This is a genomic window from Pseudomonas sp. CCOS 191 (assembly GCF_001007005.1).
GTDB lineage: Bacteria > Pseudomonadota > Gammaproteobacteria > Pseudomonadales > Pseudomonadaceae > Aquipseudomonas > Aquipseudomonas soli.
Window position 1 is genome coordinate 221,421 of sequence record NZ_LN847264.1, and the last position, 55,941, is coordinate 277,361.

Annotated in this window: 51 protein-coding genes (1 of these 51 cut by a window edge); 39 read left to right on the forward strand and 12 right to left on the reverse strand. The window is 64.3% G+C overall.

Translation table 11 applies throughout. The features are described from left to right. Positions 1-18 precede the first annotated feature (18 nt). From CCOS191_RS01065 to gcvP, 5 genes are all read left to right on the forward strand, one after another. Positions 19-1,020 carry an extracellular solute-binding protein gene (locus CCOS191_RS01065; RefSeq protein WP_046853729.1) on the forward strand — a complete coding sequence of 334 codons (1,002 nt, stop codon included), beginning with the start codon at positions 19-21 and terminating at the stop codon, positions 1,018-1,020. Positions 1,021-1,136: 116 nt separating this feature from the next. Further along, positions 1,137-2,759 (forward strand): ABC transporter permease, encoded by a 1,623-nt coding sequence (locus tag CCOS191_RS01070; protein ID WP_046853730.1) that lies wholly within the window; start codon positions 1,137-1,139, stop codon positions 2,757-2,759. Between the two features lie 124 nt (positions 2,760-2,883). Further along, the gene (gene gcvT / locus CCOS191_RS01075) at positions 2,884-3,966 is read left to right on the forward strand and encodes a glycine cleavage system aminomethyltransferase GcvT (RefSeq protein WP_046853731.1); all 1,083 of its coding nucleotides are present in this window, start codon (positions 2,884-2,886) and stop codon (positions 3,964-3,966) included. A gap of 48 nt (positions 3,967-4,014) precedes the next feature. Then, positions 4,015-4,398: a glycine cleavage system protein GcvH gene (gcvH, locus tag CCOS191_RS01080; RefSeq protein ID WP_046853732.1), complete on the forward strand. Its 384-nt coding sequence runs from the start codon at positions 4,015-4,017 to the stop codon at positions 4,396-4,398. A gap of 171 nt (positions 4,399-4,569) precedes the next feature. After that, on the forward strand, positions 4,570-7,443 hold the full coding sequence (gcvP, locus tag CCOS191_RS01085) for an aminomethyl-transferring glycine dehydrogenase (RefSeq protein ID WP_046853733.1): 2,874 nt from the start codon (positions 4,570-4,572) through the stop codon (positions 7,441-7,443). A 32-nt stretch (positions 7,444-7,475) separates the two neighbouring features. Here gcvP and CCOS191_RS01090 read toward each other — a convergent pair whose 3' ends face one another. From CCOS191_RS01090 to CCOS191_RS01100, 3 genes are all read right to left on the reverse strand, one after another. Then, positions 7,476-7,790 (reverse strand): DUF2388 domain-containing protein, encoded by a 315-nt coding sequence (locus CCOS191_RS01090; RefSeq protein ID WP_046853734.1) that lies wholly within the window; start codon positions 7,788-7,790, stop codon positions 7,476-7,478. Between the two features lie 92 nt (positions 7,791-7,882). Then, entirely contained in the window at positions 7,883-9,541 is a 1,659-nt protein-coding gene (locus CCOS191_RS01095) for a GspE/PulE family protein (protein ID WP_046853735.1), read from the reverse strand. 97 nt (positions 9,542-9,638) lie between these two features. Continuing rightward, complete coding sequence (locus CCOS191_RS01100; RefSeq protein WP_046853736.1) at positions 9,639-9,965, reverse strand: hypothetical protein; 327 nt, start codon at positions 9,963-9,965, stop codon at positions 9,639-9,641. 125 nt (positions 9,966-10,090) lie between these two features. On the opposite strand from CCOS191_RS01100, the gene CCOS191_RS01105 reads away from it, so the two are divergent. Next, positions 10,091-10,561: an Lrp/AsnC family transcriptional regulator gene (locus tag CCOS191_RS01105; protein ID WP_023631494.1), complete on the forward strand. Its 471-nt coding sequence runs from the start codon at positions 10,091-10,093 to the stop codon at positions 10,559-10,561. Between the two features lie 55 nt (positions 10,562-10,616). Here the strand turns inward: CCOS191_RS01105 and CCOS191_RS01110 are convergent, their stop codons facing one another. Then, entirely contained in the window at positions 10,617-11,996 is a 1,380-nt protein-coding gene (locus CCOS191_RS01110; RefSeq protein WP_038707017.1) for a CYTH domain-containing protein, read from the reverse strand. A gap of 138 nt (positions 11,997-12,134) precedes the next feature. Between CCOS191_RS01110 and argE the strand changes: the two genes are divergently transcribed. Next, the gene (argE, locus tag CCOS191_RS01115) at positions 12,135-13,280 is read left to right on the forward strand and encodes an acetylornithine deacetylase (RefSeq protein ID WP_046853737.1); all 1,146 of its coding nucleotides are present in this window, start codon (positions 12,135-12,137) and stop codon (positions 13,278-13,280) included. 108 nt (positions 13,281-13,388) lie between these two features. Next, positions 13,389-14,687 carry an amino-acid N-acetyltransferase gene (gene argA / locus CCOS191_RS01120; protein ID WP_038707016.1) on the forward strand — a complete coding sequence of 433 codons (1,299 nt, stop codon included), beginning with the start codon at positions 13,389-13,391 and terminating at the stop codon, positions 14,685-14,687. A gap of 45 nt (positions 14,688-14,732) precedes the next feature. Here argA and CCOS191_RS01125 read toward each other — a convergent pair whose 3' ends face one another. After that, complete coding sequence (locus tag CCOS191_RS01125; protein WP_038707015.1) at positions 14,733-16,109, reverse strand: glutamine synthetase family protein; 1,377 nt, start codon at positions 16,107-16,109, stop codon at positions 14,733-14,735. Positions 16,110-16,776: 667 nt separating this feature from the next. Between CCOS191_RS01125 and CCOS191_RS01130 the strand changes: the two genes are divergently transcribed. From CCOS191_RS01130 to CCOS191_RS01160, 7 genes are all read left to right on the forward strand, one after another. Continuing rightward, positions 16,777-18,135 (forward strand): glutamine synthetase family protein, encoded by a 1,359-nt coding sequence (locus CCOS191_RS01130; RefSeq protein ID WP_038707014.1) that lies wholly within the window; start codon positions 16,777-16,779, stop codon positions 18,133-18,135. Between the two features lie 48 nt (positions 18,136-18,183). After that, positions 18,184-19,545, forward strand: coding sequence for an aspartate aminotransferase family protein (locus CCOS191_RS01135; RefSeq protein WP_023630471.1), 1,362 nt, complete (start codon positions 18,184-18,186; stop codon positions 19,543-19,545). Between the two features lie 169 nt (positions 19,546-19,714). Beyond that, the gene (locus CCOS191_RS01140; RefSeq protein WP_046853738.1) at positions 19,715-20,812 is read left to right on the forward strand and encodes a polyamine ABC transporter substrate-binding protein; all 1,098 of its coding nucleotides are present in this window, start codon (positions 19,715-19,717) and stop codon (positions 20,810-20,812) included. Positions 20,813-20,973: 161 nt separating this feature from the next. Then, on the forward strand, positions 20,974-22,068 hold the full coding sequence (locus CCOS191_RS01145) for a polyamine ABC transporter substrate-binding protein (RefSeq protein ID WP_046853739.1): 1,095 nt from the start codon (positions 20,974-20,976) through the stop codon (positions 22,066-22,068). Positions 22,069-22,125: 57 nt separating this feature from the next. Then, positions 22,126-23,268, forward strand: coding sequence for a polyamine ABC transporter ATP-binding protein (gene potA, locus CCOS191_RS01150; RefSeq protein WP_046853740.1), 1,143 nt, complete (start codon positions 22,126-22,128; stop codon positions 23,266-23,268). Beyond that, complete coding sequence (locus CCOS191_RS01155) at positions 23,265-24,185, forward strand: ABC transporter permease subunit (RefSeq protein WP_023630467.1); 921 nt, start codon at positions 23,265-23,267, stop codon at positions 24,183-24,185. The genes potA and CCOS191_RS01155 overlap by 4 nt, the downstream gene beginning before the upstream one ends. After that, positions 24,182-25,075 carry an ABC transporter permease subunit gene (locus tag CCOS191_RS01160; RefSeq protein ID WP_038707013.1) on the forward strand — a complete coding sequence of 298 codons (894 nt, stop codon included), beginning with the start codon at positions 24,182-24,184 and terminating at the stop codon, positions 25,073-25,075. Before CCOS191_RS01155 ends, CCOS191_RS01160 begins: the two co-directional genes overlap by 4 nt. 63 nt (positions 25,076-25,138) lie before the next feature. Here the strand turns inward: CCOS191_RS01160 and CCOS191_RS01165 are convergent, their stop codons facing one another. Then, positions 25,139-26,305, reverse strand: a complete 1,167-nt coding sequence (locus tag CCOS191_RS01165; protein WP_046853741.1) for an AAA family ATPase — start codon at positions 26,303-26,305, stop codon at positions 25,139-25,141. Positions 26,306-26,444: 139 nt separating this feature from the next. On the opposite strand from CCOS191_RS01165, the gene CCOS191_RS01170 reads away from it, so the two are divergent. The 18 genes from CCOS191_RS01170 to CCOS191_RS01255 all read left to right on the forward strand — a co-directional run bounded on the left by CCOS191_RS01170 (position 26,445) and on the right by CCOS191_RS01255 (position 44,790). Continuing rightward, positions 26,445-27,533, forward strand: coding sequence for an efflux RND transporter periplasmic adaptor subunit (locus CCOS191_RS01170; protein WP_046853742.1), 1,089 nt, complete (start codon positions 26,445-26,447; stop codon positions 27,531-27,533). After that, positions 27,530-28,597: an efflux RND transporter periplasmic adaptor subunit gene (locus CCOS191_RS01175; protein ID WP_046853743.1), complete on the forward strand. Its 1,068-nt coding sequence runs from the start codon at positions 27,530-27,532 to the stop codon at positions 28,595-28,597. Before CCOS191_RS01170 ends, CCOS191_RS01175 begins: the two co-directional genes overlap by 4 nt. Next, positions 28,594-31,659, forward strand: a complete 3,066-nt coding sequence (locus CCOS191_RS01180; RefSeq protein ID WP_046853744.1) for an efflux RND transporter permease subunit — start codon at positions 28,594-28,596, stop codon at positions 31,657-31,659. Before CCOS191_RS01175 ends, CCOS191_RS01180 begins: the two co-directional genes overlap by 4 nt. 218 nt (positions 31,660-31,877) lie before the next feature. Next, positions 31,878-32,060, forward strand: a complete 183-nt coding sequence (oscA, locus tag CCOS191_RS01185; protein WP_003258557.1) for a sulfur starvation response protein OscA — start codon at positions 31,878-31,880, stop codon at positions 32,058-32,060. 47 nt (positions 32,061-32,107) lie between these two features. Beyond that, the gene (locus tag CCOS191_RS01190) at positions 32,108-33,115 is read left to right on the forward strand and encodes a sulfate ABC transporter substrate-binding protein (RefSeq protein ID WP_046853745.1); all 1,008 of its coding nucleotides are present in this window, start codon (positions 32,108-32,110) and stop codon (positions 33,113-33,115) included. Between the two features lie 199 nt (positions 33,116-33,314). Then, positions 33,315-34,133 (forward strand): sulfate ABC transporter permease subunit CysT, encoded by an 819-nt coding sequence (cysT, locus tag CCOS191_RS01195; RefSeq protein ID WP_023629656.1) that lies wholly within the window; start codon positions 33,315-33,317, stop codon positions 34,131-34,133. Between the two features lie 13 nt (positions 34,134-34,146). Then, positions 34,147-35,019 carry a sulfate ABC transporter permease subunit CysW gene (gene cysW, locus CCOS191_RS01200; RefSeq protein WP_046853746.1) on the forward strand — a complete coding sequence of 291 codons (873 nt, stop codon included), beginning with the start codon at positions 34,147-34,149 and terminating at the stop codon, positions 35,017-35,019. A gap of 3 nt (positions 35,020-35,022) precedes the next feature. After that, entirely contained in the window at positions 35,023-36,012 is a 990-nt protein-coding gene (locus CCOS191_RS01205) for a sulfate/molybdate ABC transporter ATP-binding protein (RefSeq protein ID WP_008093195.1), read from the forward strand. 388 nt (positions 36,013-36,400) lie between these two features. After that, positions 36,401-37,195, forward strand: coding sequence for an energy transducer TonB (locus tag CCOS191_RS01210; protein WP_046853747.1), 795 nt, complete (start codon positions 36,401-36,403; stop codon positions 37,193-37,195). A gap of 30 nt (positions 37,196-37,225) precedes the next feature. Continuing rightward, the gene (locus CCOS191_RS01215) at positions 37,226-37,948 is read left to right on the forward strand and encodes a MotA/TolQ/ExbB proton channel family protein (RefSeq protein WP_046853748.1); all 723 of its coding nucleotides are present in this window, start codon (positions 37,226-37,228) and stop codon (positions 37,946-37,948) included. Position 37,949: 1 nt separating this feature from the next. Next, on the forward strand, positions 37,950-38,351 hold the full coding sequence (locus CCOS191_RS01220; RefSeq protein WP_028688526.1) for an ExbD/TolR family protein: 402 nt from the start codon (positions 37,950-37,952) through the stop codon (positions 38,349-38,351). Positions 38,352-38,544: 193 nt separating this feature from the next. Continuing rightward, the gene (locus tag CCOS191_RS01225) at positions 38,545-39,126 is read left to right on the forward strand and encodes an alpha/beta hydrolase (RefSeq protein ID WP_046853749.1); all 582 of its coding nucleotides are present in this window, start codon (positions 38,545-38,547) and stop codon (positions 39,124-39,126) included. Between the two features lie 64 nt (positions 39,127-39,190). Next, positions 39,191-40,138: a sigma 54-interacting transcriptional regulator gene (locus CCOS191_RS01230; RefSeq protein ID WP_046853750.1), complete on the forward strand. Its 948-nt coding sequence runs from the start codon at positions 39,191-39,193 to the stop codon at positions 40,136-40,138. A 429-nt stretch (positions 40,139-40,567) separates the two neighbouring features. Next, positions 40,568-41,353 (forward strand): MetQ/NlpA family ABC transporter substrate-binding protein, encoded by a 786-nt coding sequence (locus CCOS191_RS01235; RefSeq protein WP_046853751.1) that lies wholly within the window; start codon positions 40,568-40,570, stop codon positions 41,351-41,353. Positions 41,354-41,833: 480 nt separating this feature from the next. Continuing rightward, positions 41,834-42,499, forward strand: a complete 666-nt coding sequence (locus tag CCOS191_RS01240) for an amino acid ABC transporter permease (RefSeq protein ID WP_023630800.1) — start codon at positions 41,834-41,836, stop codon at positions 42,497-42,499. Further along, positions 42,480-43,139: an amino acid ABC transporter permease gene (locus CCOS191_RS01245; protein WP_046853752.1), complete on the forward strand. Its 660-nt coding sequence runs from the start codon at positions 42,480-42,482 to the stop codon at positions 43,137-43,139. The genes CCOS191_RS01240 and CCOS191_RS01245 overlap by 20 nt, the downstream gene beginning before the upstream one ends. Then, a complete protein-coding gene (locus CCOS191_RS01250; protein WP_046853753.1) occupies positions 43,136-43,921 on the forward strand; it encodes an amino acid ABC transporter ATP-binding protein in 786 nt (261 codons plus the stop codon). The genes CCOS191_RS01245 and CCOS191_RS01250 overlap by 4 nt, the downstream gene beginning before the upstream one ends. Then, positions 43,918-44,790: a transporter substrate-binding domain-containing protein gene (locus CCOS191_RS01255; protein WP_046853754.1), complete on the forward strand. Its 873-nt coding sequence runs from the start codon at positions 43,918-43,920 to the stop codon at positions 44,788-44,790. The genes CCOS191_RS01250 and CCOS191_RS01255 overlap by 4 nt, the downstream gene beginning before the upstream one ends. A gap of 37 nt (positions 44,791-44,827) precedes the next feature. Here CCOS191_RS01255 and CCOS191_RS01260 read toward each other — a convergent pair whose 3' ends face one another. After that, entirely contained in the window at positions 44,828-45,646 is an 819-nt protein-coding gene (locus tag CCOS191_RS01260) for an alpha/beta fold hydrolase (RefSeq protein ID WP_046853755.1), read from the reverse strand. A gap of 47 nt (positions 45,647-45,693) precedes the next feature. Beyond that, positions 45,694-48,057 carry a penicillin acylase family protein gene (locus CCOS191_RS01265; RefSeq protein ID WP_046853756.1) on the reverse strand — a complete coding sequence of 788 codons (2,364 nt, stop codon included), beginning with the start codon at positions 48,055-48,057 and terminating at the stop codon, positions 45,694-45,696. Positions 48,058-48,145: 88 nt separating this feature from the next. Here CCOS191_RS01265 and CCOS191_RS01270 point away from each other — a divergent pair, with 88 nt between their 5' ends. After that, positions 48,146-48,712, forward strand: coding sequence for a sugar O-acetyltransferase (locus CCOS191_RS01270; protein WP_046853757.1), 567 nt, complete (start codon positions 48,146-48,148; stop codon positions 48,710-48,712). On the opposite strand, the gene CCOS191_RS01275 is transcribed toward CCOS191_RS01270, so the two are convergent. Then, entirely contained in the window at positions 48,691-49,248 is a 558-nt protein-coding gene (locus CCOS191_RS01275; RefSeq protein WP_046853758.1) for a DUF6436 domain-containing protein, read from the reverse strand. The genes CCOS191_RS01270 and CCOS191_RS01275 overlap by 22 nt on opposite strands. Before the next feature lie 125 nt (positions 49,249-49,373). Here CCOS191_RS01275 and CCOS191_RS01280 point away from each other — a divergent pair, with 125 nt between their 5' ends. After that, positions 49,374-50,300 carry an alpha/beta hydrolase gene (locus tag CCOS191_RS01280; RefSeq protein WP_046853759.1) on the forward strand — a complete coding sequence of 309 codons (927 nt, stop codon included), beginning with the start codon at positions 49,374-49,376 and terminating at the stop codon, positions 50,298-50,300. 1 nt (position 50,301) lies between these two features. On the opposite strand, the gene CCOS191_RS01285 is transcribed toward CCOS191_RS01280, so the two are convergent. Further along, positions 50,302-51,054, reverse strand: coding sequence for a DUF2059 domain-containing protein (locus CCOS191_RS01285; protein ID WP_038707001.1), 753 nt, complete (start codon positions 51,052-51,054; stop codon positions 50,302-50,304). A 121-nt stretch (positions 51,055-51,175) separates the two neighbouring features. On the opposite strand from CCOS191_RS01285, the gene CCOS191_RS01290 reads away from it, so the two are divergent. Then, the gene (locus tag CCOS191_RS01290; protein ID WP_046853760.1) at positions 51,176-51,799 is read left to right on the forward strand and encodes a 2OG-Fe(II) oxygenase; all 624 of its coding nucleotides are present in this window, start codon (positions 51,176-51,178) and stop codon (positions 51,797-51,799) included. After that, positions 51,786-52,283 (forward strand): DUF523 domain-containing protein, encoded by a 498-nt coding sequence (locus CCOS191_RS01295; RefSeq protein WP_046853761.1) that lies wholly within the window; start codon positions 51,786-51,788, stop codon positions 52,281-52,283. Before CCOS191_RS01290 ends, CCOS191_RS01295 begins: the two co-directional genes overlap by 14 nt. Before the next feature lie 81 nt (positions 52,284-52,364). Here CCOS191_RS01295 and CCOS191_RS01300 read toward each other — a convergent pair whose 3' ends face one another. Then, positions 52,365-52,847: a transporter substrate-binding domain-containing protein gene (locus CCOS191_RS01300; RefSeq protein ID WP_046853762.1), complete on the reverse strand. Its 483-nt coding sequence runs from the start codon at positions 52,845-52,847 to the stop codon at positions 52,365-52,367. Positions 52,848-53,074: 227 nt separating this feature from the next. Between CCOS191_RS01300 and CCOS191_RS01305 the strand changes: the two genes are divergently transcribed. Further along, the gene (locus CCOS191_RS01305; RefSeq protein WP_046853763.1) at positions 53,075-53,551 is read left to right on the forward strand and encodes a DUF4399 domain-containing protein; all 477 of its coding nucleotides are present in this window, start codon (positions 53,075-53,077) and stop codon (positions 53,549-53,551) included. A gap of 156 nt (positions 53,552-53,707) precedes the next feature. On the opposite strand, the gene serA is transcribed toward CCOS191_RS01305, so the two are convergent. Next, entirely contained in the window at positions 53,708-54,937 is a 1,230-nt protein-coding gene (gene serA, locus CCOS191_RS01310) for a phosphoglycerate dehydrogenase (protein ID WP_023629826.1), read from the reverse strand. Positions 54,938-55,107: 170 nt separating this feature from the next. Between serA and CCOS191_RS01315 the strand changes: the two genes are divergently transcribed. Beyond that, positions 55,108-55,941, forward strand: the 5' portion of a protein-coding gene (locus CCOS191_RS01315; protein ID WP_046853764.1) for an FAD-binding oxidoreductase. 564 nt of this gene lie beyond the right edge of the window; only the first 834 of its 1,398 coding nucleotides appear in the window; it begins with the start codon at positions 55,108-55,110; its stop codon lies off the right edge, out of view.

The following is a 55,941-nucleotide window of genomic DNA, read 5'->3' on the forward strand; positions in this document are numbered from 1 at the left end:
CAGCGAGGAGTACCCCCAATGTTGCCCCGCAAGCCCCTACTGGCCGCACTGGCCCTCACTCTGTTCGGCGGCACCGCCCAGGCGGCGGAAGAAGTGGTGGTGTACTCCTCGCGCATCGACGAGCTGATCAAGCCGGTGTTCGACGCCTACACCGCCAAGACCGGCGTCAAGATCAAGTTCATCACCGATAAGGAAGCCCCCTTGATGCAGCGCATCAAGGCCGAGGGCGAGAATGGCGTGGCCGACCTGCTGCTCACCGTCGATGCCGGCAACCTCTGGCAAGCCGAGCAGATGGGCATCCTGCAACCGATCAAGTCGGCCACCATCGACCAGAACATTCCGCCGCAGTACCGCGCCTCGTCCCACGACTGGACTGGCCTGAGCCTGCGCGCACGGACCATCGCCTACTCCACCGACCGGGTCAAACCCGCCGAGCTGACCACCTACGAGGCCCTGGCCGACAAGCACTGGGAAGGCCGCCTGTGCCTGCGCACGGCGAAGAAGGTCTACAACCAGTCGCTGACCGCCACCCTGATCGAGAACCACGGCGAGGCCGAGACCGAGAAACTGATCAAGGGCTGGGTCAACAACCTGTCCACCGACGTGTTCTCCGACGACACCGCAGTGCTTCAGGCCATTGCTGCCGGCCAGTGCGACGTGGGCATCGTCAACACCTATTACTACGGGCGCCTGCACAAGGAAAAGCCCGATCTGCCGGTGAAGCTGTTCTGGCCCAACCAGGGTGACCGCGGTGTGCACGTCAACCTGTCGGGCATCGGCCTGACCAAGCATGCGCCGCATCCGGAAGCGGCAAAGAAACTGGTGGAGTGGATGACCGGCGAAGAGGCGCAGAAGCTGTTTGCCGACATCAACCAGGAGTTCCCGGCCAACCCGAAGGTGAAGCCATCGGCGGAAGTGGCGGCCTGGGGTAGCTTCAAGGCCGACAGCATTCCGGTGGAAGTCGCTGGCAAGCGCCAGGCCGAAGCCATTCGCTTGATGGATCGGGCTGGCTGGAACTGAGTACACCGCCTTATCCTTGAGAACCGATCGCGGGGCAAGCCCGCTCCCACGAACCATGCGGACGTGGGAGCGGGCTTGCCCCGCGATGCTATCGCTCAGCCATCGAGATTTTCGATTTGCCCCATTCTCCCCAACGCCGCTGGTACCTGCCGGTCTTCCTGGTCGCCGCCCTGGTCTTGCTGCCGCTCAGCGTCTTGCTGTTGTCATGGCAGTCGGTCGACACCCAGATCTGGTCGCACCTGCTCGACACCCAGATGAGCCGCCTGCTGGGCAATACCCTGACCCTGGTGCTGGGCGTGGGTATCGGCGTGACCGTGCTGGGGGTGAGCCTGGCGTGGCTCACCAGCCTCTGCGAATTCCCCGGCCGGCGTTGGCTGGATTGGGCGCTGATGCTGCCGTTCGCCATCCCGGCCTATGTGCTGGCGTTCGTCTTCGTCGGCCTGCTCGATTTTGCCGGCCCCGTGCAGACGGCGCTGCGCGAGGTGTTCGGGCCCATGCGCCTGCCCAGGGTGCGCTCCACCGGTGGTGTGATCACGGTATTGGTGCTGGTGTTCTACCCCTACGTCTACCTGCTGGCGCGCACGGCCTTCCTGGCCCAGGGCAAGGGCTTGATGGAGGCGGCGCGGGTGTTGGGGCTGTCACCGCTGCAGGCGTTCTGGCGGGTGGCCTTGCCGATGGCGCGGCCGGCCATCGGCGCCGGCATCGCCCTGGCACTGATGGAGACCCTGGCCGATTTCGGCGCGGTGGCGGTATTCAATTTCGACACCTTTACCACAGCCATCTACAAGACCTGGTACGGCTTCTTCAGCCTCTCCAGCGCGGCGCAACTGGCCAGCCTGTTGCTGCTGGCGGTGATGCTGGTGCTGTATGGCGAGCGCCGTGCCCGAGGCGCCAGCCGCAGTGGCAACGAACGCCCGAGGGCGCAGGCGCTTTATCACTTGCGGGGTATCAAGGCGTTGGCTGCCAGTGGCTGGTGCCTGCTGGTGTTCGCCTGTGCCTTCGTCATCCCGATGCTGCAGTTGCTGGCGTGGTTCTGGCAGCGCGGGCGGCACGACCTCGACGAGCGCTATGTCGGCCTGGTCATGCACACCCTGTACCTGGGGGGCATGGCGGCGCTGATCACGGTCAGCGTGGCCATGCTTCTGGCGTTCGCCAGGCGGCAGGCCCCGACTGCCGGTATCCGCGCCGGGGTCGGGCTGGCCAACCTGGGCTATGCGTTGCCCGGCTCGGTGCTGGCCGTGTCGATCATGCTGGCGTTCAGCTACCTGGACAACCAGCTGGTAGTGCCGCTGTCCCAGTGGTTGGGCGGAGCGGGCAAGCCGTTGTTGCTGGGAAGCTTGTCGGCATTGTTGCTCGCCTATCTGGTTCGGTTCATCGCCGTGGCCTATGGACCGCTGGAGAGCAGCCTGGAGCGGATCCGCCCATCGCTTCCGGAAGCGGCGCGCAGCCTCGGGGTCGCTGGCCCAGGATTGTTTTTCAAGGTGTATCTGCCGTTGCTGGTGCCCGGCGCCCTCAGTGCCGCCCTGCTGGTGTTCGTCGATGTACTCAAGGAGATGCCGGCGACTTTGCTGATGCGCCCGTTCGGCTGGGACACCCTGGCCGTGCGCGTGTTCGAGATGACCAGCGAAGGCGAATGGGCGCGTGCTTCGCTGCCAGCGTTGACCCTGGTACTGGTCGGCCTGCTGCCGGTGATCGGCCTGATCCGGCGCTCGGCCCATCGTCCGGGGCATCCGCGCTGAGGGTGTCACGCAGCTCCCTTGCGGCTACAATGCGCGGCATTCGCAGCGACGGGTCCTACAAGAACAGGTGATGATTGAACATCGCCGACCGCCGCCGCCTCGCCACGCCCGGAAGGAGAAACCCATGGGACAGCGTACGCCTCTGTATGACCTGCACCTGGCGCTCGGCGCCAAGACGGTCGATTTCGGCGGATGGGACATGCCCCTGCACTACGGCTCGCAAGTCGAGGAGCACCACCAGGTGCGCAGTGACTGCGGGGTGTTCGATGTTTCCCACATGACGGTCATCGATATCGATGGCTGCGCCGCCACGCCCTGGCTGCAACACCTGCTGGCCAACGACGTGACGCGCCTGGAAAGCCCCGGCAAGGCCCTCTACAGCCCGCTGCTCAATGCCGAGGGTGGGGTCATTGACGATCTCATTGCCTACCGCACCGAAGACGGTTATCGCCTGGTGGCCAATGCCGCCACCCGCGACAAGGTGCTGGCCTGGCTGCAGACCCGCAGCGAAGGCTTCAAGGTGAATTTCAAGGCACGGCCTGAACTGGCCATTCTCGCCATTCAGGGGCCGCATGCCCGAGAAAAGGTCGCTGCCCTGCTCAGCGCCTCGCGGGCCGCGCTGATCCGCGAGCTGCGCCCCTTCGAAGGCCTTGCCGACGGTGACTGGTTCATCGCCCGCACCGGCTATACCGGGGAAGACGGGCTGGAAATCATTCTTCCGGGCGAACAGGCCCCGGCGTTCTACAACGACCTGGTCGGCGCCGGTATCGCCCCGAGCGGCCTGGGCGCCCGCGATACGCTACGCCTGGAAGCCGGCATGAACCTGTATGGCCAGGATATCGATGAAGCCCATACCCCGCTGACCTCCAACCTGGGCTGGAGCGTCGCCTGGGAGCCGGTGGGCCGCGAGTTCATCGGCCGTGCGGGTCTGCTCGCGGAAATCGAGCAGGGCGTGAAGGAAAAACTGGTTGGCCTGGTGCTCGAGGAGCGTGGCGTATTGCGCGCGCATCAGGTGGTCCGTGTATCCGGGATTGGCGAAGGGGAGATCACCAGTGGTAGTTTCTCGCCTACGCTGAGCAAATCCATTGCCCTGGCCCGCGTGCCCATGGCCACCGGTGACCGGGCCGAGGTGGAAATCCGCGGCAAGTGGTACCCGGTGCGAGTGGTAAAGCCGACCTTCGTGCGCCATGGCAAGATCCTGATCTGAACATTAACGGCGGGCCGTCCGCTGACCCATTACGAGGAATACAAGACAATGAGCCAAATCCCCGCCGACCTGCGTTTTGCCGAAAGCCACGAGTGGGCTCGCCTGGAAGCCGATGGCACGGTGACCGTGGGTATCAGTGACCACGCCCAGCAAGCACTGGGCGACGTGGTGTTCGTCGAGCTGGCCGAAGTCGGCAAGGTGTTCGCCGCAGGCGACGCCGCTGGCGTGGTCGAGTCGGTCAAGGCCGCCTCGGATATCTATGCGCCGGTGGGTGGTGAAGTCATCGCGGTCAACGAAGAGCTGGCTGACAGCCCTGAGCTGCTCAACGAAGAGCCTTACGAATCGTGGATCTTCAAGCTGAAGCCGAGCGACAAGTCCGAGCTGGACAAGCTGCTGGATGCAGCAGGCTATGCAGCGCTGATCGGCGAGTAACAGGGCCGCCCTCATCGCGGGGCATACCCGTTCCCATAGTGTGTTCCTTGTGGGAGCGGGCTTGTCCCGCGATAAGGGCTGCACGGCAAACGCAATAATCCCCGCATATTCGGCAATCCTTCCTAGACTTGTAAGTCTCCATGAGAGCTGGTCCAGGAAGAGATCGTCGCCATGTCCCAGTCACCATCGCTGAGCCAACTGCAAGAGCCCAACCCTTTCCTGCGTCGCCACCTGGGGCCCGATGCCCAGGAGCAGCAGGCCATGCTCGACGCCCTCGGCGTCGCCAGCCGCAGTGAACTGATCGAGCAGACGGTGCCACCGGGCATCCGCTTCAATCGCCCACTCGACCTGCCGCCGGCCCTCGATGAGCAGGCCGCACTGGCCAAACTCGCGGGCTACGCTGCGCAGAACCAGCTGTGGACCAGCCTGATCGGCATGGGCTACCACGCCACCATCACCCCCACGGTCATCCTGCGCAACGTGCTGGAGAACCCTGGCTGGTACACCGCCTACACGCCTTACCAACCAGAAATCGCCCAAGGCCGGCTGGAGGCGCTGCTGAACTTCCAGCAAATGGTCATCGACCTTGCCGGCCTGCCCCTGGCCAATGCCTCGCTGCTAGACGAGGCTACCGCTGCCGCCGAGGCGATGGCCCTGGCCAAGCGCGTGGCGCGCAGCAAGAGCAACGCCTTCTTCGCCGACGAGCACTGCCACCCGCAAACCCTGTCGGTACTCAAGACCCGCGCCGAGGGGTTCGGCTTCGAGCTGATCGTCGATTCGGTGGATAACCTGGGCAAGCACCAAGTGTTCGGCGCGCTGTTGCAATACCCCGACACCCACGGCGAGGTGCGCGACCTGCGCCCGCTGATCGACCAGCTGCATGGCCAGCAGGCCCTGGCCTGCGTCGCCGCCGACATCCTCAGCCTGGTGGTGCTGACGCCGCCAGGCGAACTAGGGGCCGACGTGGTGCTCGGCTCGACCCAGCGCTTTGGCGTGCCCATGGGCTATGGCGGGCCGCACGCGGCCTATTTCGCCTGCCGCGACGACTACAAGCGGGCCATGCCCGGGCGCATCATCGGCGTATCACGTGATGCCCGTGGCAACACCGCGTTGCGCATGGCCCTGCAGACCCGCGAGCAGCACATTCGTCGCGAGAAGGCCAACTCCAACATCTGCACGGCCCAGGTGCTGCTGGCCAACATCGCCGGCTTCTACGCCGTCTACCATGGCCCCGAGGGCTTGCAGCGCATCGCCCAGCGCGTGCATCGGCTGACGTTCATCCTCGCCGCCGGCCTCGAAGCCAAAGGCATCAAGCGCCTCAACCAGCATTTCTTCGACACCCTGACGCTGGACGTCGGCGGCACCCAGGCGGCGATCATCGAAAGCGCCGAGGACGCCCGCGTCAACCTGCGCATTCTCGGTCGCGGGCACCTGGGGCTGAGCCTGGACGAGACCTGCGACGAAGCCACGGTGCTGAAGCTGTTCGATATCTTCCTTGGCGTCGACCACGGCCTGGACATTGCCGCCCTCGACCAGCAGGCCCTGCCCGAAGGCATCCCCGGCGCTCTGGTGCGGCGCACACCGGTCCTGCAGCACCCGGTGTTCAACCTGCATCACAGCGAGACCGAGATGCTGCGCTACCTCAAGCAGTTGGAGAACAAGGACCTGGCACTCAACCAGTCGATGATCCCGCTGGGCTCGTGCACCATGAAGCTCAATGCCACCAGCGAGATGATCCCCATCACCTGGCCTGAATTCGCCCAGCTGCATCCGTTCGCCCCGGCGGCGCAGGTGCAAGGATACAAGGCGATGATCGATGAGCTCGAAGCCTGGTTGTGTGCCATTACCGGCTTCGATGCGATCTGCATGCAGCCCAACTCGGGCGCCCAGGGCGAGTACGCCGGGCTGATGGCGATCACTCGTTATCACCAGAGCCGCCACCAAGCCGGGCGCACGATCTGCCTGATCCCGTCCTCGGCCCATGGCACCAATCCGGCGTCGGCGCAGATGGCCGGCATGGAAGTGGTGATCGTCGAGTGCGACGAGGACGGCAACGTCGACCTCGATGATCTCAAGGCCAAGGCGCGCCAGGCCGGCGAGCGGCTGTCGTGCCTGATGGTGACCTACCCGTCCACCCATGGGGTGTACGAGGAGGGCATCCGCGAGATCTGCGAGGTGGTGCACCAGCTTGGCGGGCAGGTTTACATGGACGGCGCCAACCTCAATGCCCAGGTGGGGCTGACGCGGCCGGCGGACATCGGTGCCGATGTCTCGCACATGAACCTGCACAAGACCTTCTGCATCCCCCATGGCGGCGGTGGCCCGGGCATGGGGCCCATCGGCATCCGTGCACATCTCAAACCGTTCGTGGCCAGCCACCCGGTGGTGCCGGTGCCGGGGCTGGACCCGAACAACAGCGCGGTGAGCGCGGCGCCGTGGGGCAGCGCCAGCATCCTGCCGATCAGCTGGATGTACATCGCCATGATGGGGCCGCAGCTGGCCGATGCCAGCGAGGTAGCGATCCTGTCCGCCAACTACCTGGCCAGCCAGCTGCGCGATGCCTTCCCGGTGTTGTACCGCGGGCGCAACCAGCGCGTGGCCCATGAATGCATCTTCGATCTGCGCCCGCTCAAGGCGTTGACCGGCATTACCGAGGAGGACGTGGCCAAGCGCCTGATGGACTATGGCTTCCATGCCCCGACCATGTCGTTCCCGGTACCGGGCACGTTGATGGTCGAGCCCACCGAGAGCGAGTCGAAGGCCGAGCTGGATCGCTTCGTCGAAGCGATGCTGGCGATCAGGGCGGAGATTGCCGAAGTCGAGGAAGGCAACTGGCCGGCCGAGGACAACCCGCTCAAGCACGCGCCGCATACCCTGGCCGATGTACTGGCGCCGTGGAGCCGGCCATACAGCCTCGAGCAGGGCATCGCCCCCAGCGCTCACGCCCGCCAGCACAAGTACTGGCCGGCGGTGAACCGGGTCGACAACGTGTATGGGGACAGGAATCTGTTCTGCGCGTGCGTGCCGGTGGAGGCGTATCGCTGAGCTAGCGATCCACCTCCACTGCAGGAATGGACTTACTCGGCCACGGCGTTCTTGGCCAGGATCGCGTTGGCCAGTTCCATGTCACTGGCCTGCACGCCCGGGTTGTCCGCGCGCACCTGGCGGATCGCTGCTTCCAGGAACGGCCCGCGAATGGCGCCATCACTGGCAACGAAGCTGCCGGCGTCGTCCTGGGCGGCGACGATCAGTTTGTGGTCCTTGAAGGTCAGGTAGGTCGAGGCGGTGGTCGCGCCGGAGGAGATGATATTGCGCCAGAACGTGTCGGCCATGGCGGAGCCAAGGGGCAGCGAGAACAGGACGGTGGCTGCGATGGCTGTTTTGAGACGCATGATGAATCACCTCGGTGTATGAGGGCGGTTGAGATGCCGATTTGATCGTTGCCCATGGCCCCAAGTTCCCGGCCACAAAGGAGATTTCTTGGTTATCCACAGACCCGCAGGACCTCTTCGGTAGAGGTCCTGCCCTGGGCGACCCGCTCACCACCGTGCCGTCGAAGGTCACGCAGCCCGTCTACCTCGGCCTGTTGCCGCAGGGCTGCGAGGTCGCTGGCGGGGGTGATCCGTGCGCGCAACGCGGTGCTGACCTGGAGCAGTTCGAACAGCCCGGTACGCCCATGGAAGCCCGTGCCCCGGCATTGCGGGCAGGCCTGGCGATCCTGCGGGGGCAGGCCCAGACAAGCGCGACATAGCGTGCGCACCAGGCGCTGGGCCATGACCCCGAGCAGGGTCGCCCTGATCAGGTAGTCGGCGACACCCAGCTCCAGCAGGCGGGTGATCGCGCCGCAGGCGTCCTGGGTATGCAGGGTCGACAACACCAGATGCCCGGTGAGGGCCGCCTGCACGGCCACCTGGGCGGTTTCCCGGTCGCGGATTTCGCCGATCATGATGATGTCCGGATCCTGGCGCAGCAGGGCGCGAGCACCGCTGGCGAAGTCCAGCTCCAGGCTGGGTTGGACCTGCAACTGGTTGATCATCGGTTCAAGGCGCTCGATCGGGTCCTCGATGCTGCACAGGTTGACCTGGGGGCTGGCCAGGTGCCGGAGGCTGGCGTACAGGGTGCTGGTCTTGCCCGAGCCGGTCGGCCCCGTCACCAGCAGGATGCCCTGGCGTTGTTGCAGCAAGGCCAGCCACTGCTCCAGCAACGCGCCCTCCAGGCCCAGGGTTTCGAGGCTGTCGTGCAATTGCTGAGGGTCGGACAGGCGCAGCACCAGCTTCTCGCCGAACGGGGTGGGCAGGGTGGACAGGCGCAGCTCCACCTCGGCGCCGCTGGGCAGGCGGGTTTTCAGGCGGCCGTCCTGTGGTCGGCGTTTCTCGGCGACGTTCATGCGGCCCAGGTGCTTCAGCCGGCTGACCATTGCCAGGGTGACGCTGGCCGGGAAGGCATACACCGCGTGCAGCAGGCCATCGATGCGCAGGCGCAGATGGCCTTGTTCACGGCGGGGCTCCAGGTGGATATCGCTGGCGCGCTGCTCGATGGCGTACTGCAGCATCCAGTCGACGATGTGCACGATATGGGCATCGTCCGCGCTGGCCTGGGTTTGCCTGGCACCCAGTTCGAGCAGTTGCTCCAGCTCGCCGAGGCGGGGCAACTGGCCAAGGCCCGCGCCGCGCACGGAGTGGGCCAGGCCCAGGAAGGTCGGGCGCAGCTGGCGCAGCTGTCGCGGGCTGGCCAGCACCCGGCGCACTGCCTTGCCCAGGCTGCGGCTCAGGTCTGCCTCCCATTCGTGTTGATAAGGCTGGGCGCTGGCCACCGTGACACTGTGTTCATCCACGGCCACGGCGAGGATGCCATGGCGCTGGGCGAAGGCGGCGGACATCAGCCCGGCCACGCGCACCAGGTCGACCTGCAAGGGGTCGATTGCCAGAAATGGCTGGCCAACCCGGTCTGCCAGCCAGCGGCACAGGGCATCCAGCCCCAGCGGGTGGCCGATTGCGGCGATCAGCTCCAGGGGGTGTTCGCCAGGGTGGGCCTTGGCGCGCTCGAGAGCCGCGAGCGCGGCTTCGGGGGCGATCCGCTGCTCCGCCAGCAAGGCATCCAGCAGGCGATTGAGGTCGAGATCAAGGTGGTCGTTGGCGAGCATGCAAGCGTCCTTGCCGGGCTTCAGAGGCCTGGGCAAGGCTAGTCGTGCAGGACGCAAGGCGTGGATGCAAAGGGTTTCCGGACATTGCCTGCCGGTTTCAACGGCGGGCTACCTCCGCAAGCTGTGGCAGGTTCGCCAGGCACACTTCGCTGACGCAGACCAGGTTGCGCAGTTTCTGCGCGATCACTTCGGCCCGGTGCCAGCTCAGGCCGCCGACGCCGATCGCCACGTCCAGCAGATCGTCGCACTGGCTCACGTTGACGCTGTGCGGGGTGAGGAACTGCAGGGCGAACAGGTTGAGCACGCGGCACAGGCTGTCCGGTTCGGCGTCGGCCTGCAGGCGGTAGTGCACAGTGCAGTGGACAGTGTTGGCGGCCCAGGCGTCGAGGCGGGGCAAGGTGAGGGGCCGTTCGAGTGCGTTCATGCTGGGTCTCCGCGAAAGTGGAGAAATTCTTGCACGTCAGACGGGGCATTTTTTCGCTATGATTCGCCAATATCGCGCCACTGCGAATTTTTTAATTCGTAAAAATGCAAATTGGAGAATTATTAATGCTTGGCGAATTGGACGCTTACGACCGACGCATTCTTGAACTGCTGCAAGACGACGCCTCGCTGTCCAGCGCGCAGATCGCCGAGCGTGTGGGCCTGTCGCAGTCACCTTGCTGGCGGCGCATTCAGCGCCTGAGGGAGGAGGGCGTGATTCGCGGCCAAGTGACGCTGTTGGACCGCAAGAAGGTGGGGCTGAACACGCAGATCTTCGCTGAAGTGAAGCTCAACGCCCATGGCCGTTCGAACTTCGCCGAGTTCACCGAAGCGATCCGCGGTTTTCCCGAAGTGCTGGAATGTTATGTGCTGATGGGGGCGGTGGACTTCCTGCTGCGTATCGTCACCTCGGATATCGAGGCTTACGAGCGGTTCTTCTTCGAAAAGCTATCGAACGTGCCAGGTATTCAGGAAGTTAACTCGATCGTCGCGTTGTCGGAGATCAAGTCGACCACGAGCCTGCCGCTGAGGCCCTGAAGAGCCAATCGCGGGCAAGCCCGCTCCCACGAGTGCAGGAGCGGGCGGTGCGGACTCAGGCCTTGAGCAGGTGCTTCCAGGCGCGGTTCTGCTCGATGGCGCGAGCCTGCTCGATGCGGGCTTCGAGCAGTTCGCCCTTGTCTTCCTCCAGCAGCGGCAGTTCAGCCAGCTCGTGCAGCTTGTTCAGCTCGCCGTAGAGGCGGTCCTGCTGTGGCAGGTCGAGCACTTGGCGGGCGTGGTGCAGCCAGGTTTGCACGGTCTCGATGCGCGGCAGCTGCTCGGCCAGGTCCTCTGGACGCTGCACATACAGCGGCAGTTTCAGGGCGCGGGCTTCCTCGCCCAGCAAGTGCTGCAGCCAGCTGGCCAGCTGCGCCTTGCCCTGGCGCTCGCCACGGCCCTTGCGCTCGACGGTCCAGGCGCGAGCGGTCAGCCAGCGTGCGGTCTCCAGGGAGAACTGGCCCCAGCGCGGATCTTCCAGCTCTTCGGCGAACTGCTCGGGGGCGGCGCGACGGATGTCCTCGTCGTCATTACCGGCCAATACCAGCGGGCGCCAGTCTTCCAGCAACGCATCGAGGCTGGCGCGCAGGGCGCGGGTGGTCGGGCGCGGTGCCGCCTGGCCGAGGCTGGCGGTGAGAGCGCGCAGTTCGGCCAGGCAGCGAACCCAGTCCTGCAGCAGGCGCCAGTGGCCATTGTGGCGATACTGCTCGGCCAGGCGCTGGCTGCTGCCCAGCAGTTGCCAGGCCAGGGCGGCGTAGGCGTCGTCCATCGGCATCTCGGCGTGCAGCTCGGTCACCGGCAGGCCCAGCTCGTAGCTGTCTGGATCGAGCAGGCGGTAGCCGCGCTCGGCCTTGCTGATGTCGCAAGGCATCAGGGCGAGGCTGGCGGACAGCTCGGCGGCCAGTTCCAGCAGCGCCTCTGGGGCACCTTCACGCAGCTCCAGCTCCAGCTCGCAGATTTCTTCCTTGCGCTTGCCGGCGATCACGAAGCCCTGGTCGATGGCCGCTTCGATCACCACCTTGGCCTTGCCGCGGCCCCAGGCGATCTCGGCGTACTCGCGGGTGAAATCGGTGGTGAACAGCGGTTTGATGGCCTTCTTGTCCAGCCCGGCCAGTTGCTCGGGCCAGCAGGTGCCATCGAGTTTCTTCAGGTCGAGCTTGACCTTGTCCAGGTGCCATTCGAACTCGTTGCGCTCGGACAGGCCGGCCACGCTCTGGCCGCGGCATTTGAGGGTCTGGATGATGACCTCGCCGTCGCGGCGCAGGCGCAGGGCGACACGGGCAGCGGACAGGTCGCGCTCCGGGGTGTCGAAGTACTGGTTGAGCAGTTCGCGGGTCTGCCAGCCGGACTTGTTGCGCTTTTTCAGCAGCGGGTGCTCGCGCAGGGCGGCAAGGGTCTCGCGACTGGCGCGGAGTTTGAGTTCGGTTTCTGTGTGCATCGCGGGCTCGGAAGGAGGGGCATCGTGATTGGGCAGTCTACAGCACTTGCGGCTTGAATCCTTGCTTGTGGGCGCGCGCTTGCCTTGCGGGTCTTTTGCATTGTTATGATGCCCCTTACGCCTCCGAGGAATCCGCGCATGCCGTTGCCATCGCTGAAAGACCAGTTTGCCGCCCTGATCGCCGCACCTTCGGTCAGTTGCACGCAGGCTGCGCTGGACCAGTCCAACCGAGCCGTCATCGACTTGCTGGCCGGCTGGTTGGATGACCTGGGTTTCACCTGCGAGATCCAACAGGTCAGCCCTGGCAAGTTCAACCTGCTGGCCAGCCGCGGTACCGGCCCGGGTGGCCTGGTGCTGGCCGGGCACAGCGACACGGTGCCCTTCGACCCGCAACTGTGGAGCAGCGATCCGCTCAAGCTCACCGAGGTCGATGGCCGTTGGGTCGGCCTGGGCAGCTGCGACATGAAGGGCTTTTTCGCCCTGGTCATCGAGGCGGTGATCCCGCTGCTCGAGCACGATTTCAAGCAGCCGCTGCTGATCCTCGCCACCTGCGACGAAGAAAGCTCCATGTCCGGGGCCCGGGCGCTGGCAGAGGCCGGCCAGCCCCTCGGGCGGGCGGCGGTGATCGGCGAGCCCACCGGGCTCAAGCCGATCCGCATGCACAAGGGCATCCTCATGGACCGCATCGACATTCTCGGGCGCAGTGGCCATTCGTCGGATCCGAACCTGGGCCGCAGCGCCCTGGAGGCCATGCATGCGGTGATGGGCGAGCTGATGGCGCTGCGCCGCAGCTGGCAGGAGCAGTACCGCAACCCCCAGTTCACGGTGCCTGCCCCGACCCTGAACTTCGGCTGCATCCATGGCGGCGACAACCCCAACCGCATCTGTGGCCAGTGCGCCCTGGAGTTCGACCTGCGCCCGTTGCCGGGCATGGATGTGGAGCAACTGCGCGCAGCGATCCGCGGCAAGCTCACCCCGCTGGCCGAACGTCATGACGTGCGTATCGACTATGCGCCGCTGTTCCCGGAAGTGCCGCCGTTCGAGCAGGCCGCCGACAGCGAGCTGGTGCGCCTGGCCGAGCGCCTGACCGGCCATCGCGCCGAAGCAGTGGCCTTTGGTACCGAAGCGCCTTATCTTCAGCAGCTCGGTTGCCAGACCATCGTGCTGGGGCCCGGTGACATCGCCTGTGCCCACCAGCCCGGCGAGTACCTTGAAATGTCACGTATCGAGCCTACCGTGCGTCTATTGCGTGACCTGATCCGGCACTATTGCCTGAACCATTGATCTTTCCTGAGCAGAGGAGACCGCGCGTGACCGCAAGCCTGTTCCGACGATGACTTTCGAACGTTGTGCGCCTTTTCGTTCTCCGTTCACTTATCCACAGGCCCTGTCATGCCCGATTACGTCAACTGGTTGCGCCATGCTTCTCCCTACATCAACGCCCACCGCGATTGCACCTTCGTGGTCATGCTCCCCGGTGATGGCGTCGAGCACCCGAACTTCGGCAACATCGTCCACGACCTGGTGCTGCTGCACAGCCTGGGCGTGCGCCTGGTGCTGGTCCACGGTTCACGTCCGCAGATCGAGAGCCGCCTGGCCGCGCGCGGCCTGACCCCGCACTATCACCATGGCATGCGCATCACCGACGCGGCGACGCTGGACTGCGTGATCGACGCCGTCGGCGCCCTGCGCCTGGCCATTGAAGCGCGCCTGTCGATGGACATGGCGGCTTCGCCCATGCAGGGCTCGCGCCTGCGGGTGGCCTCCGGCAACCTGGTCACGGCACGGCCGATCGGGGTGCTTGAAGGGGTGGACTATCACCATACCGGTGAAGTGCGCCGGGTCGACCGCAAGGGCATCAATCGCCTGCTCGATGAACGTTCCATCGTTTTGTTGTCGCCGCTGGGCTATTCGCCGACTGGCGAGATCTTCAACCTCGCCTGCGAGGACGTGGCCACCCGCGCCGCCATCGAGCTGGGTGCCGACAAGCTGCTGCTGTTTGGGGCCGAGCCGGGCCTGCTGGACGAGCGTGGGCAATTGGTGCGCGAGCTGCGCCCGCAGCATATCGCGCCGCACCTGCAGCGGCTGGGCAGTGACTACCAGGCCGAGCTGCTGGATGCCGCCGCCGAGGCCTGCAAGGGCGGTGTGGCACGCAGTCATATCGTCAGCTATGCCGAGGACGGTGCGCTGCTGACCGAGCTGTTCACCCGTGGGGGCGGTGGCACGCTGGTGTCCCAGGAGCAGTTCGAGGTGGTGCGCGAGGCGACCATCGAGGATGTCGGCGGCCTGCTGGAGCTGATCAGCCCGCTGGAAGAGCAGGGCATCCTGGTGCGCCGTTCACGGGAGGTGCTGGAGCGGGAGATCGAACAGTTCAGCGTGGTCGAGCGCGAGGGCATGATCATCGCCTGCGCGGCGCTTTACCCGATTGCCGATTCCGAGGCGGGGGAGCTGGCGTGCCTGGCGGTGAACCCGGAGTACCGGCATGGCGGGCGTGGTGACGAACTGCTCGAGCGCATCGAGGAGCGGGCGCGCACGCTGGGGCTCAATACCTTGTTCGTGCTGACGACCCGGACCGCACACTGGTTCCGTGAGCGCGGCTTCTCGCCCAGCGGCGTGGAACGGCTGCCGGCGGCGCGGGCTTCGCTGTACAACTACCAGCGTAATTCGAAGATCTTCGAGAAACCGCTCTGACGCCAAGGCAATGAAAAACGCCGCCCCTGAGGGCGGCGTTTTCGTTTACACGGTGTGCAGGTACCAGTTGTACTCGAGGTCGGAGATCGAGTGCTCGAACTCCTCCAGCTCGCTTTCCTTGCACGCGACGAAGATGTCGATGTACTTCGGATCGATGTACTTGTTGAGGATCTCGCTGTCGTCCAGCTCGCGCAGTGCATCGCGCAGGTTGTTCGGCAGGCTCTGCTCCAGCTGCTCGTACGAGTTGCCTTCGATCGGCTCGCCCGGCTCGACCTTGTTGGTCAGGCCATGGTGCACGCCGGCCAGTACCGCAGCCATCATCAGGTACGGGTTGGCGTCGGCGCCGGCCACGCGGTGCTCGATGCGCACGGCATCCGGCGATCCGGTCGGCACGCGCAGCGCCACGGTACGGTTGTCCAGGCCCCAGCTCGGTGCGTTCGGCACGTAGAACTGCGCGCCGAAACGGCGGTACGAGTTGACGTTCGGGCAAAGGAACGCCATCGAGGCGGGCAGGGTCTCGAGCACACCGCCGACAGCGTGACGTAGCGCGGCGTTCTGCTCGGGATCCTCGCTGGTGAAGATGTTGTTGCCATCCTTGTCCAGCACGGAAATGTGTACATGCAGGCCGTTGCCTGCCTGGCCCGGGTAGGGCTTGGCCATGAAGGTGGTGTCCATTTCATGGTCGTAGGCGATGTTCTTGATCAGGCGCTTGAGCAGCACCGCATAGTCACAGGCCTTGAGCGGGTCGGCGACGTGGTGCAGGTTGACTTCGAACTGCGCCGGGGCGCTTTCCTTGACGATGGCGTCGGCAGGAATGCCTTGCTCCTTCGCGCCTTCGAGGATGTCCTGCAGGCAGTCGGCGTATTCGTCGAGGTCGTCGATCAGGTACACCTGGGTCGACTGCGGGCGCTTGCCCGAAATCGGCGAGCGTGGCGGCTGCGGGCGGCCGTTCACGTTCTCCTGGTCGATCAGGTAGAACTCCAGCTCGAACGCGGCGCAGATGGTCAGGCCCAGGTCGGTGAACTTGCTCACCACCTGGCGCAGCACTTCACGCGGGTCGGCGAAGAACGGCTCGCCTTCGATCTCGTGCATGGTCATCAGCAGCTGCGCGGTCGGGCGCTTCTGCCAAGGCTCGTTGCAGAGGGTATCGGGGATCGGGTAGCAGATACGGTCGGCATCGCCGATGTCCAGGCCCAGGCCTGTGCTTTCGACGGTCGAACCGTTGATATCCAGGGCGAAGAGGGAGGCCGGCAGGTTGATGCCTTTCTCGTAAACCTTGTGGAGGCTGGTGCGCTCTATGCGCTTGCCGCGCACCACACCATTCATATCTGCAATCAGAAGGTCAACGTAGAGAACCTCAGGATGTTCCTTAAGGAACGCGTTCGCTTCGTTAAGCTGAACGGCACGCGGGGGTACCGACATGATGCAACACCTTTGTTGTTAAAAATATCAATCAAGGGGGGCTTGCAACCCCAGTCAATCGGAAAGACCAGGTTAAGTCAAGCCAGCACCCTGATGCCCTTAAATGGCACATCTACGGCAGATTTGCTGCATCTCGGGGCGTGCCATTATCCGCTATTTTCGACTTGAAGGGTTATCCCGAGCGGGGCGTGTTTTATTTTTTACGGGGGAGTTGTGTAAAAAAATGAACGAGGCTAAGCTCGGCATCAACCCAGAACACAATAATACGAGGGTCACATGGTCCGCCTGTCGAGACCTGCCAGCGCCGCATGCACGGTGCGTTCAGGTACATCTCCCGGTTGCCGTCCGGTCACTGCATGCCTGCTTCGAAGGGGCGCCGCGCTGGCCGCAATAATTGACGGTTCGCTTGAAAAAGCCATGCCTCGTAACGCTTTAGCGCAACACCTCCTTTCCTTCTGCCCTTCGCTTTCTGTCCGGACGCGCGCCCATGGCGTGTATCCATTGTCGTCCTGCGCGAGGGTTTTTGCTTTAGCCATGCACAGCATCCAGAATCAAGGCGCGGGCCTGTCCAGGCCCCTCGGCGCGCTGCGCGCCGACTTTGTCCGACGCCTGGCGTCAGTGGCCGCCGGTTACCGCCAACCGCGCCACATTACCTCCTGAGGTATTTATGAGTAACAACCTCGACCAGCTCACCGATTGGTTGAAAGAGCACAAGATCACCGAAGTGGAGTGCCTGATCAGCGACCTGACCGGCATCACCCGCGGCAAGATCTCGCCCACCAACAAATTCATCGCCGAAAAGGGTATGCGCCTGCCCGAGAGCGTGCTGCTGCAGACCGTGACCGGCGATTACGTCGACGATGACATCTATTACGAACTGCTCGACCCGGCCGATATCGACATGATCTGCCGTCCCGACGAGAACGCGGTGTTTCTCGTGCCATGGGCCATCGAGCCGACCGCCCAGGTGATCCACGACACCTACGACAAGAAGGGCAACCCGGTCGAGCTGTCGCCGCGCAACGTGCTGAAGAAGGTCCTGAAACTCTACGCCGACAAGGGCTGGCAGCCGATCGTCGCGCCCGAGATGGAGTTCTACCTGACCAAGCGTAGCGAAGACCCCGATTTTCCGCTGCAGCCTCCGGTGGGCCGTTCCGGCCGCCCGGAAACCGGCCGACAGTCGTTCTCCATCGAGGCGGCCAACGAATTCGACCCATTGTTCGAGGACGTCTACGACTGGTGCGAGCTGCAGCAGCTGGACCTCGACACGCTGATCCACGAGGACGGCACCGCGCAGATGGAAATCAACTTCCGTCATGGCGACGCCCTGCACCTGGCCGACCAGATCCTGGTGTTCAAACGCACCATGCGCGAGGCGGCGCTCAAGCACAACGTGGCCGCCACCTTCATGGCCAAGCCGATGACCGGCGAGCCGGGCAGCGCCATGCACCTGCACCAGAGCGTGGTCGATGCCGTCACCGGCAAGAACATCTTCTCCAACGCCGACGGCAGCATGAGCGAGTTGTTCCTCAACCACATCGGCGGCCTGCAGAAGTTCATCCCCGAGGCGCTGCCGCTGTTTGCCCCCAACGTCAACTCGTTCCGCCGCTTCCTGCCGGACACCTCCGCGCCGGTGAACGTCGAGTGGGGCGAAGAGAACCGCACCGTCGGCTTGCGCGTACCGGATGCCGGGCCGCAGAACCGCCGGGTCGAGAACCGCCTGCCGGGCGCCGACGCCAACCCGTACCTGGCCATCGCCGCCAGCCTGCTGTGCGGCTATATCGGCATGGTCGAAGGCATCGAGGCCAGCGCGCCAGTCCAGGGCCGTGGCTACGAGCGCCGTAACCTGCGCCTGCCGCTGACCATCGAGGACGCCCTCGAGCGCATGGAAATCAGCCGCGCGCTGGAGCAGTACCTGGGCAAGAAATTCATCACCGGCTACGTCGCCACCAAGCGCGCCGAGCACGAGAACTTCAAGCGCGTCATCAGCTCCTGGGAGCGAGAGTTCCTGCTGTTTGCTGTGTGATCAACCCTGAGGCCGCCAGGGCGCGGCCACCGGACCATGGAGAAGCACATGAGCGTCAACAACCCGCAAACCCGTGAATGGCAAACCCTGAGCGGCGAGCACCACCTTGCACCTTTCAGCGACTACAAACAGCTGAAGGAAAAGGGGCCGCGCATCATCACCAAGGCGCAGGGTGTGCATTTGTGGGACAGCGAGGGGCACAAGATCCTCGACGGCATGGCCGGCCTGTGGTGCGTGGCGGTCGGCTATGGCCGTGAAGAGCTGGTGCGGGCGGCAGAGCAGCAGATGCGCGAGCTGCCGTACTACAACCTGTTCTTCCAGACCGCCCACCCGCCGGCGCTGGAGCTGGCCAAGGCGATCACCGACGTGGCGCCCGCCGGCATGACCCATGTGTTCTTCACCGGCTCCGGCTCCGAAGGCAACGACACCGTGCTGCGCATGGTCCGCCACTACTGGGCGCTCAAGGGCAAGCCGAGCAAGCAGACCATCATCGGTCGTATCAACGGCTACCACGGTTCCACCGTCGCCGGTGCGAGCCTGGGCGGCATGAGCGGCATGCATGAGCAGGGCGGGCTGCCGATCCCGGGCATCGTGCACATCCCGCAGCCGTACTGGTTCGGCGAGGGTGGCGACATGACCCCGGATGAGTTCGGCGTGTGGGCCGCCGAGCAGTTGGAGAAGAAGATTCTCGAAGTCGGCGAGGACAATGTCGCCGCCTTCATCGCCGAGCCGATCCAGGGCGCGGGCGGGGTGATCATCCCGCCAGACACCTACTGGCCGAAGATCAAGGAAATCCTCGCCAAGTACGACATCCTCTTCGTCGCCGACGAAGTGATCTGCGGTTTCGGCCGCACTGGCGAGTGGTTCGGCTCCGACTACTACGGCCTCGAACCCGACCTGATGACCATCGCCAAGGGCCTGACCTCCGGTTACATCCCCATGGGCGGTGTGATCGTGCGTGACACCGTGGCCAAGGTGATCAGTGAAGGCGGCGATTTCAACCATGGCTTCACCTACTCCGGCCACCCGGTGGCGGCAGCGGTGGGCCTGGAAAACCTGCGCATCCTGCGTGACGAGCAGATCGTCGCGAAGGCCCGCGATGAAGTGGCACCCTACTTGCAAAAACGACTGCGTGAGCTGCAGGACCACCCACTGGTGGGCGAGGTGCGCGGCCTGGGCCTGCTCGGCGCGATCGAGCTGGTCAAGGACAAGGCCACCCGCAGCCGTTACGAGGGCAAGGGCGTGGGCATGGTCTGCCGCAACTTCTGCTTCGACAACGGCCTGATCATGCGCGCTGTCGGCGACACCATGATCATCGCGCCGCCGCTGGTGATCAGCCGCGAAGAAGTGGACGAGCTGGTGGAAAAGGCGCGCAAGTGCCTGGATTTGACGTACGAAGCGATTAAATGACGGTCTGCTAGGCTGGCGAGGTGACATTAAGTCCGTTACAGGCGCTGCTTTTGTTGAAACAGCGCCTTGTAACTTGCCAGACTAACGGCTGTTTCAGTCGCCCAGCGCGTGACCCGTGGGACCTGGCTGCTGAACAGATGGCTTGATAATAAATTCTGGAGCATTACGCATGAAGAAATTGGGCAAGACGCTGCTGGCCGCCGCCCTTATGGGTGCCATGGCCACCGCTGTTCAGGCTGACGACAAGGTGCTGCACGTCTACAACTGGTCGGACTATATCGCCCCGGACACCGTGGCCAACTTCGAGAAAGAGACCGGCATCAAGGTCGTCTACGACGTCTTCGACAGCAACGAGACCCTTGAAGCCAAGCTGCTGGCGGGCAAGTCGGGTTACGACATCGTCGTGCCGTCCAACAACTTCCTGGCCAAGCAGATCAAGGCCGGCGTCTACCAGGAGCTGGACCGCTCCAAGCTGCCGAGCTGGAAAAACCTCGACCCGGCCCTGCTCAAGGCGGTCGGCGATGCCAGCGACCCGGGCAACAAGTTCGCCTTCCCCTACATGTGGGGCTCCATCGGCATCGGCTACAACCCGGAGAAGGTCAAGGCCGCGCTGGGCATCGACAAGATCGACTCGTGGGACGTGGTGTTCAAGCCAGAGAACATCGCCAAGCTCAAGAGCTGCGGCGTGAGCTTCCTCGATGCGCCGACAGAGATGATCCCGGCCGCGCTGCACTACCTGGGCAAGCCGAGCGACAGCACCAAGAAGGAAGACCTGAAGGCGGCCGAGGACCTGTTCCTGAAAATCCGCCCTTCGATCACCTACTTCCACTCTTCCAAGTACATCTCGGACCTGGCCAACGGCAACATCTGCGTGGCCGTGGGCTACTCGGGTGACCTGGAGCAGTCCAAGGCCCGAGCCCACGAGGCCGGCGACAAGGTCAAGCTGAGCTATGTCATTCCGAAGGAAGGTGCCGGCACCTTCTATGACATGGTCGCCATTCCGAAAGATGCCGAGAACGTCGACGCCGCCTACAAGTTCATGGAATACCTGCTGCAGCCGAAAGTGATGGCCGGTATTACCAACGCCGTGCGTTTCCCGAACGGTAACAAGGCAGCCACCGAGTTCGTCGACAAGGACATTACCAGCGATGCGGCGATCTACCCTTCCGAGGAAGTGAAAGCGCAGCTCTACGCGATCAAGGCGCCAGAGAAGACCGCCCAGCGCGAGATCACCCGCAGCTGGACCAAGATCAAGTCGGGCAAGTAAGCCCGATGCGGCAACCTCTGAGCCGGGCTTTTCCGGCCCAGAGGCCAGTAAAGGCAAATAAGTTTGCGGCATCCACGCCGTGAAGGTAAGTTGCGCGCCGGTTTTGCGTGTGCGGCCGAGGTTTACTGCCCGCAAAGGCACTGATTGTGAGGACCACCCACTTGTCTATTTCTGTTTTTCGCCAGGCCTTGATGGCCGGAGCGGGTCTGACGCTGGCTTGCAGCGTCCAAGCGGCGCCCACGGTGCACATCTACAACTGGTCCGACTATGTCGGCCCCACCACGCTCGCCGATTTCCAGAAGGAAACCGGGATCGAGCCCAAATACGACGTCTTCGACAGCAACGAGACGCTGGAAGGCAAGCTGCTGGCCGGGCGCACCGGCTATGACGTGGTCGTGCCGTCCAACCATTTCCTCGGCAAGCAGATCAAGGCGGGCGCGTTCCAGAAGCTCGACCGCGACCTGCTGCCCAATTATGCGAACCTCGACCCGGCGCTGATGAAGCGCCTGGAGAAGAACGACCCGGGCAACCAGTACGCCGTCCCCTACCTGTGGGGCACCAATGGCATCGGCTACAACGTCGAGAAGGTCAAGGCGGCGCTGGGTACCGACAAGATCGATTCCTGGGCGGTGCTGTTCGAGCCTGAGAACATGAAGAAACTCAGCAAGTGCGGCGTGGCCTTCCTCGACTCCGCCGACGAGATGCTGCCGGCGGTGCTCAACTACATGGGTCGCGACCCCAACAGCAGCAACCCCAAGGACTACGCCGATGCAGAGAAGAAACTGCTGGCCGTGCGTCCCTACGTGACTTACTTCCATTCTTCGAAATACATCACCGATCTCGCCAACGGCGACATCTGCGTGGCCGCCGGTTTCTCCGGCGACGTGTTCCAGGCCAAGGCCCGCGCTGAAGAGGCGAAGAAGGGCGTGAAGCTGGCCTACGCCATTCCCAAGGAAGGCGGCAACCTCTGGTTCGATGTGCTGGCGATTCCCAAGGACGCCAGCAACGTCAAGGAGGCCCATGCCTTCATCAACTATTTGCTGAAACCTGAGGTTATCGCCCAGGTCAGTGATTACGTCGGTTACGCCAACCCGAACCCCAAGGCTGGCGACCTGATGGACCAGGCCGTGAGGACTGACGCCGCGGTTTACCCACCGCAGGAAGTGCTGGACAAGATGTTCGTCAACGCCGAGTTGCCACCCAAGGTGCAACGTTTGATGACCCGCAGCTGGACCAAGGTCAAGTCGGGCAAGTAACAATCCAGGCCCGCCAGCGCAGCGGCGGGCACACAAATCTTGTTGGGAGTTTCACTCATGGCAGTTGCCTCCGGTGCCTATAAGAAAGCCCTCGAGGGTGGCCAGCAACCCAAGCAGGTGCTGGTCAAGATCGACCGGGTCACGAAAAAGTTCGACGAAACGGTAGCCGTGGACGATGTGTCCCTGGAAATCCGCAAGGGCGAGATCTTCGCCCTGCTGGGCGGCTCCGGTTCCGGCAAGTCCACCTTGCTGCGCATGCTGGCCGGTTTCGAGCGTCCGACCGAAGGGCGGATCTTCCTCGATGGCGTCGACATCACCGACATGCCGCCCTACGAGCGGCCGATCAACATGATGTTCCAGTCCTACGCGCTGTTCCCGCACATGACCGTGGCGCAGAACATCGCCTTCGGCCTGCAGCAGGACAAGATGCCCAAGGCCGAGATCGACGCCCGCGTGGCCGAGATGCTCAAACTGGTGCACATGACCCAGTACGCCAAGCGCAAGCCGCACCAGCTGTCCGGTGGCCAGCGCCAGCGCGTGGCCCTGGCCCGTTCGCTGGCCAAGCGTCCCAAGCTGCTGCTGCTCGACGAGCCGATGGGCGCGCTGGACAAGAAACTGCGCTCGCAGATGCAACTGGAGCTGGTGGAGATCATCGAGCGCGTGGGCGTGACCTGCGTGATGGTGACCCACGACCAGGAAGAGGCCATGACGATGGCCCAGCGCATCGCCATCATGCACCTGGGCTGGATCGCCCAGATCGGCAGCCCGATCGATATCTATGAAACCCCGACCAGCCGCCTGGTCTGCGAGTTCATCGGCAACGTCAACCTGTTCGAAGGCGAAGTGGTCGACGATGCCGAAGGCCATGCGGTCATCGCCAGCCCGGAGCTGGAGCGCAAGATCTACGTCGGCCACGGTGTCACCACCTCGGTCGAGGACAAGCACATCACCTACGCCTTGCGCCCCGAGAAGTTGCTGGTCACCACCGAGCAGCCGACCTGCGAGCACAACTGGTCGCGCGGCAAGGTCCACGATATCGCCTACCTCGGCGGCCACTCGGTGTTCTACGTCGAGCTGCCCAGCGGCAAGATCGTCCAGTCGTTCGTCGCCAACGCCGAGCGCCAGGGCACCCGCCCGACCTGGGACGACGAAGTCTACGTATGGTGGGAAGACGACAGCGGCGTGGTACTGCGGTCATGAAAATCCGCAAGCTCAAGCGAGCCTTCCAGCGCCTTGTCCCGGAGGGGCGGCACCTGGTGATCGGCGTGCCGTTCATCTGGCTGTTCCTGTTCTTCATGCTGCCGTTCTTCATCGTCCTGAAGATCAGCTTTGCCGAAGCCGATGTGGCCATCCCGCCGTACACCGAGATCTACACCTACCTGGAAGGCAAGGTCCAGCTGGTGCTGAACCTGGCCAACTATGGCCTGCTGACCGAGGACGAGCTGTACATCGCGGCCTACCTCGGCTCGCTCAAGGTGGCCTTCTTCAGCACCTTGCTCTGCCTGCTGATCGGCTACCCGATGGCCTATGCCATCTCCAAGGCCAGGAAAGAGTCGCAGACCGTGCTGCTGCTGCTGATCATGATGCCGACCTGGACTGCGATCCTGATCCGCGTCTACGCCTGGATGGGCATCCTCAGCAACAACGGCCTGCTCAACAGCTTCCTGCTATGGCTGGGGCTGATCGACCAACCGCTGCAGATCCTCAACACCAACCTGGCGGTGTATATCGGCGTGGTCTATTCGTACCTGCCGTTCATGATCCTGCCGCTGTACGCCAACTTGGTGAAGCACGACGAAAGCCTGCTGGAAGCTGCATCCGACCTCGGTTCGAGCACCTTCAACAGCTTCTGGAAGATCACCGTGCCGCTGTCGAAGAACGGCATCATCGCCGGCTGCATGCTGGTGTTCATCCCGGTGGTGGGCGAGTTCGTGATTCCTGAACTGCTCGGCGGCCCGGAAACCCTGATGATCGGTAAAGTGCTGTGGCAAGAGTTCTTCAACAACCGTGACTGGCCGGTGGCATCCGCTCTGGCGGTAGTGATGCTGGCGATCCTGATCGTACCGATCCTGCTGTTCAACCGCAGCCAGGCCAAAGAGATGGAGGGCCGCGCATGAAACGCTTCAGTTTCTCCAAGCTGATGCTGGTGCTCGGCTTGCTGTTCATCTACCTGCCGATGCTGATCCTGGTGATCTACTCGTTCAACGCCTCCAAGCTGGTGACGGTATGGGGCGGCTGGTCGGTGAAGTGGTACGTCGGCCTGCTCGACAACACCCAGCTGATGGGTTCGGTGATGCGCTCGCTGGAGATCGCCTGCTACACGGCGGTCGCCGCGGTGGCGCTGGGCACCCTGGCGGCCTTCGTGCTGACCCGGGTCACCCGCTTCAAGGGCCGCACGCTGTTCGGTGGCCTGGTCACCGCGCCGCTGGTGATGCCCGAGGTGATCACCGGTCTGTCGCTGTTGCTGCTGTTCGTGGCCATGGCGCAGATGATCGGCTGGCCGCAGGAGCGCGGCATCGTCACCATCTGGATCGCCCACACCACGTTCTGCGCCGCCTATGTGGCGGTGGTGGTGTCGGCGCGCCTGCGCGAGCTGGACCTGTCCATCGAGGAGGCGGCCATGGACTTGGGCGCCAAACCGTGGAAAGTGTTCTTCCTGATCACCATCCCGATGATCGCGCCGTCGCTGGCGGCGGGCGGCATGATGTCGTTCGCCCTGTCGCTGGATGACCTGGTGCTGGCCAGCTTCGTCTCCGGCCCTGGCTCGACCACCCTGCCGATGGAAGTGTTCTCGGCCGTGCGCCTGGGCGTGAAGCCGGAGATAAACGCCGTGGCCAGCCTGATCCTGCTGTCGGTGTCGCTGGTGACCTTCATGGTCTGGTACTTCAGCCGCCAGGCCGAGGAGCGTCGTCGTCGGGCGATCCAGCAGGCCATCGAGGAGGGCGCCGCGGCGAACGTCTCGCAGCCGCAGGTACGTCGTCCAGCCCAGGCCGCCGCGCAGGCCTGAGCCAACGCATCGCGGGGCAAGTTGCATCGCCGGTGTGCCGATGCGCCTTGCCCCGCGGTCTTTTCAGCCCTGGTCCGGCCAGTTCCAGGCCGGTTCATCCAGCATGCCCTGCCCGACGATACCGGTCTGCCCCAAGGTCTTCTCCAGGTGGATCGAGTTACACTCGGCATCCTCCTCCAGGGCCGCCACCAGCCGCGGCGCGTGCGACACCACCCATACCTGACATTCTCGCGCCGCGCGGCGGATCAGGCGTGCCAGTGCCGGCAACAAGTCCGGGTGCAGGCTGGTCTCCGGCTCGTTGAGCACCATCATGCTCGGTGGGCGCGGCGTGAGCAGGGCAGCCACCAGCAACAGGTAGCGCAAGGTCCCGTCGGACAGCTCGGCAGCGCTCAGCGGCCGCAGCAGCCCGGCCTGGTGGAAGCGCAGGCCAAACAGGCCGCCGGGCTGGGCGTCGACCGCAAGCCGGGCGCCGGGAAAAGCGTCGCTCACTGCGTCCTGCAGAGCCTGCAGGTCGCCGATCTCGTCGATGGTCTGCAGGGCGGCGGCGAGGTCGCGGCCATCGTGATGCAGCACCGGCGTGCGCGTTCCCAGCCGCGATTGTCGGGCGGGCGCTTCGGCATCGGTACGGAAATGGTCGTAGAAGCGCCAGCTGCGGATCTGCTCGCGCAGATGCGGCACCTCGGGGGAGCCCTGGAGACTGCCGATCTGGTCGAACAGGCTGTCGAACTCGGTCATGTGCTGATGCAGCACCTGCCATTGGCGCCCGTCGCGGGCCTTGACCATCCCCGCGTTGCGCTGCACCAGCTGGCTGGCGGGTCGGCACAGGGGGCCGGCCCAGATCGTCTCCTGCTTGATCTGCGGATCCAGGGCGAACTGCGACCGGCTGGGTTCGGGCAGGCCGAGGCTGATCGCGTAGCCGAAGTCTTCGCCGGCAAAGCCCATCTTCAGCCGCCGGGCTTGCTGGCGTGGCCCGCCTTCCACTGGCACCTCGCCGTTGAGCATGCGCCGGGTGAGCTTCTCGGGGCCTGCCCAGAAGGTCGATTCCAGCCCACCCTCGGCAGCCAGCGCATTGACCACGCCGCCGCGCGCGGTCTCTGCCAGCAGGCGCAAGGCCTTGTACAGGTTGGACTTGCCACTGCCATTGGCACCGGTAATCACGTTCAGCCGCCCCAGCGGCAGCACCAGCTGGTTGATCGAGCGGTAGTTGGCAATGGCCAGGGTGGTGAGCATAGGCGGCATCCTTGAGCGGTCGGACGGCAGTATCGCCGATCCCGCCTCGCTTTGTTGAACCCTGGCCAATGCCGTTTGTCGATCCCTGATCTACGCTTTCAAACGCATCCCTTTCACCTGAGAGAAGCAAGGAGCCTGCATGACGCTAGAGCGTGCGCCGCTGGTCGTTTGCCTGGGGTTGCTGTCCCTGCTTTCAGGCTGTGGCAAGGAGGAGGTCGGCCAGGTGTTGCCCCGGGTCGCGGTGCAACAGGTGCAGCCCACCGATTTTGCCGCCCGGGTCACCCTGACCGGTGACGTGCAGGCGCGGGTGCAGACCGACTTGTCGTTCCGCGTGGGCGGCAAGATCATCGCCCGCAGCGTCGATGTCGGGGACCACGTCAAGGCCAACCAGGTACTGGCGCGCCTGGACCCCAAGGACCTGCAGAACAACGTCGACTCGGCCAAGGCCGAAGTGTTCGCCGAACAGGCCCGGGTCACCCAGACCAGCGCCGCGTTCGTGCGCCAGCAGAAACTCCTGCCCAAGGGCTACACCAGCCAGAGCGAGTACGACTCCGCCGAAGCCGCGCTGCGCAGCAGCCAGAGCGCGCTCAAGGCCGCCCAGGCGCAGCTGGCCAACGCCAACGAGCAACTGAGTTACACCGCATTGGTGTCCGAGGCCGACGGCGTGATCACTGCGCGCCAGGCCGAGGTCGGCCAGGTGGTGCAGGCGACCATGCCGATCTTCAGCCTGGCCGTCGATGGCGACCGGGACGCGGTGTTCAATGTCTACGAATCGCTGCTGGTGGCGCCCAGCAGCGAGAGGGACTTGACGGTCAGCATGATCGACAACCCCACCATCACCGCCCAGGGCCATGTACGCGAGATCACCCCGACGGTCTCGGCCCAGAGTGGCACGGTGCAGGTCAAGGTGGCCCTGCGCGATGTGCCCAAGGGCATGGCCCTCGGCGCGCCGGTGACCGTTTCGGCCAGCGCACACGGCAAACCGAGCGTCGAGCTGCCCTGGTCTGCCCTGACCAAGGCGCTGAGCGAGCCCGCCGTGTGGGTGGTCGGCGAGGGTGACAAGGCGCAACTGCGCAAGGTCCAGGTGGCGCGCTACCTGACCGGCAAAGTGGTGATCAGCGAGGGTCTCGAGGCCGGTGAGGTGGTGGTGGTCAGTGGTGGCCAGCTGTTGAACCCAGGTATTCAGGTCGAGAAGGTCGACGCCAGAAGCGGGGGAGTCGCGCCATGAGGCCGTTGCTGCCGGTATTGTCTGCCTGTCTGTTGCTGGCTGCCTGTGGCGGCGAGGACGTCCAGCCCGAACCCGTGCGCCCGGTGCTGTCGACCGTGGTCGAGCCCCAGGTGCAAGCGCAGCTTGGGCGTTTTGCCGGCAACATCCAGGCACGCTTCGAGAGCACCTTGGGTTTCCGCGTGTCTGGCCGCATCGCCCGGCGCTGGCTGGATGTCGGGGCCCAGGTCAAGCCGGGCGACACTTTGGCCACCCTCGATCCGACCGACCAGCAGAACCAGCTGCGTGCCGCCGAAGGCGACCTGGCGCGGGTCCAGGCGCAGTGGATCAATGCCCAGGCCGATGCCCGTCGCCAGCAACAGCTGTATGACCGCGGAGTCGGCGCCCAAGCCCAGCTGGACATCGCCCAGACCAACCTGAAGACCACCGGCGCGTCGCTGGAGCAGGCGCGCTCGGCACTCAGCCAGGCCCGCGACCAGCTCGACTACAGCACCCTGCGTAGCGACCATGCCGCGGTGATCACCGCCTGGCAGGCCGAGGCCGGGCAGACCGTCAGCGCCGGCCAGGCCGTGGTCACCCTGGCGCGCCCGGACGTGAAGGAAGCGGTGATCGACCTGCCGATCGCCTTGGCCGAGCAACTGCGCCGCGACCTCACCTTCACCGTCGCCTCGCAGCTCGACCCGAGCATCAACACCACCGCCACCTTGCGCGAGCTGGAGCCCCAGGCCGATGCCACCACCCGTACCCGCCGCGCCCGCCTGACCCTGGCCAGCACCCCGGACGCTTTCCACCTGGGGACCGCGATCAGCGTCACCCTGACCTCGGCACTGACGCCGCGCAGCCAGTTGCCGCTTTCCGCGCTGCTCGAACGCGATGGCAAGACCCAGGTCTGGGTGGTCGACCCGCAGGGCAAGACCGTGGCCACCCGTGACGTCACCCTGGCGGAGCGTGGCCCTGACAGCATCATCCTGTCCTCCGGTGTGCAACCCGGCGAGCGCGTCGTCACCGCCGGCGTGAACAGCCTCAAGCCTGGCCAGAAGGTCATCTTCGACGAGGACGCACGATGAAAGGAAGCTTCAACCTCTCCGAATGGGCGCTCAAGCACCAGTCCTTCGTCTGGTACCTGATGTTCGTCGGCTTGCTGATGGGAGTCTTTTCCTACTTCAACCTGGGTCGAGAGGAGGATCCGTCCTTCACCATCAAGACCATGGTGATCCAGACCCGCTGGCCCGGCGCGACCCAGGACGAGACGCTGTACCAGATCACCGACCGGATCGAGAAGAAGCTCGAGGAGCTCGACTCGCTCGACTACGTGAAAAGCTATACCCGCCCCGGCGAATCGACGGTCTACGTGTACCTGCTCGATACCACCAAGGCCAAGGACATCCCGGACATCTGGTACCAGGTGCGCAAGAAGATCCAGGACATCCGCGGCCAGTTCCCGCAGGGCGTGCAGGGGCCGGGCTTCAACGACGAGTTCGGCGACGTGTTCGGCTCGATCTACGCCTTCACCTCCGATGGCCTGAACCTGCGCCAGCTACGCGACTATGTGGAACAGGCCCGCGCCGAGGTGCGCGAGGTGCACAACATCGGCAAGATCGAGCTGATCGGCACCCAGGACGAAGTGCTCTACCTGAACTTCTCCACCCGCAAGCTGGCGGCCCTGGGCATTGACCAGCGGCAGGTCATGGAGGCACTGAAATCGCAGAACGCGGTGACCCCGGCGGGGGTGATCGAAGCCGGCCCCGAGCGCATCTCGGTGCGCACCACCGGGCAGTTCGCCTCGGAGAAAGACCTGGAGACGGTCAACCTGCGCATCAACGACCGCTTCTTCCGCCTGGCCGATATCGCCGACATCGAGCGCGGCTATGTCGACCCACCGTCGCCGATCTTCCGCTACAACGGCCAGCCCGCCATCGGCCTGGCCATCGGCATGAAGGCTGGCGGCAACATCGAGGTGTTCGGCGCTGCGCTGAAGAAGAAGATGGACAGCATCGTCAGCGAGCTGCCGGTCGGGGTCGGCGTGCACACCGTGTCCGACCAGGCAGTGGTGGTCAAGCAGGCGGTTGGCGGCTTCACCAGTGCCTTGTTCGAAGCCGTGGTGATCGTGCTGGTGGTGAGCTTCGTCAGCCTGGGCGTGCGTGCCGGGCTGGTGGTGGCCTGCTCGATCCCGTTGGTGCTGGCCATGGTGTTCGTGTTCATGGAGTACAGCGACATCACCATGCAGCGGATTTCGCTGGGTGCGCTGATCATTGCCCTGGGCCTGCTGGTGGATGACGCGATGATCACCGTGGAGGTGATGGTCACGCGCCTGGAAATGGGCGAGACGAAAGAGCAGGCGGCGACTTTCGCCTACACTTCGACGGCCTTCCCCATGCTGACCGGCACCCTGGTGACCGTGGCCGGTTTCGTGCCGATCGGCCTCAATGCCAGCTCGGCCGGTGAATACACCTATACCTTGTTCGCGGTGATCGCCGTGGCGCTGCTGGTGTCGTGGGTGGTGGCGGTGTTCTTCGCCCCGGTGCTGGGCGTGCATATCCTCAGCAGCGAAAAGCTCAAGCCCCACGAGGCCGAACCTGGGCGGGTGGGCCGGGCGTTCGAACATGGCCTGCTGTGGTGCATGCGCCACCGCTGGGTGACGGTGATCGGCACCATCGTGCTGTTCGCACTGTCGGTGGTGGGCATGCGCTTCGTGCAGAACCAGTTCTTCCCATCCTCGGACCGCCCGGAGATCCTGGTCGATCTCGACCTGCCGCAGAACGCCTCGATCGAGGAAACGCGCAAGGTGGTGGATCGCCTGGAGGCGAAGATCAAGGACGACCCCGACCTGGTGCGCTGGAGCACTTACATCGGCCAGGGCGCGATCCGCTTCTACCTGCCCCTCGACCAGCAATTGCAGAACCCCTATTACGCCCAGCTGGTGATCGTCAGCAAGGGCTTCGAAGAGCGCCAGGGCATGATCGAGCGCCTGCAGAAACTGCTGCGCGAAGACTTCGTCGGCATCGGCAGCAACGTGCAGTCGCTGGAAATGGGCCCGCCGGTGGGCCGGCCGATCCAGTACCGGGTCAGCGGCAAGGACATCGACCAGGTGCGCCGCTATGCCATCGAACTGGCCACGGTGCTCGACGGCAACGAGCATATCGGCGACATGATGTACGACTGGAACGAGCCCGGTAAGGTGCTGCGCATCGAGATTGCCCAGGACAAGGCGCGTCAGCTGGGGCTGTCGTCCGAAGACGTGGCCAATGTGATGAACAGCATCGTCAGCGGCGTGCCGGTCACCCAGGTCAACGACAACATCTACCTGGTCGACGTCATCGCCCGCGCCGAGGACAGCGAGCGGGGCTCGCCCGACACCCTGCAGAACCTGCAGATCGTCAGCCCCAGCGGTGTGTCGATTCCCCTACTGGCGTTCGCCACCGTGCGCTACGAGCTGGAGCAGCCATTGGTGTGGCGGCGCGACCGCAAGCCGACCATCACCATCAAGGCCTCGGTGGTCGGCGATATCCAGCCGACCAACCTGGTGGCGCAGCTCAAGCCGAAGATCGACGAGTTCGCCGGCAAGCTGCCGCCCGGTTACGGCGTGGCCACCGGCGGTACGGTGGAGGAGAGCGGCAAGGCCCAGGGGCCGATCGCCGATGTCATTCCATTGATGCTGTTCCTCATGGCGACCTTCCTGATGATCCAGCTGCACAGCGTGCAGAAGCTGTTCCTGGTGGTCAGCGTCGCGCCGCTGGGGCTGATCGGCGTGGTCCTGGCCCTGGTGCCCACGGGCACGCCCATGGGCTTCGTGGCGATCCTCGGCATCCTCGCCCTGGCCGGGATCATCATCCGCAACTCGGTGATCCTGGTGACCCAGATCGACGAATTCGAGGAGCAGGGCTACACCCCCTGGGACGCGGTGGTGGAGGCGACCAACCACCGCCGCCGGCCGATCCTGCTGACGGCGGCGGCGGCAAGCCTGGGCATGATCCCGATTGCCCGGGAAGTGTTCTGGGGGCCGATGGCCTACGCCATGATCGGCGGCATCATCAGTGCAACGCTGCTGACGCTGTTGTTCCTGCCGGCGCTGTACGTGGCCTGGTACAAGATCCGCGAGCCGGAAAACAAGACTCCGAAAGCGCATTGATACTTGTAGGAGCGGATTCATCCGCGATCACGGGCGCAGCCCGTGCAGGATATGGCGGTATCCGCATCGCGGATAAATCCGCTCCTACATAGTAGTTATATAAACATTCTTAAACAGTATTTTTAAGAATATCCGCGCCTCACTAGTATTGCCCTCAAGCCAGGCGCAAATCCCCTTCAAAACCTCTGCCCGGCTCCCTTACTCACAGGAGAACGAGCATGAGTGCATCTCTGCGCAGCATCGACGGTCAGGACGAAGCCACCATTCTGCGTGAAATCCAGAGTGCCCTGCGCGACCTGCGCTTTGGCGCGGTGGAGATCACCGTGCACAACGCCCAGGTGGTGCAGATTGAACGCAAGGAGAAGTTCCGCCTGCAGCAGCCCGGTAACAAGACCGGCTGACACCGCACCCCTTCAAAACTAGAAAAATGCCAATCGGGAGCTTCACCATGTCCATCCGCCGTTATGCGCTTGCCGCCCTGGCCAGTGCCGTTTTTGCCGGTTCCGCGATCGCCAAGGACTACGAATTGCTGAACGTGTCCTATGACCCGACCCGCGAGCTGTACCAGCAGTACAACGCCGAGTTCATCAAGCATTGGCAAGCCGCCAACCCCGGCGACAAGGTGAAGATCCAGCAGTCCCACGGCGGTTCGGGCAAGCAGGGCCGCGCGGTCATCGACGGCCTGCGCGCCGACGTGGTGACCCTGGCCCTGGCCGGCGACATCGACGAAATCGCCAAGCTCGGCAAGACCCTGCCGGAGGACTGGCAGAAGCGCCTGCCGGACGCCAGCACGCCGTACACCTCGACCATCGTGTTCCTGGTACGCAAGGGCAACCCGAAAGGCATCAAGGACTGGGGCGACCTGATCAAGAAAGACGTCTCGGTGATCACGCCCAATCCAAAGACCTCCGGCGGCGCCCGCTGGAACTTCCTCGCCGCCTGGGCCTACGGCCTGAAGACCGGCGGCAGTGAAGACAAGGCCAAGGCCTACGTGCAGGAGCTGTTCAAGCACGTACCGGTGCTCGATACCGGCGCGCGTGGCTCGACCATCACCTTCGTCAACAACGGCCAGGGCGATGTGCTGCTGGCGTGGGAAAACGAAGCCTTCCTGGCGCTGAAGGAAGACGGTGGCAGCGACAAGTTCGAAATCGTCGTCCCATCGCTGTCGATCCTGGCCGAGCCACCGGTGGCGGTGGTCGACAAGAACGCCGAGAAGAAGGGCAACGAGAAGATCGCCGAGGAATACCTCAAGCATCTGTACAGCCCGGCTGGCCAGAAGATCGCCGCGGAAAACTTCTACCGTCCGCGTGACGCGAAGGTCGCCGCCGAATTCGGCAAGCAGTTCCCGAAACTGGACCTGGTGACCATCGACAAGGACTTCGGTGGCTGGAAGACTGCGCAGCCGAAGTTCTTCAACGATGGCGGTGTGTTCGACCAGATTTATCAGGCACAGTGATCGGCAATGAACAAGCGGGGCCGCTTCGCGCCCCTTTCGCCGGCAAGCCGGCTCCCACAGGAAGCGGGAATGTACCGCCACTGTGGGAGCTGGCTTGCCAGCGAAAGGGCTGCGCAGCAGCCCCACAAACAAAACCCTTCAGTAGCCTGCACCGGCCCGGGATGACTCCCGGGCTTCGTGCGTTCAACCAGGGACCTTTATGTCACGTCGCATTTCCCCCGTCATACCCGGCTTCGGGCTGACGCTGGGCTACACCTTGGTGTACCTCAGCCTGATCGTGCTGATACCGCTGGCGGCCATGTTCATCCATGCCTCGCAGCTCACCTGGGAGCAGTTCTGGAACATCGTCAGCGCGCCGCGGGTCATCGCCGCGCTGAAGCTGAGTTTCGGCACCGCCCTGTTCGCCGCCATCATCAACGGCGTGATCGGCACCCTGCTGGCCTGGGTGCTGGTGCGCTACACCTTCCCCGGGCGCAAGGTCATCGACGCGATGATTGACCTGCCGTTCGCCCTGCCCACCGCCGTGGCCGGCATCGCCTTGACTGCGTTGTACGCCCCTGCGGGCTGGGTCGGCCAGTTCGCCACGGATCTTGGCTTCAAGATCGCCTACACCCCACTGGGCATCACCCTGGCGCTGACGTTCGTCACCCTGCCGTTCGTGGTGCGCACGGTGCAGCCAGTGCTGGCAGACATCCCGCGTGAGGTGGAAGAGGCCGCTGCCTGTCTGGGCGCGAAACCTTTGCAGGTGTTCCGCCACGTGCTGGCCCCGGCGTTGCTGCCGGCGTGGCTGACCGGCTTCGCCCTGGCCTTTGCCCGTGGCGTTGGCGAGTACGGTTCGGTGATCTTCATCGCCGGCAACATGCCAATGAAGACCGAGATCCTGCCGTTGCTGATCATGGTCAAGCTCGACCAGTACGACTACACCGGCGCCACCGCCATCGGCGTGTTGATGCTGGTGGTTTCCTTCATCCTGCTGCTGCTGATCAACTTGCTGCAGCGGCGCATCGAAACCCCTTGAAGGAGGCCCGCTAATGTCTTCATCAACCCTCGGCGCGACCGCCGCCGCCAACGCCGCCCGGCGTGGCAGTGCCACTTCGCGCCGCGTGCTGATCACCCTGGCCTGGATCGTCTTTGCGCTGTTCCTGGCCCTGCCGCTGGTGATCGTGGTGTCCCAAGCCCTGAAAAACGGCTTCGGCACCTTCTTCGAGGCGATCTTCGAGGCCGATGCGTTGTCTGCGCTCAAGCTGACCCTGCTGGCGGTGGCCATTTCGGTGCCGCTGAACCTGCTGTTCGGGGTCAGTGCCGCCTGGTGCGTGAGCAAGTACAGCTTCCGTGGCAAAAGTATCCTGGTGACCCTGATCGACCTGCCGTTCTCGGTGTCACCGGTGATCGCCGGCCTGGTCTACGTGCTGATGTTCGGCGCCCAGGGCCTGTTCGGCCCGTGGCTGCAGGACCACGACATCCAGATCGTCTTCGCCCTGCCGGGCATCGTCCTGGCGACCATTTTCGTCACCGTGCCGTTCGTCGCCCGTGAACTGATCCCGCTGATGCAGGAGCAGGGCACCCAGGAAGAGGAGGCCGCGCGCCTGCTCGGGGCCAATGGCTGGCAGATGTTCTGGCATGTCACGCTGCCGAACATCAAATGGGGCCTGATCTACGGCGTGGTGCTGTGCACCGCCCGGGCCATGGGCGAATTCGGCGCCGTATCGGTGGTATCCGGGCATATCCGTGGCGTCACCAACACCTTGCCGCTGCACGTGGAGATCCTCTACAACGAGTACAACCATGTCGCGGCCTTCAGCGTGGCCAGCCTGCTGCTGATCCTGGCGCTCTTCATCCTGCTGCTCAAGCAGTGGAGCGAGAACCGTATTAACCGCCTGCGCCACAGCGCCGCGGAGGAATGATTCATGTCGATCGAAGTTCGTAACGTCAGCAAGCGCTTCAACAGCTTCCAGGCCCTGGACAACATCAACCTGGACATCCACAGCGGCGAGCTGGTTGCCCTGCTTGGCCCGTCGGGCTGCGGCAAGACCACCCTGCTGCGCATCATCGCCGGCCTGGAAACCCCGGATGACGGCAGCATCGTGTTCCATGGTGAAGATGTGTCGGGCCACGATGTGCGTGATCGCAACGTCGGTTTCGTGTTCCAGCACTACGCGCTGTTCCGCCATATGAGCGTGTTCGACAACGTCGCCTTCGGCCTGCGCATGAAACCCAAGGGCGAGCGCCCGAGCGAGAGCAAGATCGCCGAGAAGGTCCACGAGTTGCTGAACATGGTGCAGCTCGACTGGTTGTCCGATCGCTACCCCGAGCAGCTGTCCGGTGGCCAGCGCCAGCGTATCGCCCTGGCTCGTGCCCTGGCGGTGGAGCCCAAGGTATTGCTGCTCGACGAGCCGTTCGGGGCGCTGGATGCCAAGGTGCGCAAGGAGCTGCGCCGCTGGCTGGCGCGCCTGCACGAGGATATCAACCTGACCTCGGTATTCGTTACCCACGACCAGGAAGAGGCCATGGAAGTCGCCGACCGCATCGTGGTGATGAACAAGGGTGTGATCGAACAGATCGGTTCGCCGGGCGAGGTGTACGAGAAGCCGGCCAACGACTTTGTCTACCACTTCCTGGGTGACTCCAACCGCCTGGCGCTCAGCGAAGGCCACCATGTGCTGTTCCGTCCGCACGAGGTGTCGCTGTCGCGCCATGAGACCGAAGGCCACCATGCCGCCGAGGTCCGCGATATCCGCCCGTTGGGCGCCACCACCCGGGTGACCCTGAAGGTGGAAGGGCAGAGCGAGCTGATCGAGGCCGAGGTGGTCAAGGATCATGACAGCCTGACCGGGTTGGCGCGGGGGGAGACGTTGTTCTTCCGGCCGAAGGTGTGGCAGAAGGTGGCGGATATCTGATTTGCCAGTTGCATGAAGAACCCGGGCTTGGTCCCGGGTTTTTTATGTGCTGGCGGATAGTCGGGGCTGCGCTGCAGCCCATCGCCGGCAAGCCGGCTCCCACAGTACAAGGTCTGCTGCAATGATCTGTGGGAGCTGGCTTGCCAGCGATCGAGGGCAAAGCCCTCGCAGCGGATTGATGCCTTGAACGAATATTTTGAATGCTGATAAGGCATCGTTCGCAAGCTGTTCTGCGGCAGGCCGCGAACGACGCGGGTTGTGGACAGACCATCGAAATAATTATTCCATTTTGGTCTAGTTTTACGTTTAAACATTTCTTTATGAGCTAAGCCCCTAGGCCCGATGATTCAGCCACACACCTGAATCAACACCCCAGGAGTTTCTAGCAATGGGTAATGTCCAGACGGCCGTCAGGGCCTTTGAGCAGCCATGGCACCCGGCATCGGGCGACCTGGTCGAGCTCGGACGCACGCTACGCCTGCCGCTTGGCCAGTTACGCCTGCAACGCACGCCGCTGAGCGGCCTCAAACGACGCGACAAGCTGGCGTTGGTGCTGCTGGTGCTGGCCCTGCACGGTGCCGTCGCCTACTGGATCAACCAGGCACCGACCCCGGCGTTGCCCATCGTGCCGCCGCAGATTCCGCCCATGACCATCGAGTTCGCCGCGCCCGCGCCGCCAGTCGTCGAGCCGCCGCCGCCAGCCCCGGCAGCGCCTGTGGTCGAACCGCCACCGCCGGTGGTCGACGAGTTGGCTGCCAAGCCAAAGCCCAAGCCGAAAGTCGTGCCCAAGCCTGTGGCCAAGCCACAGCCAAAACCGCAGCCGAAACCGGTCGAAGCGCCGCCACCCACGCCTACGCCCGTGGCCGCGCCGGCTCCGCCTGCGCCACCCGCCCCGGCCCCGGTGACGCCAGCCTCGGCCAACGCCGCGTACCTCAAGAACCCGGCGCCGGAATATCCGCAGATGGCCCAGCGCCGTGGCTGGGAGGGCACCGTGCTGCTGCGCGTCGAGGTGCTGCCCAGTGGCAAGCCAGGGCAGATCCAGATCCAGAAAAGCAGTGGTCGCGACGCCCTGGACGCCGCCGCGCTAGCCGCGGTGAAACGCTGGAGCTTCGTCCCGGCCAAGCAGGGCGAGGTGGCCCAGGTGGGTTGGGTCAGCGTACCGATCGATTTCAAGCTTCGTTAATTTGCGAGCGCACACAGGAAGGACTTCATCATGAGCTTGTTGGCATCTCCCCTCGAATCCGTTGAAGGCGCGGTCATCTGGCTGCTGGTCGGCTTCTCCGTCGCCACCTGGGCGCTGGCCCTGGTCAAGGTCGTGCAGTTCGTGCGCCTGAAGAACCAGGACAAGCGCTTCCACCAGCAGTTCTGGGCTGCGTCCAGCCTCGACTCCGCCGCCGAGCCGGCCCACGATCTGCCAGGCCCGGCTGCCCGTGTCGCCCAGGCGGGCTTTGCGGCGATCGCGGTTGGCGAGCCTGGTCACGCTAACGATTTGAGCCAGGCCATCAACCACCAGGACCGCCTGGAGCGCGCCCTGCGCCAGCAGATCGTCCGCGAGCGTCGTTCGCTGGAAACCGGCCTGGCGGTGGTGGCCAGTATCGGCAGCACTTCGCCCTTCATCGGCCTGTTCGGCACGGTGTGGGGCATCATGGAGGCGCTCAAGGGCATCAGCGCGGCGGGCTCGGCGAGCCTGGAGACCGTGGCCGGGCCGATCGGCGCGGCGCTGGTGGCCACCGGCGTGGGTATCGCCGTCGCAGTGCCGGCGGTGCTGGTCTACAACTACTTCCTCCGTCGCCTCAAGCTGACCGCCGCCGACCTCGACGACTTCGCCCACGACTTCTACAGCCTGGCGCAGAAGAGTGCCTTCCGCGTGCTGGTGCACCCGGCGGTGCAGCGCCAGCAAACCGGCTTCACCCAACCTGTGAAGGAGGCGTCCTGACATGGCCTTCTCGACCCAGGACAGCGATGAAGTGTTGAGTGAAATCAACGTCACGCCGTTGGTGGACGTCATGCTGGTGCTGTTGGTGGTGTTCATCGTCACCGCGCCGTTGCTGACCAACGCCATCCCTATCAACCTGCCCAAGACCGAGGCCGTGGCCCCGGTGGAGCAGAAGGACCCGCTGGTGGTGAGCATCGACGGCAGCGGCAAGCTGTTCATCAACAAGGATGAGATCCAGCCCGACCTGCTGGAGACCAACCTCAAGGCTGCCAAGGACAAGGACGCCGAGCTGCGTGTGCAGCTGCAGGCCGACGATGGTGTGAACTACGGCGAGGTCGCCCGCGCAATGGCGGCGATCGAGCGTGCCGGGATCAGCAAGCTGGCGGTGATCACCGCGCGCTGACCGGCGATACCTTCTTCAGGCAAGTGCTTAGGGGCCATTTTCCTTGGCAGGGGATGGCCCTTTTTTTATGCGCGAAGCCAAGCCTCTTCCATATAAGTATTTTAGTTATTAATAAATAGCTTCTTATTCCTTTACGAATATAACCCCCTCCCTATACTTGCACCCAAGCACGCAAACTTCCGGAGGCGTCCCCATGCGCAATGAGTCGATTCGTTACCTGATTGTGCCGGGCTGGCAAGGATCGCCAGACAACCATTGGCAAAGTCACTGGCAGCGCAGCCTGCCCAACAGCGCCCGGGTCGAGCAGAGCGACTGGCTCACGCCACAACGGCGCGATTGGGTACAGGCGCTGGAGCAAGCGATTGCCGCCGAGCGCTCGCCGGTGATTCTCATCGCCCACAGCCTTGGCTGCATCACGGTCGCTCACTGGGCCGCCCAGGCCAGCCCTGATCTGCAGCAAAGGGTGCGCGGCGCGCTGCTGGTGGCACCGGCGGATGTCGAGCGGCCGAATTGCGCGCCAGCCCTGCGCAATTTCGCGCCGATTCCCCTGCAGGCCCTGCCGTTCCCCAGCCAGGTGGTCAGCTCCGACAACGACCCGGCGGTGAGCGTGCCGCGCGCGTTGTACTTGGCGCAGGCCTGGGGCGCCGAAGCCGGGCTGCTGGCCAACGCCGGGCATATCAACGTCAAGTCCGGGCACCAGCGCTGGGAGCAAGGCTTTGCCTATCTCTACCGGCTGCAGGCCCGTGTCGACCAGCGCGCCCTGCGCCGCGCCTGATCCACAGGTTTTCATCGACTGAGCTGAGTCCCTCGACCGCTTGCGGCCGGGGCGGGAGTATTCCATGACATTTCACACCCCATTCGGTCAGCCGTTGCTGACCTTCCCCGAACTGGACAAGAGCCCGCTGAGCATCCGCGCCAAGGCGCTGGTGTTCGTCGACCCGCGCTCCCAGGCGCTGCGCCAGGCCCTGGAACGGCTGGCGCCACAACCGTTGCCGGTGCTGATCCGCGGCGAGACCGGCACCGGCAAGGAGCTGCTGGCCCGGCAGATTCATCGCGCCAGTGATCGGGGCGGGTTGTTCGTGTCGGTCAACTGCGCGGCCATCAGCCCGACCTATGCCGATGCCGAGCTGTTCGGCTACAGCGCCGGTAGCCAGGGTGGTACTGCCAGCAGTCGCGCCGGATGGTTCGGCTCGGCCAATGGCGGCACGTTGTATCTGGACGAGATCGCCGACCTGCCCCTGGCGATTCAGGGCAAGCTGTTGGCCGCCCTGGAGAATCGCGAGGTGATCCGGGTCGGCGCCACGCAGCCGCAGGCGGTCGATGTGCGGCTGGTGGCCGCTTCCAGCATCGACCTGGCGCTGGCAGTGCGCGCGGGGCGTTTCAACGAGCGGCTCTACCATTACCTGCACGAAGGCGAGCTGGAGTTGCCGGCGCTGCGTGAGCGGATCGGCGATATCCTGCCGTTGGCCGAGTACTTCGTGGGGATCTACAGCGTGCGTCTCGATCGGCCGGTTCCTCTCATCAGCGAGGTTGCCCAGCAGGCGCTCGAAGCGCATGCCTGGCCGGGCAATACCCGCGAGCTGGAGAACGTCATTCACTTCGCCCTACTGGTCAGCGATGGCGATGAAATCCTCCCTGAGCACCTCGACCTGCCGGACACCCGCCCACTGGCCAACCTAGCGCGACAGCTGGAACAGCTACGCCGTGGCGGCGAAGCGCAGACCCTCGCTGAACTGCGTGGGCTGCTGGGCGAAGCCCTGGCGCGACTGGGTGAAACCGCGTCTTAGACAACCGTCTTGCATCGCTTATTAGATCGAGCGCCGCCCACGCGGCGCATCGCGGATGAATCCGCTCCTACATTCGTTGCAACGTGGCCATGCCTGTTAGGCCATGGTTGTTAGCCTTGTGCGTTCGACGCGATTTTTCGGTGGGCATTGCCGCCGCCTCACCTGTCTCAAGTCCTGCGCCAAGGCATGGCAACCATGGCCTGACAGGTTCGGTACGTTGCAACAAATGTAGGAGCGGATTCATCCGCGATGCGCCGCGTGGGCGGCGCTCGATCTAATAGGCGATGCAAATCTCTTGGAATAAGCAGCTAAGTAAAAGATATTGTTACGGAATAAAAATAATCGGTATTGTCCGGTTCACGCCCACCCGAACGGATGGGCACCCGACGTCGCCATCTGCGATGGCCCAGCTATAGAACAAGGATCACCATGAAAAAGACCCTGCTGACCACCGCCCTGGCTGCCGCCCTGTCGTTCACGGGCCTCGCCAACGCCGCTGAAAAACTGGTGGTCGCCGCCACGCCCGTGCCCCACGCGGAAATCCTCGAACTGATCAAACCGACCCTGGCCAAGGAAGGCGTGGATCTGGAGATCAAGGTCTTCACCGACTACGTCCAGCCCAACGTGCAGGTCGACCAGAAGCGCCTGGATGCCAACTACTTCCAGACCCTGCCGTACCTGAAGAACTTCAACGAAGGCAAGGGCACCCACCTGGAGACCGTGATCGGCGTGCACGTCGAACCGTTCGGTGGCTACTCGAAGAAGGTCAAGAGCCTGGCCGAGCTGAAGGACGGCGCGACCGTGGCCATCCCCAACGAGGGCAGCAACAGTGGCCGTGCCCTGCTGCTGCTGCAGAAGGCCGGGCTGATTACCCTGAAGGATCCGAAGAACGCCCTGGCCACGCCGAAGGACATCGCCGAGAACCCGAAGAAGCTCAAGTTCAAGGAGCTTGAATCGGCCATGCTCCCGCGTGTGCTGGATCAGGTCGACCTGGACATGATCAACACCAACTATGCGCTTGAAGCCGGCCTGAACCCGGCCAAGGACGCCCTGGTGATCGAAGGCAGCGATTCGCCGTACGTGAACTTCCTGGTTGCCCGCCCGGACAACAAGGACAGCGCGGCCATCCAGAAGCTGGCCAAGGCGCTGACCAGCCCGGAAGTGAAGGCGTTCATCGAGAAGAAATACAGCGGTGCGGTACTGCCGGCGTTCTGATACGCGACCTGGTACGAAAAACGCCGACGCATATTGCGTCGGCGTTTTTGTTTGTGCTGGCCTGATCGCGGGCTGGCCGGTCTCGAGTAGTGCAGCGCAAGATTCAGCGCTGAGTCGCCAGGGCCCGGCGTAGCGCCAGGAGCCACAGCAGTTGTTCGTTCGAAGCAGGCAAGCAGGGGCTGTTCATCGTTGTCTTCCTTGTTGAATGTGATGGGCCGTGCAAGTCACAGTTTGAAACCCCTTGGAGGGGAAAATTCTCGGAAAGATCCGCGTGTAGTGAAGGAAATTTCCGAGCGTCACGGGGTGGTGATATAGATATGCAATAAAGATATTTATAAAAATATTTTTATGCCTTTAGAGTCTAGGAATCGTGCTTACCGGCACAGCGCCACTATTCGTGAAACGACGCCGAGCAACCCTCGTGCCGACCCTGGACCTTCCCATGCCGTACCTTCGTGACACCGTGCCGAGGCCCCTTCCATGAGCTTCGACACCGCTTTCATGCTTAGCACACTGCCGGCCTTCTTCAAGGCCGTTGGCGTGACCCTGCAAGTCGGGGCGATCGCAATCGCCACCTCGTTGCTGGTGGCGCTGCTCAACGCGACGATCCTGGTGTTGCGCACGCCTTACCTGTGGCGCCTGGTCAAGGGCTACGTGGAGCTGGCGCGCAACACTCCGTTGCTGATCCAGCTGTTCTTCGTCTACTTCGCCTTGCCGAGCCTGGGGGTGAAGGTATCCGGCTTCGCTGCCGCGATCATCACCCTGACGTTCATGGGCGGCGCCTACCTCACCGAGGTACTGCGCGCCGGGGTCGAGGCCGTGCCGCGGGCGCAACTGGAATCCGGGCGCTCCATCGGGCTTTCCGAGGGCCAGCTGCTGCGCCATGTGATCCTGCCCCAGGCCGGCATCCTCAGCCTGCCGGCGCTGTTCGCCAATTTCGTCTTCCTGCTCAAGGAAACCACCGTGGTTTCGGCGGTGGCGGTGCCGGAAATTCTCTACACCACCAAGAACTACATCGCCCTGTACTACAAGACCTACGAAATGCTCGCCGTGCTGACCCTGCTCTGCGTGCTGATCTTCCTGCCGCTGTCGCTGCTGCTGCGCTACCTGGAACGGAGGCTGCAACATGGCCAGTTCGGGCATTGAGCTGCTGCTGGTTTCGCTGCCGCAACTGGCCATGGGCGCCGGGCAGACCCTGGCGATCTCGGCCCTGGGCATCCTGTTCGCCACCTTCGGCGGCGTGCTCTACGGCGTGCTGGCGACCCTCGGCAGCCGTTGGCTGAACATCCTGCTGCGGGTGTACCTGGAACTGTTCCGGGCGATTCCGGTGCTGGTCTGGCTGTACCTGGTGTTCTTCGGCTTGCCGATCTTCTTCGGCCTGAGCATCCCCAGCTTCTGGTGCGCGGTGCTGGTGCTGGGCCTGTGGGGCGCCAGCGAGGTCGGCGAAGTGGTGCGCGGCGCCTTGCAGTCGCTGCCACGCGGGCAGCGCGAGGCGGGGTTGTCGATCGGCCTGGGCGGCTGGCAGCTGTATGCCTATGTGCTGCTGCCCCAGGCGCTCAAGCGCATGACCCCGCCGACCATCAATATCTACACGCGGATCATCAAGACCAGCTCGCTGGCGGTGCTGATCGGCGTGGTCGAAGTGATCAAGGCGGGGCAGCAGATCATCGAACGCACCTACGAGTCGGTGCTGATCTACGGCGCGCTGTTCCTGTTCTTCTTTCTTGTCTGCTATCCGCTGTCAGCCGCCTCCCGCGTGCTGGAGCGGCGCTGGGCCCACGCATGAATCCATTGATCGAATTCCAAGGCTTCAACAAGTTCTTCGGCCAGCACCAGGTGCTCGCAGACGTCGACCTCAAGGTCGAGGCCGGCGAGGTGGTGGTGATCCTCGGCCCCAGCGGCTGTGGCAAGAGCACCCTGCTGCGCTGCCTCAACGGCCTGGAAGAGGCCCAGGGCGGTAGCCTGCGCCTCGACGGCCAGGAGCTGCTCGGCCCCGACAACGACTGGCGCCAGGTGCGCCAACGGGTCGGCATGGTGTTTCAGAGCTACCACCTGTTCGGCCACATGAGCGTGATCGACAACTTGCTGCTGGGGCCGCTGAAGGTGCAGAAGCGCGAACGCCACGAGGCCCAGGCCCAGGCCGAGGCTTTGCTGGCCCGGGTAGGGCTGCTGGACAAGCGTGACGCGTTCCCGCGCCAGCTCTCCGGTGGCCAGCAGCAACGCATCGCCATTGTCCGTTCGTTATGCATGAATCCACAGGTGATGCTCTTCGACGAGGTCACCGCCGCCCTCGACCCGGAGATGGTCAAGGAGGTGCTGCAGGTGATCCAGGGTCTGGCCCGCGAAGGCATGACCCTGCTCATCGTCACTCACGAAATGGCCTTCGCCCGCGCGGTGGCCGACCGCATCGTGTTCATGGAGGCCGGCAGGATCCTTGAACAGAACCACCCTGAGCGCTTCTTCACTCAACCGCAGACCGCACGCGCGCAGCAGTTCCTGGAGAAATTCTCGTTCGTCGAAAGCCTGCCCAAGACACTGTCTAAGCCACTGCACAAGGAACTGTCATGAAGACTGCCCCGTTCGCCAAACTGCTCGCGCCCTTGTTGGGCCTGGCCCTGCTGGCCGGCTGCAACAAATCCGAAGATCCGGCCAAGCCCGCCGCCGCCTCGCCGGCCAGCAGCTACCTGGAAACCATCAAGGCCCGCGACAAACTGATCGTCGGCGTGTTCACCGACAAGCCACCGTTCGGCTTCGTCGATGAAAGCGGCCGCTACGTGGGCTTCGACACCGACATCGGCCGGCGCTTCGCCAAGGATCTGTTGGGCGACGAGAACAAGGTCGAGTTCGTCGCGGTCGAGCCTGCCAGCCGTATCCCATTCCTGCAGAGCGACAAGGTCGACCTGATCCTCGCCAACATGACCGTCACCCCGGAGCGCAAGGAGGCAGTGGACTTCACCAACCCCAACCTGCGCGTGGCGGTGCAGGCCATCGTCGCCGACGGCAGTTCGGTGCAGAAGCTCGACGACCTGGCCGACAAGACCATCATCGTCACCACCGGCACCACCGCCGATATCTGGCTGACCAAGACCCACCCGGACTGGAAACTGCTCAAGTTCGAGAAGAACACCGAGTCGCTGGCCGCGTTGGCCAACGGTCGGGGTGATGCCTATGCCCAGGACAACCTGATCCTGTTCAGCTGGGCCAAGCAGAACCCGGGCTACCGCGTGCTGCCACAGCTGTTGGGTGATGAAGCACCGATCGCCCCGGCGGTGAAGAAGGGCAATACCGAGTTGCGCGATTGGGTGAACAGCGAGCTGGCCAAGCTGGGTGAGGAGAAGTTCCTGCTCAAGCTGTACGACCAGTACGTGCGCAAGGAACTGAGCGACGACACCAAGCCTGAGAGCGTGATCGTCGAGGGCGGCAAGTGGCAGGGCTGATCGCCTGAACGGGGCTGCAAAGCAGCCCCTTTCGGTCTCAGCAATTGCGCGGTAACCAGTTCAGCAGGAAATCATTCACCACCTGCGGATTCTCCAGGCTGGAGATATGCCCGGCGAATGGAATCTGTGCCGCGAGGCATCCAATCAACTGCGCCATCTCGACGGACTCCGCCGGTGGCCTAGGGATGTCCTGGTCGCCACAGAGCACGATGGTCCGCTCTCCCGGCAGCTCACCGAGTCGCGCCAGCAGGTCTGGCCGGCCGAAGATCACCCGGCCCATCGGGTCGAGGCTGCCCCGGATGATTTCGGCGCTGCTTGCCTTGAGGTCCGCACGGAAGCACTCGCGCACCTCGGGCACCGTCTGCCCTCCGGCATGGAAGAAGATCGGCACCACGACGTCCAGCAACGGGTCGATGAAGGCTCCGGCGTTGCTTGCCGCATCCAGCAAACCGAAATACTTCAGCCGCGTCGCCTCGGGCTCGGCGCCCAGGTAGGTGTCCATCAGCACCAGGCGGTCGACTCGTTCAGGGTGGTCGATGGCCAGCTGCGCGCCCCACATGCCGCCAACCGACAGCCCGACCAGGTGGCACTTCTGGATATCCAGGGCATCGAGCAACGCCAGGTGCTGGCGAGCCAGGGCGGCCATGTCGACGGTACTGGCGGGCGGGGCTGCGGAATCGCCGTGGCCCCACAGCTCAGGCACGATGACCCGGAAGTGCCGTGACAGGGCGTCGATCTGCGGTTGCCACATGGCGGACGACCACAGGTAGCTGTGGCCCAGCAGCACTGGGAAGCCCTGGCCCTGGTCGACATAGCTCATGCGTGCTCCGTCGATCTCGATGAAGTGTTTCTGCATTGCGTGACCTCATGGATTGCGAGAGGGCCGCTGTGCGGCCCCGGTTTCTATCTGGGCACCAGCCGCAGTGTGCTTTGCGCCGGAATTACCCCCATCCGCGCCTTGTGATAGCGCCCCTCGATGTAGTCCTCGGCCTGGTCGCCATAGTGCCGGTCGAACGGCACGCCACTCTGCCCGACCGGGTTGATGGTCAGCGCGGCGCCGGCGTCGGCGAAGTCGATCAGGCGGCGGGTGGATGGCCCGTAGGTGACCGGCCAGGGCGCCGGGCCGATCTTCGCCGACAGGTTGTTCGGCACCTCATGGGTCCCGGGCGCGGCGTACGGCCCGACATTGAACAACAGGTTCAGCGGCTTCTTCACGCCCAGCGGATGGTTATGGGTGAGGGTATGGGCCTTGCCCCACTGCCAGCTGGCCGGATCCTTGCCGAAGGTCTCGCGCAGGTGCTTGAGGCTGCGCTGCCAGGCCAGGCGCACGATGGCGTTACGATCGGTGTGTTCGTTGCTACCGCGCAGATTCCACCACGGCGATTGAGGGTCACCAGCCAGGCGAGGCAGCGCGGCGTCGATGGCACGGGTACTGATCAGCACCGGGAACCAGGTGTCGCCCAGTTCGTCGTGCAGGGCGGCGAACGCCAGCTCGTAGAGGAACTGGTTGAACAGCGTGGCGCTGGTGGAGTCCAGCGGGTAGTCGCCGCGCCAGGCCGCCAGTTGCTCGACCAGTTCTTTCTCTTCGTCGCCCTGGGCGACGTTGCGCAAGGTGCCGAGCAGCGGTGCCAGGGTACGCGGGCCATAGTCGGTGCTGGTGTCCAGCTGCAAGGCCTGGCTGTTCTGGGTGTCCCACTTGATGTCCGGGTCGCGTAACAGGCGATCGAGCTGGCGTCCCCGGTCGGCCAGGTTGTAGTAGCCGGGCACGGGCAGTGCGCCCGGTGGCTGGTAATTGGCCGAGACGATGTAGCCGCTGGCCGGGTTCTCCTGCTGTGGATTGGCACTGAACGGGTAGAACCCCGGCTTGGCGGCCTGGCCGCTGCCGCCGTCGAGGATGAACGCCGGGTTGACGCCATCCGGGCGGATCGGCAGGCGCGCCGCCGCCCACCAGCCGATGTCGCCACGGGCATTGGCCCATACCAGGTTCAACCCTGGCGCCTGGATCTTGCTTGCCGCCTCGCGCATCTTGTCCAGGGTGTCGGCGCGGTTGATCTGGTAGAAACCCTCGAGTATCGGGTTCTCGGTTTCCAGGAAGGCCCACCACATGGCGATGGGCGTCGGGCCGGCGGTGTCGCCGAGCACGCTGTTGACGATCGGACCGTGGGGCGAGCGGCGCAAGGTGATGCTGGCCGGCTGCGCATCCTTGACCGCGATTTTCTGCTCGGTCTTTTCCAGCGACTGCCAGCGGCCATCGACCATCACCTGCTCGGGGTTCTGCGGATTGGTCCGCTCCGCGATCAGGTCGACGTCGTCGTTCTGGAACATGGTCAGGCTCCAACCGAAGTCGCGGTTGTGGCCGAGCAGGGCGAACGGGTTGAGCGCCTGGAAGTAGCCATACAGGTTGAAGCCTGGTGCCGACAACTCGGCTTCGTACCAGATCGCCGGCACCGCGAAGCTGATGTGCGGGTCACCCGCCAGCAGTGGCCGGCCGCTGCGGGTATGGCTGCCGGCCACGGCCCAGGCGTTGCTGCCCTCGAACTGCGGAATGCCCGCATCGCCCAGGGCCTCGTGGCTGAGCCGCGCCAACTGCTCCAGGCTGCGCCAGTCGGCGGCCGCCAGCGGCGTGGCCACGGCGCCGTCGGGCTGCCAGTCGAGGTCGAAGATCTTCAGGTACTCGGGGCCGAGCTGATCGCGAATGTAGGTCAGCGCCGGGTCGGTGCGGAACGCGGCGGCGAAGCTGTAGGCGAGGTAGCCGGCAATGCTCAGGGTGTCCTCGGCGGTGAAGGGGCGCGGCGTGATGCCGAGCAGGTCGAACTCCATCGGCTTGGGGTGGCTGGCCTGCCACTGGTTGATGCCATCCAGGTACGCCTGCAGCGCCTGCCAGGCCGGTGACTGGCGGTCCTGGCGCTGCACCATCAAGGCTGCCTGGTCGCGAATGCGCAGGCTGCGGAACAGGGTGTCAGTGGGCAGCAACTTCTCGCCCAGCACCTCGGCCAGCTCGCCGCGAGCCAGACGGCGCATGATCTCCATCTGGAACAGACGGTCCTGGGCTTGCACGTAGCCCAGGGCGCGGTACAGGTCCTGCTCGTTCTGCGCCTGCAGGTGCGGCACGCCACGGGCATCGAAGCGCACGCTGACCGGCGCCTGCAAGCCGTTGATGGCCGCTTCGCCATCACGCTGGGGCTGCTTGCCCTGCACGTACCAGTAACCGCCGCCCGCGGCGGCCACGGCGATCACCACCGCCAGCAAGGTCAGGCTGCGCTTCATCGAGACTCCTTGTGCACTCGAGCGAAAGAATGTGGTCCGATCATCGGCGGATTCGCGAACTGAGCATAGCCCCCCGAAAGGAGTTTCCATGTCCCTCAGCGAAAAACAGAAAATGCTGGCAGGCCAGCTCTACCATGCCGGCTGCCCCGAGCTGCAAGCCGAGCAGGCGGCCAACCGGCAGTGGATGCACCGCTACAACGGCAGCGTCGAGCAACCCAACGAGACGCGCCATGATTTGTTGAAGGCGCATTTCGCCAGCGTGGGCGAAGGCGTGGTGATCCGGCCGCCGTTCCACTGCGACTACGGCTACAACATCAGCGTGGGTGCCAACACTTTCATGAACTTCAATTGCGTGATCCTCGACGTGCTGCCGGTGCGCATCGGCGCCGACTGCCAGATCGCCCCGGCGGTGCAGATCTACACCGCCGACCACCCGCTGGACCCGGCGCTGCGCCGCAGTGGCCTGGAAAGCGGGCGCCCGGTGATCATTGGCGACAACGTCTGGATCGGCGGCGGGGCGATCATCCTGCCGGGGGTGACCATCGGTGATAACGCCGTGGTCGGCGCCGGCAGCGTGGTGACCCGGGATGTGCCGGCGGGAGCGGTGGTGGTGGGTAATCCGGCGCGGGTGCGTCAATCGATCCAGGGGCAATAGCAGCCGACCGCCAGGGTATTCGAGGCCTGCACCCGACGCCCTTGTGCCAGCGCCTTGAGGATTGGCTCGATGAAACTGTTGCTCGAGTTGCATACCGCGCCTTCGCTGTAGGGGCCGAAGTAGGCGAGGTTGCCGTCGTGGTCCCAGATCGCCACGGCGGGGCTGGCGGGCAGGTGCTCGCTGCCGGGCAGGCTGGCCAGGGGCTTCAGTGTTCCCAGGTTGGCCGGCAGTTGGCCGTGGCTGCCAGGCTTTTGCACGACATGGAAGCTGACCCCGAGCGGTGCGAAGTGCTCGACCAGCTCGCCCAGGTGTTGCTGGTTGCCGACATTGCATGGGCAGGTTGGGTCCCAGAAATGCACCACGCGGATCGGGCCCGGGCCGGCCAGCTCGGCTGGGAGGCGCAGTTGGCTGCCGTCGAAGAAGGTGGCCTGGTTGTCGAACGGACGCAGGTAGCGGGACTGGAAGCTGTCGTAGGCCCACCAGGCGGTGGCAGCGCAGAGCAGCAGGGCAAGGATTATCAGAAGTCGCTTCGCCATAGGGGCCTTGCGCGATGCTCGTGGGAGCGGGCTCGCATTGTTCGTCGGAGGAGGGCCAAGCTTGCCATGACGCGGCCCAGAGCTGAATATCGCAGATCAATACTTGCTTCACTCTGGATGTACCGATGCCCGCCAGTTTCCACCCCGACCTGCTGCGCTCCAGCCTGTCGCCCCTTGCCGATCGCCACCTGCTGTCCACCCAGGGCCAGGCCTACCAGGGCTTCTACGGCCTGGGACTGTCCGCGCACAGTTGGCTGGGCGGCTTCCAGGTGGCAGGCTTCGACCTGGTCGGCCAGGTCTGGCTGCCCGAGCGGCCACAGGCGACGTTGTTCCTGCTGCATGGCTACTACGATCACATGGGCCTGTACCGCCACGTGATCGAATGGGCCCTGGGGCGCGGCTACGCCGTGATCGGCTGCGACCTGCCAGGGCATGGCCTGTCCAGTGGCGAACGGGCCAGCATCGATGATTTCGGCATCTACCAGCAGGTGCTCGAGGCGCTGTTCGAACAGGCCCGGCTGCTCGACCTGCCAAGGCCCTGGCATCTCTGCGGCCAAAGCACCGGTGGGGCTATCGTGGTCGACCATCTGTTGCACCAGGGCGAAAGCAGCCCTGTCGACGGTGAGACAATCCTGTTGGCCCCCCTGGTGCGCCCGCGGGCCTGGGGTTGGTCGAAGCTGAGCTACCGGGTGCTGCGCCACTTCGTCAACGGCATCGAGCGGCGCTTCAGCGAGAACACCAACGACCCGGCTTTCCTGCCTTTTCTAGAGGCCGACCCGCTACAACCACGGCGTCTGCCGACCGCCTGGGTCGGTGCGCTGATGGAGTGGGTCAGGCGCATCGAAGCCGCGCCCCGGAGTACGCGGCGGCCGCTGATCGTGCAGGGCGAGGCGGACGGTACGGTGGATTGGCCGTATAACCTCAAGGTGCTCAAGGCCAAGTTCGCCGAGCCGCAGATCCTCATGCTGCCCGAGGCACGGCATCACCTGGCCAACGAGCTGCCCGGCATCCGCCAGCGCTACTTCGAGTTCATCGGCCAGCGCCTGGGCTGACTCACTTCAGGTTGGCGGCGTTCTGGCCCACGGCCAGGGCGGCGCGGATCGCGGCCACCGCGGCCTTGTAGTAGGCCTGGCCGTCCGTCGATTCTGCGAAGGTGGCGAACTGCTCGAGCTCGGCGTCCGACAGGTCGCGATAGACGTACAACAACGTGTTGTTCAAGTCCTCGCCCACCTGGTTCATCAAACGCTGGCGCTGGCCATCGAGCAGGTTCTGGGCCTGGCCGCCGCCGAACAGGCCGGGCAGCATCGAGCTCAGGCTGTCGGCCGCCACGCCGGCGATCGCCAGGCTGACCTCGGCGCCGGCCTCGCGGGCGGGCAAGGCCTGGGCCAGGTGGCCGACGATCAGCACGCGGTTGTCGCTGGCCTGGATCTTCGGCAGGCCCTTGGCGTGCTTGGCCAGTTGATCCTTGCGCGTGGCAAGCAGTTCGGCGGCCACGACCTTGCGCCCCAGCGGCGACTGGAAGAAAGCCAGGGCCGGCGAGGGGTTGGGCAGGTTGGCGCGCAGTTGCGCCTGGGCCCGTTGGTCCATGGCCTGGGCCTGGAACCGTTGGTTGCTGTTGTTGACCAGCGCCTGGTAAACCGCAGGCGGCAAGCTGTTGCGGTAGCGCTGCTGGGCGGCGCTCACGGCATCGTTGAAATGGGCGCGCTGGTCGGGCCAGCCAGCGACCTTGTACAGCTGATCGAGGGTGTCTGCCCAGACAGGCATGGTGCAGATCATCAGCAGAAGCAGGGAAAACAGACGGCGCATTCAGGACTCCTGTCGGCAGGCCGCTATTGTCCTTGGCGTGGCGGGGCTTTGTCGAGTCGCCAGCGGCGCTTCCTGACCAAGTGGCGCTGTGCGAGCGATGGCCGAATGGCTATGATGCGCCATGCACATTCCTTCCGAACATCCGCTGCTGTCGACGATTGTCGATGACCTGGCCACCCGTGGCTGGTCGCAGCAATCTCTTTTCCTGCCCGACGAACTGTCGCGCGCGCTGGCGGCCGAATGCCGTCGTCGCTATGCCGAGGGTGAACTGAACCCCGCCGGCATAGGGCGTGGCGCCGCGCAGGAGATCCGCGAGGCGATCCGTGGCGACCAGATCCAGTGGATCGACCCCGGTGAATCGGAGGTCTGTGACCGCTACCTGGGGGCGATGGACAGCCTGCGCCAGGCCATCAACCAAGGGTTGTTCCTCGGGCTCGAGGACTTCGAGTGCCACTTTGCCCTGTATCCGCCGGGCGCCTTCTACAAGCGCCATCTCGACCGCTTCCGCGACGATGACCGGCGCATGGTGTCGGCCGTGCTGTACCTCAACGAGGGCTGGCAGCCGCAGGACGGTGGACAATTGCGCATGTTCCTGAAGGGCGATGTCGAGCACGACGTGGCGCCATTGGCCGGCAGCCTGGTGGTGTTCCTGTCGGGTGAGGTCCCGCACGAGGTACTGCCGGCAGGGCGTGAGCGCCTGTCGTTGACCGGTTGGTTCCGGCGCCGTGGCAATGAGCCGTTCTGAGCTGCCGAAGGTACTGGTCAGCGCCTGCCTGCTGGGCCAGCCGGTGCGCTACGACGGCCGTGCCAGTGGCCATCCCGATGTATTGCAGCGTTGGCAAGCCGAAGGCAGGGTGGTGCCACTGTGCCCGGAGGTTGCCGGTGGCTTGCCGACACCACGCCCGCCTGCGGAGATACCCGGTGGGCAGGGCGGGGCGGTGCTGGATGGGCAGGCACAGGTGCTGACGGTGACCGGCGACGATGTCAGCGACGCCTTTCTCGCCGGGGCCCGCCTGGCGCTGGAACTGGTGCGTCGGCATGGCATCCGTGTGGCGGTGCTCAAGTCGGGCAGCCCCTCGTGTGGCAATCTGCAGACCTATGACGGCAGTTTCAGCGGTGTGAAGGTGGCGGGTGAGGGCGTGACCACGGCCTTGTTGCGGCGCGAAGGGTTGCTCGTGTTCAGCGAGCTGGAGCTGGAAGACGCGCAGCGAGCGTTGAGCCAGGTCTGATCGCGGGGCAAGCCCGCTGCCACGCGATGCTGAGCATGACGGCTGCATTGCGTGGAAGCGGGCCTGCCCCGCGATGCGGTGTTACTGTCCGGCGCTCGCCTGCTTGGTGCCCTTGAGCCATTTGCTTTCCAGGTCAGCCAGGCGACCGTCGTCCTTGATTCGTTGCAGGGCATTGTTCACAGCCGTCTCGAAGGCTGGATTGTCCTTCAGGTACGGAATCACCAGTTTCTGGCTGGCCAGGGTCCGAATGGTGTCGAGTTGGTCGCTCGGTTCGATGTCTTGCTTGTTGAAGGCCATGTCGAACTTGCCGTTCTCCACCCCAGGCAGCACCTCTTCGGCTGCGGTCTCGACGAACTCGGCCCGCACATCCAGCTCCTTGGCCAGGGCCTGGCCCAACTCGATCTCGAAACCGGTCAGGTGTTCGTCTTCCTTGAACGCATAAGGTGGTGAATCGCTCAGCACGGCAATGCGCAGTTCGCCACGGTCGTTGATTTCGTCGATCAGTTCGGCCTGGGCCAGTGGGCTGAACAATACCGCCAACAGAATGCCAATGGTCAAACGCATGAGTGCCCCTTTCTTGTTCGGCAGGTGAATGTCATTCGCCGAGGCTTTCTTTTCTGCCACGGTCGAACGCAGCCTATGACCGTGTAGCCGCGTTAATGTTTACGCCGGCCTGAAATATTTCTGCCCTTGTTTTTGAACCTCTGCCTGGCTGGTTGGACTATGGTGAAGTACCGCTGTGCTTCGTTTAAGTGATAGCGGTCAATTGAAGTGAATCACAGGAGAAGTGAATGAAAAGCCTATTTTCGCGTGCTGCCGTCGCCGGTCTGCTGATGGGGGCGTCGGTGTTCGCCAGTGCCGCGGATGCGCTGAAGAGCCAGCAGCCACCGGAGGGCGCCAAGGTCTTCATCGTTTCCCCCGCCGACGGGGCCACGGTCGACAAGACCTTCACCGTCAAGTTCGGTATCGAGGGCATGGGCCTCAAGCCTGCGGGTGACCAAACCCCGCACACCGGGCATCACCACCTGCTGGTGGACGTGGACAAGGCTCCTCTGGCCGACCAGCCGCTGCCGACCAGCCTGATGCCGGAGAACAACGCACCCCTGCCGGCAGGTCCTCAGGTGCTGCACTTCGGCAAGGCGCAGACCGAGGCGACCATCACCCTGACACCGGGCAAGCACACCCTGCAGCTGGTGCTGGGCGACAAGTACCACGTGCCGTTCAAACCGAGCGTCGAGTCGCAGAAGATCACTGTCAACGTCAAATGATGCTGAACCTGTAGGTGCGGCTTCAATCGCGAACTAGACACCGCGGTGCTTGGCACCCGCTTTCGCGGGTGATCGCGGCTGAAGCCGCTCCTACAAGATCGCGACAACGAAAAAGGGAGGCCACCAGGGTCTCCCTTTTTCATGCAGCCGGCAAACTCAGAACAGTACGCGCGAGCGAATAGTGCCCTTCACGTGCTGCAGTTTTTCCTGGGCCAGGTCGGAGTACTCGGCATCGACGTCGATGACCACGTAACCCACTTTCTCATCGGTCTGCAGGAACTGACCGGAGATGTTGATACCGTTCTCGGCGAACACTTTGTTGATCTCGCTGAGCACGCCCGGGATGTTTTCGTGGATGTGCAGCAGGCGGTGCTTGCCCGGGTGGGCCGGCAGGGCCACTTCCGGGAAGTTGACCGACGAAACCGAGGTACCGTTGTCGCTGTACTTGACCAGTTTCTCGGCCACTTCCAGGCCAATGTTGGCCTGAGCTTCGGCGGTGGAACCACCGATGTGCGGGGTCAGGATCACGTTGTCCAGGCCACGCAGCGGGCTTTCGAACTCTTCGTCGTTGGAGCGTGGCTCGACCGGGAACACGTCGATGGCGGCGCCGATCAGGTGCTTGTCCTTGATCGCGGCGGCCAGGTGGTCCAGCTCGACCACGGTGCCACGTGCGGCGTTGATCAGGATCGCGCCCTTCTTCATCGCGCGGATTTCCTTCTCGCCGATCATCCACTGGGTGGACGGCAGCTCAGGCACGTGCAGCGAGACGATGTCGGCCAGGCCCAGCAGCTCGTTCAGGCTGGTGACCTGGGTGGCGTTGCCCAGCGGCAGCTTGGTCAGCGGGTCGTAGAAGTAGACCTGCATGCCCAGGCCTTCGGCCAGCACCGACAGTTGGGTACCGATCGAGCCGTAGCCGACGATGCCCAGTTTCTTGCCGCGGATCTCGAAGGAGTTGGCCGCGCTCTTGATCCAGCCACCGCGGTGGCAGGAGGCGTTCTTCTCGGGGATGCCGCGCAGCAACAGGATGGCTTCGGCCAGCACCAGCTCGGCCACCGAACGGGTGTTGGAGTACGGTGCGTTGAACACCGCGATGCCGCGGTTGCGGGCCGCGCTCAGGTCGACCTGGTTGGTGCCGATGCAGAAACAGCCGACCGCGACCAGTTTCTTCGCACAGTCGAAGACCTCTTCGGTCAGCTGGGTGCGCGAGCGGATGCCGATGAAGTGGGCATCGGCGATCTTTTCCTTCAGCTCTGCATCCGGCAGCGAGCCAGTGAGGTACTCGATGTTGCTGTACCCGGCAGCCTTGAGGATATCCACCGCATTCTGGTGGACGCCTTCAAGAAGAAGGAACCTGATCTTGCTCTTGTCGAGAGAAGTCTTGCTCATCTGCGTAAACCTGTATCCCGGAGAAAAATGGCGAGGGGGGTGAAGCGGCGCGGCGTCGGCCTTAGCACGAACAGCGGGAGGGCTATGCTAGCATACGCGACACAATCTGAGCCCATCCCGACAGGTGAAGCGTGCTCAGGGTGACTATGAATAAGTCGAGAGTTCCAGCGATGACCCAGTCCGTGGTAATTGATGAACTGATGACCCTGGTCGACCCTGGCAAGGTCCTCACCGACCCAGCCTCGCTCGACGCCTACGGCAAGGACTGGACCAAGCACTACCCGCCTGCGCCAAGCGCGATCGTCTTCCCCAAGACCATCGATCAAGTCCAGGCCATTGTGCGCTGGGCCAACCGGCACAAGGTCGCGTTGGTGCCATCGGGCGGGCGTACAGGGTTGTCGGGCGCTGCCGTGGCCGCCCATGGCGAGGTGGTGGTCGCCTTCGACTACATGAACCAGATCCTCGCTTTCAATGAGTTCGATAGAACCGTCGTGTGCCAGCCGGGCGTGGTAACCCGGCAGCTTCAGCAGTTCGCCGAGGATCAGGGGCTGTACTATCCGGTGGACTTCGCCTCCTCCGGCTCCAGCCAGGTCGGCGGTAATATCGGCACCAATGCCGGCGGGATCAAGGTGATTCGCTACGGCATGACCCGCAACTGGGTGGCCGGGCTGAAAGTGGTCACCGGCAAGGGCGAGCTGCTCGAGCTGAACAAGGACCTGATCAAGAACGCCACCGGCTACGACCTGCGTCAACTGTTCATCGGCGCCGAAGGCACCCTGGGGTTCGTGGTGGAGGCGACCATGCGCCTGGACCGTGCGCCGCGCAACCTCACGGCGATGGTGCTGGGCACGCCTGACTTCGACGCGATCATGCCAGTGCTGCACGCCTTCCAGGGCAAGCTCGACCTCACCGCCTTCGAGTTTTTTTCCGACAAGGGCCTGGCCAAGATCCTCGCTCGGGGCGATGTGCCCGCGCCATTCGAAACCGACTGCCCGTTCTATGCC

What these genes read in the sequence shown, in the direction of transcription:
- CCOS191_RS01065 (WP_046853729.1), top strand. Translation starts at nt 19, where the DNA reads ATGTTGCCCCGCAAGCCCCTACTGGCCGCACTGGCCCTCACTCTGTTC.
- gcvT (WP_046853731.1), top strand. Translation starts at nt 2,884, where the DNA reads ATGGGACAGCGTACGCCTCTGTATGACCTGCACCTGGCGCTCGGCGCC.
- gcvH (WP_046853732.1), top strand. Translation starts at nt 4,015, where the DNA reads ATGAGCCAAATCCCCGCCGACCTGCGTTTTGCCGAAAGCCACGAGTGG.
- gcvP (WP_046853733.1), top strand. Translation starts at nt 4,570, where the DNA reads ATGTCCCAGTCACCATCGCTGAGCCAACTGCAAGAGCCCAACCCTTTC.
- CCOS191_RS01090 (WP_046853734.1), bottom strand. Translation starts at nt 7,790, where the DNA reads ATGCGTCTCAAAACAGCCATCGCAGCCACCGTCCTGTTCTCGCTGCCC.
- CCOS191_RS01095 (WP_046853735.1), bottom strand. Translation starts at nt 9,541, where the DNA reads ATGCTCGCCAACGACCACCTTGATCTCGACCTCAATCGCCTGCTGGAT.
- CCOS191_RS01100 (WP_046853736.1), bottom strand. Translation starts at nt 9,965, where the DNA reads ATGAACGCACTCGAACGGCCCCTCACCTTGCCCCGCCTCGACGCCTGG.
- CCOS191_RS01105 (WP_023631494.1), top strand. Translation starts at nt 10,091, where the DNA reads ATGCTTGGCGAATTGGACGCTTACGACCGACGCATTCTTGAACTGCTG.
- CCOS191_RS01110 (WP_038707017.1), bottom strand. Translation starts at nt 11,996, where the DNA reads ATGCACACAGAAACCGAACTCAAACTCCGCGCCAGTCGCGAGACCCTT.
- argE (WP_046853737.1), top strand. Translation starts at nt 12,135, where the DNA reads ATGCCGTTGCCATCGCTGAAAGACCAGTTTGCCGCCCTGATCGCCGCA.
- argA (WP_038707016.1), top strand. Translation starts at nt 13,389, where the DNA reads ATGCCCGATTACGTCAACTGGTTGCGCCATGCTTCTCCCTACATCAAC.
- CCOS191_RS01125 (WP_038707015.1), bottom strand. Translation starts at nt 16,109, where the DNA reads ATGTCGGTACCCCCGCGTGCCGTTCAGCTTAACGAAGCGAACGCGTTC.
- CCOS191_RS01130 (WP_038707014.1), top strand. Translation starts at nt 16,777, where the DNA reads ATGAGTAACAACCTCGACCAGCTCACCGATTGGTTGAAAGAGCACAAG.
- CCOS191_RS01135 (WP_023630471.1), top strand. Translation starts at nt 18,184, where the DNA reads ATGAGCGTCAACAACCCGCAAACCCGTGAATGGCAAACCCTGAGCGGC.
- CCOS191_RS01140 (WP_046853738.1), top strand. Translation starts at nt 19,715, where the DNA reads ATGAAGAAATTGGGCAAGACGCTGCTGGCCGCCGCCCTTATGGGTGCC.
- potA (WP_046853740.1), top strand. Translation starts at nt 22,126, where the DNA reads ATGGCAGTTGCCTCCGGTGCCTATAAGAAAGCCCTCGAGGGTGGCCAG.
- CCOS191_RS01155 (WP_023630467.1), top strand. Translation starts at nt 23,265, where the DNA reads ATGAAAATCCGCAAGCTCAAGCGAGCCTTCCAGCGCCTTGTCCCGGAG.
- CCOS191_RS01160 (WP_038707013.1), top strand. Translation starts at nt 24,182, where the DNA reads ATGAAACGCTTCAGTTTCTCCAAGCTGATGCTGGTGCTCGGCTTGCTG.
- CCOS191_RS01165 (WP_046853741.1), bottom strand. Translation starts at nt 26,305, where the DNA reads ATGCTCACCACCCTGGCCATTGCCAACTACCGCTCGATCAACCAGCTG.
- CCOS191_RS01170 (WP_046853742.1), top strand. Translation starts at nt 26,445, where the DNA reads ATGACGCTAGAGCGTGCGCCGCTGGTCGTTTGCCTGGGGTTGCTGTCC.
- CCOS191_RS01175 (WP_046853743.1), top strand. Translation starts at nt 27,530, where the DNA reads ATGAGGCCGTTGCTGCCGGTATTGTCTGCCTGTCTGTTGCTGGCTGCC.
- CCOS191_RS01180 (WP_046853744.1), top strand. Translation starts at nt 28,594, where the DNA reads ATGAAAGGAAGCTTCAACCTCTCCGAATGGGCGCTCAAGCACCAGTCC.
- oscA (WP_003258557.1), top strand. Translation starts at nt 31,878, where the DNA reads ATGAGTGCATCTCTGCGCAGCATCGACGGTCAGGACGAAGCCACCATT.
- CCOS191_RS01190 (WP_046853745.1), top strand. Translation starts at nt 32,108, where the DNA reads ATGTCCATCCGCCGTTATGCGCTTGCCGCCCTGGCCAGTGCCGTTTTT.
- cysT (WP_023629656.1), top strand. Translation starts at nt 33,315, where the DNA reads ATGTCACGTCGCATTTCCCCCGTCATACCCGGCTTCGGGCTGACGCTG.
- cysW (WP_046853746.1), top strand. Translation starts at nt 34,147, where the DNA reads ATGTCTTCATCAACCCTCGGCGCGACCGCCGCCGCCAACGCCGCCCGG.
- CCOS191_RS01205 (WP_008093195.1), top strand. Translation starts at nt 35,023, where the DNA reads ATGTCGATCGAAGTTCGTAACGTCAGCAAGCGCTTCAACAGCTTCCAG.
- CCOS191_RS01210 (WP_046853747.1), top strand. Translation starts at nt 36,401, where the DNA reads ATGGGTAATGTCCAGACGGCCGTCAGGGCCTTTGAGCAGCCATGGCAC.
- CCOS191_RS01215 (WP_046853748.1), top strand. Translation starts at nt 37,226, where the DNA reads ATGAGCTTGTTGGCATCTCCCCTCGAATCCGTTGAAGGCGCGGTCATC.
- CCOS191_RS01220 (WP_028688526.1), top strand. Translation starts at nt 37,950, where the DNA reads ATGGCCTTCTCGACCCAGGACAGCGATGAAGTGTTGAGTGAAATCAAC.
- CCOS191_RS01225 (WP_046853749.1), top strand. Translation starts at nt 38,545, where the DNA reads ATGCGCAATGAGTCGATTCGTTACCTGATTGTGCCGGGCTGGCAAGGA.
- CCOS191_RS01230 (WP_046853750.1), top strand. Translation starts at nt 39,191, where the DNA reads ATGACATTTCACACCCCATTCGGTCAGCCGTTGCTGACCTTCCCCGAA.
- CCOS191_RS01235 (WP_046853751.1), top strand. Translation starts at nt 40,568, where the DNA reads ATGAAAAAGACCCTGCTGACCACCGCCCTGGCTGCCGCCCTGTCGTTC.
- CCOS191_RS01240 (WP_023630800.1), top strand. Translation starts at nt 41,834, where the DNA reads ATGAGCTTCGACACCGCTTTCATGCTTAGCACACTGCCGGCCTTCTTC.
- CCOS191_RS01245 (WP_046853752.1), top strand. Translation starts at nt 42,480, where the DNA reads ATGGCCAGTTCGGGCATTGAGCTGCTGCTGGTTTCGCTGCCGCAACTG.
- CCOS191_RS01250 (WP_046853753.1), top strand. Translation starts at nt 43,136, where the DNA reads ATGAATCCATTGATCGAATTCCAAGGCTTCAACAAGTTCTTCGGCCAG.
- CCOS191_RS01255 (WP_046853754.1), top strand. Translation starts at nt 43,918, where the DNA reads ATGAAGACTGCCCCGTTCGCCAAACTGCTCGCGCCCTTGTTGGGCCTG.
- CCOS191_RS01260 (WP_046853755.1), bottom strand. Translation starts at nt 45,646, where the DNA reads ATGCAGAAACACTTCATCGAGATCGACGGAGCACGCATGAGCTATGTC.
- CCOS191_RS01265 (WP_046853756.1), bottom strand. Translation starts at nt 48,057, where the DNA reads ATGAAGCGCAGCCTGACCTTGCTGGCGGTGGTGATCGCCGTGGCCGCC.
- CCOS191_RS01270 (WP_046853757.1), top strand. Translation starts at nt 48,146, where the DNA reads ATGTCCCTCAGCGAAAAACAGAAAATGCTGGCAGGCCAGCTCTACCAT.
- CCOS191_RS01275 (WP_046853758.1), bottom strand. Translation starts at nt 49,248, where the DNA reads ATGGCGAAGCGACTTCTGATAATCCTTGCCCTGCTGCTCTGCGCTGCC.
- CCOS191_RS01280 (WP_046853759.1), top strand. Translation starts at nt 49,374, where the DNA reads ATGCCCGCCAGTTTCCACCCCGACCTGCTGCGCTCCAGCCTGTCGCCC.
- CCOS191_RS01285 (WP_038707001.1), bottom strand. Translation starts at nt 51,054, where the DNA reads ATGCGCCGTCTGTTTTCCCTGCTTCTGCTGATGATCTGCACCATGCCT.
- CCOS191_RS01290 (WP_046853760.1), top strand. Translation starts at nt 51,176, where the DNA reads ATGCACATTCCTTCCGAACATCCGCTGCTGTCGACGATTGTCGATGAC.
- CCOS191_RS01295 (WP_046853761.1), top strand. Translation starts at nt 51,786, where the DNA reads ATGAGCCGTTCTGAGCTGCCGAAGGTACTGGTCAGCGCCTGCCTGCTG.
- CCOS191_RS01300 (WP_046853762.1), bottom strand. Translation starts at nt 52,847, where the DNA reads ATGCGTTTGACCATTGGCATTCTGTTGGCGGTATTGTTCAGCCCACTG.
- CCOS191_RS01305 (WP_046853763.1), top strand. Translation starts at nt 53,075, where the DNA reads ATGAAAAGCCTATTTTCGCGTGCTGCCGTCGCCGGTCTGCTGATGGGG.
- serA (WP_023629826.1), bottom strand. Translation starts at nt 54,937, where the DNA reads ATGAGCAAGACTTCTCTCGACAAGAGCAAGATCAGGTTCCTTCTTCTT.